At 67.3% G+C, this 41,273-nt stretch carries 36 protein-coding genes, 1 tRNA gene and 3 pseudogenes (1 of these 40 only partly in view); 19 read left to right on the top strand and 21 right to left on the bottom strand.

Features of this window, described 5'->3' with window-relative positions; translation table 11 throughout:
- The 4 genes and pseudogenes from QLH51_RS06750 to QLH51_RS06735 all read left to right on the top strand — a co-directional run.
- Positions 1-118: pseudogene (locus QLH51_RS06750) on the top strand (IS5/IS1182 family transposase); the annotation flags it as partial.
- Between the two features lie 9 nt (positions 119-127).
- Positions 128-400, top strand: coding sequence for a hypothetical protein (locus tag QLH51_RS06745; protein WP_283514457.1), 273 nt, complete (start codon positions 128-130; stop codon positions 398-400).
- Complete coding sequence (locus QLH51_RS06740) at positions 387-710, top strand: hypothetical protein (RefSeq protein ID WP_125656845.1); 324 nt, start codon at positions 387-389, stop codon at positions 708-710. The genes QLH51_RS06745 and QLH51_RS06740 overlap by 14 nt, the downstream gene beginning before the upstream one ends.
- A gap of 429 nt (positions 711-1,139) precedes the next feature.
- A complete protein-coding gene (locus tag QLH51_RS06735) occupies positions 1,140-1,481 on the top strand; it encodes a hypothetical protein (protein ID WP_125656847.1) in 342 nt (113 codons plus the stop codon).
- A gap of 61 nt (positions 1,482-1,542) precedes the next feature.
- Here the strand turns inward: QLH51_RS06735 and QLH51_RS06730 are convergent, their stop codons facing one another.
- Complete coding sequence (locus QLH51_RS06730; protein ID WP_125656850.1) at positions 1,543-1,743, bottom strand: hypothetical protein; 201 nt, start codon at positions 1,741-1,743, stop codon at positions 1,543-1,545.
- A 97-nt stretch (positions 1,744-1,840) separates the two neighbouring features.
- Between QLH51_RS06730 and QLH51_RS06725 the strand changes: the two genes are divergently transcribed.
- Together QLH51_RS06725 and QLH51_RS06720 are read left to right on the top strand one after the other, a co-directional pair.
- Complete coding sequence (locus QLH51_RS06725; RefSeq protein ID WP_125656853.1) at positions 1,841-2,176, top strand: hypothetical protein; 336 nt, start codon at positions 1,841-1,843, stop codon at positions 2,174-2,176.
- Positions 2,177-2,228: 52 nt separating this feature from the next.
- Positions 2,229-2,819, top strand: a complete 591-nt coding sequence (locus QLH51_RS06720; protein ID WP_125656856.1) for a recombinase family protein — start codon at positions 2,229-2,231, stop codon at positions 2,817-2,819.
- On the opposite strand, the gene QLH51_RS06715 is transcribed toward QLH51_RS06720, so the two are convergent.
- The 6 genes and pseudogenes from QLH51_RS06715 to QLH51_RS06690 all read right to left on the bottom strand — a co-directional run bounded on the left by QLH51_RS06715 (position 2,820) and on the right by QLH51_RS06690 (position 9,736).
- A complete protein-coding gene (locus tag QLH51_RS06715; RefSeq protein ID WP_164516120.1) occupies positions 2,820-2,990 on the bottom strand; it encodes a hypothetical protein in 171 nt (56 codons plus the stop codon).
- A gap of 214 nt (positions 2,991-3,204) precedes the next feature.
- A pseudogene (locus tag QLH51_RS06710) lies at positions 3,205-3,352 on the bottom strand (IS3 family transposase); the annotation flags it as partial.
- A 270-nt stretch (positions 3,353-3,622) separates the two neighbouring features.
- A complete protein-coding gene (locus tag QLH51_RS06705) occupies positions 3,623-4,297 on the bottom strand; it encodes a superoxide dismutase (RefSeq protein WP_125656859.1) in 675 nt (224 codons plus the stop codon).
- A gap of 14 nt (positions 4,298-4,311) precedes the next feature.
- Complete coding sequence (locus tag QLH51_RS06700; RefSeq protein WP_125656862.1) at positions 4,312-6,348, bottom strand: TonB-dependent receptor; 2,037 nt, start codon at positions 6,346-6,348, stop codon at positions 4,312-4,314.
- A complete protein-coding gene (locus QLH51_RS06695) occupies positions 6,345-8,432 on the bottom strand; it encodes a M3 family metallopeptidase (protein WP_206428964.1) in 2,088 nt (695 codons plus the stop codon). Before QLH51_RS06695 ends, QLH51_RS06700 begins: the two co-directional genes overlap by 4 nt.
- A gap of 104 nt (positions 8,433-8,536) precedes the next feature.
- Positions 8,537-9,736 carry a GTP-binding protein gene (locus QLH51_RS06690; protein WP_125657070.1) on the bottom strand — a complete coding sequence of 400 codons (1,200 nt, stop codon included), beginning with the start codon at positions 9,734-9,736 and terminating at the stop codon, positions 8,537-8,539.
- 90 nt (positions 9,737-9,826) lie between these two features.
- Between QLH51_RS06690 and QLH51_RS06685 the strand changes: the two genes are divergently transcribed.
- Together QLH51_RS06685 and QLH51_RS06680 are read left to right on the top strand one after the other, a co-directional pair.
- A complete protein-coding gene (locus QLH51_RS06685; RefSeq protein ID WP_125656864.1) occupies positions 9,827-10,063 on the top strand; it encodes a MerC domain-containing protein in 237 nt (78 codons plus the stop codon).
- Complete coding sequence (locus QLH51_RS06680; RefSeq protein WP_125656867.1) at positions 10,060-11,163, top strand: CobW family GTP-binding protein; 1,104 nt, start codon at positions 10,060-10,062, stop codon at positions 11,161-11,163. The genes QLH51_RS06685 and QLH51_RS06680 overlap by 4 nt, the downstream gene beginning before the upstream one ends.
- Before the next feature lie 37 nt (positions 11,164-11,200).
- On the opposite strand, the gene QLH51_RS06675 is transcribed toward QLH51_RS06680, so the two are convergent.
- The 5 genes from QLH51_RS06675 to QLH51_RS06655 form a co-directional block, all read right to left on the bottom strand.
- Positions 11,201-11,821: an energy transducer TonB family protein gene (locus QLH51_RS06675; RefSeq protein ID WP_283514456.1), complete on the bottom strand. Its 621-nt coding sequence runs from the start codon at positions 11,819-11,821 to the stop codon at positions 11,201-11,203.
- An 82-nt stretch (positions 11,822-11,903) separates the two neighbouring features.
- On the bottom strand, positions 11,904-13,079 hold the full coding sequence (locus tag QLH51_RS06670; protein WP_164516121.1) for a PepSY-associated TM helix domain-containing protein: 1,176 nt from the start codon (positions 13,077-13,079) through the stop codon (positions 11,904-11,906).
- Position 13,080: 1 nt separating this feature from the next.
- Complete coding sequence (locus QLH51_RS06665) at positions 13,081-15,564, bottom strand: TonB-dependent siderophore receptor (RefSeq protein ID WP_164516122.1); 2,484 nt, start codon at positions 15,562-15,564, stop codon at positions 13,081-13,083.
- A gap of 95 nt (positions 15,565-15,659) precedes the next feature.
- Entirely contained in the window at positions 15,660-16,592 is a 933-nt protein-coding gene (locus tag QLH51_RS06660) for a FecR family protein (protein WP_125656880.1), read from the bottom strand.
- 115 nt (positions 16,593-16,707) lie between these two features.
- Positions 16,708-17,220, bottom strand: a complete 513-nt coding sequence (locus QLH51_RS06655) for a sigma-70 family RNA polymerase sigma factor (protein WP_283514455.1) — start codon at positions 17,218-17,220, stop codon at positions 16,708-16,710.
- 508 nt (positions 17,221-17,728) lie between these two features.
- Here QLH51_RS06655 and QLH51_RS06650 point away from each other — a divergent pair.
- The 5 genes from QLH51_RS06650 to QLH51_RS06630 all read left to right on the top strand — a co-directional run bounded on the left by QLH51_RS06650 (position 17,729) and on the right by QLH51_RS06630 (position 22,552).
- Positions 17,729-19,009, top strand: a complete 1,281-nt coding sequence (locus tag QLH51_RS06650) for a methyl-accepting chemotaxis protein (RefSeq protein WP_336620697.1) — start codon at positions 17,729-17,731, stop codon at positions 19,007-19,009.
- 543 nt (positions 19,010-19,552) lie between these two features.
- Positions 19,553-20,026, top strand: coding sequence for a hypothetical protein (locus QLH51_RS06645; protein ID WP_125656888.1), 474 nt, complete (start codon positions 19,553-19,555; stop codon positions 20,024-20,026).
- A complete protein-coding gene (locus QLH51_RS06640) occupies positions 20,023-20,442 on the top strand; it encodes a hypothetical protein (RefSeq protein WP_125656891.1) in 420 nt (139 codons plus the stop codon). Before QLH51_RS06645 ends, QLH51_RS06640 begins: the two co-directional genes overlap by 4 nt.
- 124 nt (positions 20,443-20,566) lie before the next feature.
- A complete protein-coding gene (locus QLH51_RS06635) occupies positions 20,567-20,995 on the top strand; it encodes a hypothetical protein (RefSeq protein WP_164516123.1) in 429 nt (142 codons plus the stop codon).
- A 231-nt stretch (positions 20,996-21,226) separates the two neighbouring features.
- Positions 21,227-22,552, top strand: a complete 1,326-nt coding sequence (locus QLH51_RS06630) for a Gfo/Idh/MocA family protein (protein WP_125656897.1) — start codon at positions 21,227-21,229, stop codon at positions 22,550-22,552.
- A gap of 285 nt (positions 22,553-22,837) precedes the next feature.
- Here the strand turns inward: QLH51_RS06630 and QLH51_RS06625 are convergent, their stop codons facing one another.
- Entirely contained in the window at positions 22,838-23,776 is a 939-nt protein-coding gene (locus tag QLH51_RS06625) for a 3-keto-disaccharide hydrolase (RefSeq protein ID WP_206428966.1), read from the bottom strand.
- 118 nt (positions 23,777-23,894) lie between these two features.
- Here QLH51_RS06625 and QLH51_RS06620 point away from each other — a divergent pair, with 118 nt between their 5' ends.
- The 4 genes from QLH51_RS06620 (at position 23,895) to QLH51_RS06605 (ending at position 26,446) form a co-directional block, all read left to right on the top strand.
- The gene (locus QLH51_RS06620) at positions 23,895-25,118 is read left to right on the top strand and encodes a threonine synthase (RefSeq protein ID WP_125657073.1); all 1,224 of its coding nucleotides are present in this window, start codon (positions 23,895-23,897) and stop codon (positions 25,116-25,118) included.
- 86 nt (positions 25,119-25,204) lie between these two features.
- Complete coding sequence (locus QLH51_RS06615) at positions 25,205-25,471, top strand: hypothetical protein (RefSeq protein ID WP_125656903.1); 267 nt, start codon at positions 25,205-25,207, stop codon at positions 25,469-25,471.
- 24 nt (positions 25,472-25,495) lie between these two features.
- Complete coding sequence (locus tag QLH51_RS06610) at positions 25,496-25,900, top strand: hypothetical protein (protein ID WP_125656906.1); 405 nt, start codon at positions 25,496-25,498, stop codon at positions 25,898-25,900.
- A gap of 108 nt (positions 25,901-26,008) precedes the next feature.
- Positions 26,009-26,446, top strand: a complete 438-nt coding sequence (locus tag QLH51_RS06605; protein ID WP_164516124.1) for a GNAT family N-acetyltransferase — start codon at positions 26,009-26,011, stop codon at positions 26,444-26,446.
- A 123-nt stretch (positions 26,447-26,569) separates the two neighbouring features.
- Here QLH51_RS06605 and QLH51_RS06600 read toward each other — a convergent pair whose 3' ends face one another.
- Entirely contained in the window at positions 26,570-27,928 is a 1,359-nt protein-coding gene (locus QLH51_RS06600; RefSeq protein WP_206428967.1) for a GntT/GntP/DsdX family permease, read from the bottom strand.
- Between the two features lie 365 nt (positions 27,929-28,293).
- Positions 28,294-29,043: a CAF17-like 4Fe-4S cluster assembly/insertion protein YgfZ gene (ygfZ, locus tag QLH51_RS06595; RefSeq protein WP_125656912.1), complete on the bottom strand. Its 750-nt coding sequence runs from the start codon at positions 29,041-29,043 to the stop codon at positions 28,294-28,296.
- 45 nt (positions 29,044-29,088) lie between these two features.
- On the opposite strand from ygfZ, the gene QLH51_RS06590 reads away from it, so the two are divergent.
- Positions 29,089-30,420 (top strand): dihydroorotase, encoded by a 1,332-nt coding sequence (locus QLH51_RS06590; protein ID WP_125656915.1) that lies wholly within the window; start codon positions 29,089-29,091, stop codon positions 30,418-30,420.
- Between the two features lie 135 nt (positions 30,421-30,555).
- On the opposite strand, the gene QLH51_RS06585 is transcribed toward QLH51_RS06590, so the two are convergent.
- Positions 30,556-31,293: an EipA family protein gene (locus QLH51_RS06585; protein ID WP_125656918.1), complete on the bottom strand. Its 738-nt coding sequence runs from the start codon at positions 31,291-31,293 to the stop codon at positions 30,556-30,558.
- A gap of 167 nt (positions 31,294-31,460) precedes the next feature.
- Between QLH51_RS06585 and QLH51_RS06580 the strand changes: the two genes are divergently transcribed.
- A tRNA-Ser gene (locus QLH51_RS06580) sits at positions 31,461-31,553 on the top strand.
- A gap of 232 nt (positions 31,554-31,785) precedes the next feature.
- On the opposite strand, the gene QLH51_RS06575 is transcribed toward QLH51_RS06580, so the two are convergent.
- The 5 genes and pseudogenes from QLH51_RS06575 to QLH51_RS06555 all read right to left on the bottom strand — a co-directional run.
- Positions 31,786-33,129, bottom strand: coding sequence for a family 43 glycosylhydrolase (locus QLH51_RS06575; RefSeq protein ID WP_125656921.1), 1,344 nt, complete (start codon positions 33,127-33,129; stop codon positions 31,786-31,788).
- Positions 33,129-36,335: a glycoside hydrolase family 2 TIM barrel-domain containing protein gene (locus QLH51_RS06570; protein WP_125657079.1), complete on the bottom strand. Its 3,207-nt coding sequence runs from the start codon at positions 36,333-36,335 to the stop codon at positions 33,129-33,131. Before QLH51_RS06570 ends, QLH51_RS06575 begins: the two co-directional genes overlap by 1 nt.
- A 41-nt stretch (positions 36,336-36,376) precedes the next feature.
- On the bottom strand, positions 36,377-36,550 hold the full coding sequence (locus QLH51_RS06565; protein ID WP_164516125.1) for a hypothetical protein: 174 nt from the start codon (positions 36,548-36,550) through the stop codon (positions 36,377-36,379).
- Positions 36,547-38,503: pseudogene (locus QLH51_RS06560) on the bottom strand (tryptophan 7-halogenase). The gene QLH51_RS06565 and the pseudogene QLH51_RS06560 overlap by 4 nt, the downstream one beginning before the upstream one ends.
- Before the next feature lie 620 nt (positions 38,504-39,123).
- Positions 39,124-41,273: the 3' portion of a glycoside hydrolase family 127 protein gene (locus tag QLH51_RS06555; RefSeq protein WP_125656928.1), read on the bottom strand. 205 nt of this gene lie beyond the right edge of the window; only the last 2,150 of its 2,355 coding nucleotides appear in the window; its start codon lies beyond the right edge, outside the window — the gene reads right to left on this strand; the stop codon is at positions 39,124-39,126.

Raw genomic sequence — 41,273 nt, 5'->3', positions numbered from 1 at the left:
CTTCCGACGCCTCGTCAAAGACTACGAACGTTACGCCGAAACACTCGCAGGACTTCACATCGTCGCCTTCGCCTGCCTCATGATGAAACAGGCCGCTGCACTCGCTGATGGTTCATAACAGCCTCTAGTGAACCAAGCACGCATGGTCTTGGGCCATCCAGTGTTTGATCCTGTCATCAACAAGAATGTGCTGGTCGATCATGTCTACATCATCGCTGGTGGCGAGATCACCAAACAGGCCCGCCATTACATCGTCACCACGCTCGACCAAGAAGCTCGTCGCCACATCATCTTCATGGATCGCGACGACCTGTTGGAGCTATTCCCGACCAGCGGCACGCCCCTGCCTGCCGAGGCCAACCCCGGCCCGCCAGAGTGGGACGACGATGTGCCCTTCTGACCCGCCGGCTGATGATTGGCGACCGGCAGAGCGTGGCCCGAGCTTCGTCCTCAACGGCGTAGCATGCATCATCAGCCGGATCGATGATCGGCATGCGCTGCTGGAAGCGGCCACCCCGGATTTCGGCTTCGCGGCGTTCTTCCCCGGATGGTATGGCGACTATTCGAGCACCCCGGTCCACATCGTGACGGTGGGAGAGCATCACGAGTGCATGGCATGGCTCCCTATTTGGCAGGCCGACAAGCGTCGCATCATTCCCCACCTGCACATCAGCACGACCGATAAGATGCTGTGCCGACTGTCGGCCTGACCGTCGTCGCATCCGCTCAGTGAGCGTCGCGCCGGGGATAACCTTGACCATACCACGCCTCGGTAGGGCAACCACGGGCAAGACGGTAAGTGAGGCAGATATCCGTCTTGAGCGGGCAAGGTTTGGGGTTGCGGGACGCCCAACCGTCACGGTCTTAATGCCATGCGATACAATGGGAGGGCCTGACGAACCTTCCGCCCAGATGCATTCCAAAAGCCTCCGTGATCCTGACCTTCGAAGAGCCCTGATTTCCCGTCGATCCGCGATGTCGATTTTGCCCGTTCGAGAACCAGTTGGATTTGGAACAGGGCTGGAGCGGCATCATGCCGTGCTGTCGTAACCATGTGTGTTGGTCACGCAGAATATGAATATTGCGAAGGCGAGGGCTCTCTTGGTAATTATGGTTTATCAAATCTAAGGATAAACCATATGAATTCTTCTTACATTGGCGAGGCCGTTTCGATGCTGAACGGAGCGGACATTGGCCATTTTTATATTCACAATGAAGTTGACTACGAATACGTCGAAGGGAGATACTATATTCGACTTGTTGTTTTTGAAACCGATAAGGGCGAGCGCCAGCACACATTTGAAAAGTTTCGTCATTATCGCCGAGAGAATGGCGATGAGAGATTTGGATCAACAGCGATTATAGTTGCCAAGCATTTGCCTGAATGGGAGATAGATGAGGGTTGCGAGGCCGCCGAAACCTTCATGGAGAGAGATTATCCGCTTCTTCTGTCGGGTGAACTAAAATTCACGCCGGTATAACGTGTTGCGGCCTGTTCCGGCTCGTTCTTACCTTGCAAATGATGCGCCTCGCTGACCACTACTACTTTTGCTCGGAAGCCTCGGCTTCACGACGCGCCAGCGCCTCTTCGAGCAAAACGCGGATAAAATCGCCCTGTCGCATCGGGCCACGCAACCTATCGATGCGCGCCTTTGTGCCCGCATGGGCACGTAAGTGGATCGCTTCATCAAAAAGGCGGGGTTTGGTCACGTAGCGACGAATAGCGGTATCGCTTTCTTCCATCTACCCCTCGCGATACCGCTCGTCATTGACCTTTAACCGATACCGCTTAAGATAAACGGTATCGGTTAAGGATCAAGTTCAAAGGCGGCGGACAGCGATGGATGAAAAGACACGCCGGTTTATCCGGGAGGCAGAACTTGAGCGGATACATGCTCGGGAGGGACGGACTCAACTCCGCGCGCAGCGGCAGATCGAAGCGGACGAAAAGCACGCAAAGCGCATTGCCTATGTAGCAAAATATGGTCGTGATGTAGCCGTCTCTCGGACACTTATGAAGTGGACGGGTCCATTCATTCTGCTCGCCATTTTGTCGTTTCCTGACCGTTGGAAGAATGAAGGCTTTGGTCAGGCTTTGCTGGGACTTGTCGTCCTGCCGCTGATGGGGTTTCTGATCGGTGCATACCGCGCATCTCGTCTGCCATACGTCGAATAAGTGAACTAAAAGAACTACTTGACGCATTCCAAAACTGTGAGACGCTCGTGGAATGAACAAGCGCGTTGCCCTCTACACCCGCGTCTCGCAGGATACGCAGACCACCGAGAATCAGCGTCGAGAACTCGTAGCCGTCGCTGAACGGCTTGGCTGGGAAATCGTCGCCGAGTTCACCGACCACGGTATCAGCGGTTCGAAGGGACGCGACAAGCGCCCCGGCTATGATTCATTGATGAAGGCCGTGGCGCGGCGTGAAATCGACATGGTGGCAAGCTGGGCCGTGGACCGGCTCGGACGCTCCCTCCAGAACCTCGTCACCTTCCTCACCGAGATCAACGCCAAGGGCGTGGACCTCTATCTCCACCAGCAGGCACTCGACACCAGCACGCCCAGCGGACGCGCCATGTTCGGCATGCTGTCGGTGTTCGCCGACTTCGAGCGTGAGATGATCATCTCACGGATCAAGTCCGGGTTGGCGCGATCCACGAAACGGTCGGGCCGACCGTCCCTCGACGCGGAGAAGGTCGAGCGCATCAAGCGCTCCCTCACCAAGGGCGTCAGCATCAACGCCACGGCGAAGAAGCTCAAGGTCGGTGTAGGCACCGTCCATCGAGTGAAGCAGCAGATGGCGCTCGCGGCCTGACTACAGGGTTCGCAGCCACTCGATCGCCTCGTCAAAGTTCATCGTGCGCCCCGGCTGCGCGCCTGCCTGCTCGATCCGTGCAACGAAATCCGGGTCGAGCTCTTCACCCCGGCAGATCGGGCACGGCTCATCCGTCCCATCATCGTCGCACTGTTCCTCATGCTCAATCACGATCCCGGAGCCTCCGCACATGACCACGCCTGACCATATCATAGCAGGCTCACCGGCATCGTCCTCGAATGCAGCCGCTGACGCGACACTCGACGTTCCACGGGATTCAGAACAACCCCACGCATCAGTCGATCTCAAACCCGGCACGCATCCTGTAAGCGGCACCACCCTGTTATGGCATATGAGCGAGCCGACCCGGACATGTTGGTCCTGCGAAGGCATCGACCATGATCAGTGCCCGTAACCGCCGACCGCCGAACAGGGCGTCCGAGAGGAAATCCATCGACCACAGCTCGTTCGTCGCCAAGTACCGCAGGTTGCCGTTCGCCGTTGGCAGCACGGACGTTGCGTGAAGGCGGTTTCCACGAAGTGGCGCTATGTGATGCCGCCACGCGGCTGGAGCGGTTTCCGATCAGGTTGGATCACCGGCACGGCGGTGATTTCGGTTCGGGGCAAGGCGCGAGGAGGGAGCGATGCTGCAGCATCGTGACCGACGAACAACGCTGCCCCGGATCGAAAGCGCCCCGCTGCGAAGCAGGCGCCCGAAGGGCGATGACGGCGGTTCAACCTGGTCGGAAGCCGCTCTAGGTTGGGTGGCGCGCGCCTGAACAGGCGCACGTCGGACCGTCGTTCTATCGCGCGGCGTAGCGGTCGGAAACCGCCTTCCAGTCGACCACCTGCCACCATGCGTCCAGATACTCGGCGCGGCGGTTGCGGTGCTTCAAATAATAGGCATGTTCCCACAGGTCGTTGCCGAGCAGCGGCGTGCCGCGCATTTCCGCGACATCCATCAGCGGGTTGTCCTGGTTCGGCGTCGAGGTGATCGCCAGCCTGCCGTCCGGCCCGACGATCAGCCACACCCAGCCCGAGCCGAACCGGCCCGTGCCGGCCGCCTTGAACGCGGCCTGCATCTTATCCATCGATCCGAACGCCGCGTCGATCGCGCGGGCGGGCGCGGGCGATGGTTCACCGCCGGTGCCGGGACGGGCCATCGTTTTCCAGAAGAAGCCGTGGTTCCAATGCCCGCCCGCATTGTTGCGTACCGCTGCGGGAGCCGACCCGGCTTGCCCCAGCAACTGTTCCAGCGAGCGGCCGGCAAGCGCCGGATCGGCCGCCAGCGCCTTGTTCAGCGCATCGACATAGGCCTGATGGTGCTTGTCATGATGCAGGGTCAGCGTTTCGGCATCGATCACCGGTTCGAGCGCTTCCGCCGGATAGGGGAGCGGTGCCAGCGTGAACGGCGCGGCGCGGTTCTGCGCGATCGCCGGCGCGGCGAGGAGGGCGAGGCAGGCAAGCCAATGCTTCATCGATCGTCTCCGGTTCAGATGCGGATGCTCAACCCCAGCCGCACATCGCGACCGGCGAGCGGGGCATAGTCCTTGAGGAAGCTGGCATGGCGGCGTGCGACCATGTCGAACAGATTGTTGGCGCTGAGCGTCAGGCGCAGGTCGCGGTCCGGCAGCGGCGTCCAGTCGGCGCTGAGGTTGACGAACGAGAAGGCAGGCGTCGTCGTCTCGAACCCGGTCACGCGCGTCTGCCGGGTGCTGTGTTCGACCTCGGCGCGCAGACCCGATCTGCGCCCCCGCCCCTCGATGCCGCCCAGCAGGCGCAGCGAAGGGATGCGCGGGGCGGGGCCGAAGCCATCGATCGTCGCCTGCACCGCATCGACCAGCCCGTCCGCCTTCACCGTCAGGCCGGGACGATCGACGAAGCGCGCCTCTCCCTCCACCTCGAACCCGCGATAGGTGGCATCGCCTTGCGCGAAGCGGAACACCGGCAGATCGGCAATCACCTGCCCGGTTTCGAATTCATAGATATAGCCCGAAAAGCGCGTGCGATAGGCCGACGCATCGAGCCGCCAGCGAGCGCCGGACAGGCGCGCGACGAGTTCGATCCCGCGCGCGCGTTCGATGCCGAAGGTCGGGTCGCCGATCTCATAGGACTGGGTGCCGATATGCGCGCCATCGGCCAGCAGTTCCTCGGCGGCGGGCGCGCGCGCGGTACTCGACAGGTTCAGACCCAGCTTCAGCCCCGGCGTCACCGTGGCGAACGCCCCGCCCGCGATCGACGTCGCCGTGAAACGGCGATCGAACCCGGCGGGTTGCGAGCGTATGCCAGTCCATTCGACGCGCCCGCCGCCTTCGAAGCGGACGGGGCCGATGGCGACCTCCTGCAGCGTGAACACGCCGTTCTGCTCGGTATCGTTCGGAGGCACGAACGCCTCGGCCCCCACCGCGCGGAAATCGCGGAAGAAGGTCTGCACGCCGCTGACCCCCTGCCATGACCCGTGCTGCCGCTGGCGCAGTTCGGCTCGCGCCTCGATCCCCTTGTTGGCGAACGTGGTGCCGGTGACGGGATCGCCTTCGAAATGCACATAATCGGCATAGCCCGCGCGTAGCGACAGGCGTTCGAAGAAGCCGGGCAGCGCAACCGACGCGCGCAGGTCGGCGCGCCATTGTTCCGCATTGATCCGTACCGCTTCCTGCTCCGCCCCCGGCGTCAGATCATAGCGGATCGGCAGGCCATAGTCGGTTTCGTACCGGGTGAGCGCCACGCCGATGTCGCCGCCGGTATCGAGGAAGGCAGCGCCGAAATTGGCGGTCCGGGTGCGGGCAGCGGTATTGGCGAGCCGCCCGGACAGGCTGGCGAGCCTGCGGATCGCGGGATCGCTGCTTGCGCGGGCTTCGGCGCGGAGGCGATCGGAGAGAACCGGGCCGCCGACCGCCAGGTCGCCGGTGTCGGTCAGACTACCGCCGCCCGCCACTACGATCCGGTCGGAAAGGCGGACGCCGATATTGGCACCAGCGGCGCGTTCCTTGGCGGCCGACCCCAGTGATCCGCGTCCCTGGACCGCGACCGGCGCGTCGGGGACAGCGGTCGGGATGCGGCGGTCGAGCACGTTGACGACACCGCCGATCGCCGACGATCCGAAGCGCAGGGACGAAGGGCCACGCAGCACCTCGATCCGTTCGGACAGCAGAGGATCGATCGCTACGGCATGGTCGGCGGACGTGTTCGATACGTCGAATGCGCCGATTCCGTCCGTCAGCACCCGCACCCGCTCTCCTGCCAGTCCACGCAGGATCGGGCGCGAGGCATTGGGCCCGAAGCTGGTCGTCGACACGCCCGGCAGCCGCGCCAGCGCCTCGCCGATCTGCGGTCGCAGCGATCGATCGAGCGCCGCGCCGGCCAATACCGACACCGGGGACGCGGAATCGCGGGGATCGCGCTGAAACACGCCCGTGACGACGATCTCGTCCGGATCGCTGCCCTCGGCAAGCGGCGGATCTTCGGTGGCGAGCGCCGGAGCGGGCATGGCCGCCAGCGCCGCCCCGACCAGGAGCCGACGAAGCGTCATGCGAGCCCTCGATTACGCAGCAACGCGGTGGCATCGGGCATCCGCCCCCGGAAAGCGACATAGCTCGCCGCCGGGTCGCGCGAATTGCCACGCGACAGCACCTCGTCGCGCAGCTTCTTCGCGAGGACCGGATCGAAGACGTCACCCGTTTCTTCGAACGCGGCAAAGCCGTCGGCATCGAGCACTTCAGCCCAGGTATAGGCGTAATAGCCCGCCGAATAACCGCCATCGAAGATATGGCTGAAGTGCGGCAGGCGGTGCCGCATCCCGACCGCGTGCGGCACGCCCAGATCGGCCAGCTGCGCCTTTTCCCAGCGCACCGCATCGAAATCCGCGGGCAAGGTGCCAAGCGAGTGCAGCCGCATGTCGAGGATCGCCGACGACAGTTGCTGCACGGTCAGACAGCCCTGGTTGAAGGTGCGTGCCTCCAGCAGCGATCGGAGCATCGGTTCGGGCATCGGCTGACCGGCGGCATTGCGGGCATGGGCGCGCAGGATCGTCGGATCGGAAACCCAATGCTCATGGACCTGCGACGGGAACTCGACGAAATCGCGGGTGACCGACGTGCCCGACAGGCTGGGATAGCGGACCTTGCTGAACAGGCCGTGCAGCCCATGGCCGAATTCGTGGAACAGCGTCTCGGCATCGTCCAGGCTGATGAGCGCGCGTTCGCCGGGTGCGGGCGGCGTGTAGTTGCAGTTGTTGACGACGATCGCCTGCTGGCCGAGCAGCGTGCTCTGGTCGCGCAGCGAGTTCATCCAGGCACCCGGACGCTTGGTCGGGCGGGCGAACCAGTCGGCATAGAACAGGCCGATCGGCGCGCCATTGCCTTCGCGCACCTCCCACACCTTCACGCCATCAGCATAGACCGGCACGTCGCTGCGGGGCACGAATTCGATGCCGTACAACCGCCTGGTCGTGTCCATCAGCGCGGCGACCATGCCGTCCAAGGGGAAATATTGCTTCACCGCCGCCTCGTCGAGGCTGTAGCGCCGCTGGCGTTCCTTCTCGGCGTAAAAGCGCCAGTCCCACGGCTCGATCCGCGTCACGCCGTCTGCGCGGGCGAGCGCGAGCAGCGCCGCTTCCTCTTCCCGTGCGCGGGTCAGCGCCGGGCGATAGACACGCATCAGCAGGTCGGTCGCCGCCTCCGGCGTCTTTGCCATCGCGTCCTGCAGGACGAAGGCGGCGTGGCTCCGTACGCCCATCAGTTTCGCGCGTTCGATGCGGAGTTCCACCAGTCGGCGAATGATCGCGGCGGTATTGTTGTCGTTTGCATTGGCGCCGCGATCGTCGAACGCCGAGAACACCTTCTGCCGGGCGCCACGATCGGTGGCGACCGTCAGGAACGGTTCGACCGCCGAACGGGTGGCGGGAACCAGATAGCCGGTCTTGCCCGCTGCCTTTGCCGCGGTCGCCGCCGCCGACTTCTGATCGGCGGGGAGGCCGGCGACCTCGGCCTCGGTCAGCACCACGCCGCTCGCCTTCTGGTCGGCCAGCAGCTTCTGCCCGAACTGGACGCCGAGCGTCGCCAGTTCCTCGTTGATCGCGGCGATGCGGGCGCGGGCAGCCGGCGGCAGCGCGGCACCCGCGCGGACGTATCGCTTGTGCGTTTCCTCCAGCAGCCGCTGCTGTTCGGCGTCGAGCCCCAGCGAGGCACGGTCTTCGTAGAGCCGGTCGACCCGCGCGAACATGACCGGATCGAGCGAGGTTTCGTTCGAGAACCGGGTCAGGTCGGGCACCACCGCTTCCTCGATCGCCTGGATTTCCGGCGTCGCATCGGCGGACGAAACGTTGAAGAACGCCGACGACACCCGCGCCAGCCGCTGGCCCGAACGCTCCATCGCCTCGATCGTATTGGCGAAGGTCGGGGCGGAGCGCATGACGGCGATCGCGCGGAAATCGGCGCGCGCCGCCTTCAGGGCGGCATCGAAAGCCGGGCGGTAATGCGCGGGTCGGATCGACCGATAGGGCGGAATGCCGTTCGTCCAGTCGCCGAGCAGCGGATTGGCCGGTTCCGCCGCGCGCAGCGGCGTGTTGAGCAGGGGCAGCATGGCGGCGGACACTAGCAGGGTGCGACGGTGCATGAACGTCCTTTTGCAGCGAAGGGAATGTATCGACGGCAACGCGGCGTTCGCGCGTCAGCCCGTTGCGAAACCGGGCAATGGATCGATCGTCAGCACCGCGAGGCTCATTCGGCGGCCTCCAGCTGACGCTCGCCCCAAGCCGGGAACGGATCGCGCGCGTCCGTCCACAGTGCCGGAGTGAAGGCGGCGGCGCGAACGAGGCATGCGTCGAGCCGCCGCCGGATGCGGGGCTCGTCCATGCCGATGCCGATGAACACCAGCTCCTGCCGCCGGTCGCCCCAGATCGGATCCCAGTGGCGCGCGACGAACTGTTCAAAGCGCCCATCGTCGGGCCAGTGATGCTTCGGCAGCGCCGCCCACCATTTGCCCATGCGCGCGGTCGTCGTCTGGCTGCCCGCCACCGCCAGCTCGCCGACATGGTCGGGCCGCGTCGACAGCCAGAAATGCCCCTTGGCGCGCACGACATGGTCGAGGCCGCCATCGGTCAGAAAGGCATGGAACTTCGCTGGATCGAAGGGCTGGCGCGCGCGATAGACGAAGCTTTCGATGCCATATTCCTCCGTTTCGGGCTGGTGATGGGCATAGCCATATAGCTCCTTGGCCCAGAGCGGGTGGCGCGCCGCCTTTTCCTCGTCGAACAGCCCGGTGGCGAGCACCCGGTCGAGATCGACGCGGGAATGATCGGTCGCCACGATCACGGCATCGGCGTTGAGGCTGGCCACCAGCTTCTTCACCACCGCCAGTTGCTCGGCCGACACCGACGACGCCTTGTTGACGATCACGACATCGGCGAACTCGATCTGCTCGACCAGCAGGCCGACCAGACTTCGCGTATCGTCCTCACCCAGCGTTTCGCCGCGATCGGCGAGAAAGTCCTGGCTGGAATAATCGGCGAGCAGGTTCAGCGCGTCGACCACCGTCACCATCGTGTCGAGCCGCGCGACGTCGCCGAGCGAGACGCCGTCTTCGTCCCGGAACGAGAAGGTGGTGGCAACAGGCAACGGCTCGGAGATGCCGGTCGATTCGATCACGAGATAGTCGAACCGCCCCGCCTCGGCGAGCGCGCGCACTTCGGCCAGCAGATCGTCGCGCAGCGTGCAGCAGATGCAGCCATTGGTCATCTCGACCAAGGCTTCTTCCGACCGCGAAAGCGCCGCCTCGCCGCCGCGGACGAGGTCGGCGTCGATGTTCACCTCAGACATGTCGTTGACGATCACCGCCACGCGACGCCCTTCGCGATTGGCGAGGATGTAATTCAGAAGCGTCGTCTTGCCCGCGCCGAGGAAGCCGGAAAGCACCGTCACCGGTAGGCGACGATCGGGTTCGGAAGAGATTGCCATGACGATCCTCAAGCGCGATACGTTACAACATAACATAATAGGATATGCAGGCTGATGTCCAGTAGCTTTCAAGGAACGGCGTATCGCAAGCAGCGATGGCCGATGGTTGTCGCCGCGACGGGACTGGTGCTGCTCGGCACCGGCGCCTTCGCCGTGGATGCGGAAGCGGTCGAGCGGATGGTGAGCACCATCGGCGCGATCCTGTTGGCGGTCGCCCATGTCGGCAACTGGCGCGCGGTATCGCAACGGGTCGGCCGGCGTATCGCCGGTGCGGCGGGGTGCGGGGCATGAACGACATGCTCGCCGGTGCGGCCGGGCGCATCCCGGTATCGGTGCTGACCGGGTTCCTGGGCAGTGGAAAGACGACCCTGCTCAACCATCTGGTGCGATCGTCCGACATGGCGCGTGCGCTGGTCGTCATCAACGAATTCGGCGCGGTCGGGCTGGATCACGATCTGGTCACGCGCGCGAACGAGGACCTGGTGGTCGAAATGATCGGCGGTTGCCTGTGCTGCACGATCCGGGGCGACCTGTCGCGCACGCTGCGGGAGGCCCCGTGGCGGTTCGCGCGGGAGGGCCGGTGCTGGTTCGATCGGGTGGTGATCGAAACGACCGGGCTGGCCGATCCGGCGCCGATCCTTCACACGCTGATGACCGATCCCCAGCTTGCCGCCCTCTACCGGCTCGATACGGTGTTGACCACGGTCGATGCCGCGACGGGGATGGCGACGCTCGACGCCCAGCCCGAAGCGGTCAAGCAGATCGCGGTCGCCGACCGGCTCCTGCTGACCAAGACCGATCTGGTTGCAGCAGGCGACGCCGCGGTGCTGCGGGGTCGGCTCTCGTCGATCAACCCGGCGGCACCGATGGTCGCCGTGACCGGCGGGATCGTCGATCCGGCGACGCTGTTCGATGCCGGGATGTGGGATCCGGCGAGCAAAAGCAGCGACGTGCGCCGGTGGCTGTCGGAAGAGGCCTATCATGCCGATCACCATCATCACCATCATCACGACGTGAACCGCCATGGCGACGGCATCCATGCGACCTGCCTCACCTTCGACACGCCGCTGGAGCCGCAGGCGTTCGAACGCTGGCTGGGGCTGCTCACGATGTTTCGCGGCCAGGACCTGCTGCGGGTGAAGGGGATCGTGCATCTGGCCGGCCACCCATGCCCGGTGGTCGTCCACGGCGTGCAGCATGTCTTCCACCCGCCGATCGAACTGGAAAATTGGCCATCGGAGGACCGGCGAACGCGGATGGTGTTCATCACGCGCGGCATCCCCGTCGAGGAACTGCGCGGGACGCTGGCACTCATGACCCTGGGCCTGAACGACGTACAGTTGCAGGGATTGGTGGAAAGCGTGGCTGCGGAAATGTCGGCAACGGCCTGAACGTACCGCTGCCGGCTGCAGGCGGCAACGATACCGATCATCGCAGGACGAACTCTACCGGCACGACGAGGGTAATCGTCTTGCCTTGGCGATCCTCGGGCGGAGCAGGCATAGGTTGCGCACGTTGCGGCAGCGACATGGCTTCCCGGTCGAGCAAGGCATTGCCGGAAGTACGTTCCAACCGGCTGTCCAGTACGCGGCCACGCCGGTCCATCGTGAAACGGACCAGCGGCACGCCCTCGATCCGCGCCCGGTGTGCCGCAGGCGGATAGCGCCGGAAGCGGATGAGACGGGCCAGGACGCGCCCCTCCCAACTCTCCGGCGCAAGATTTGCCGGTGGTAGGGACGCCGGTTGCGGCGGTGGAACGGGCGCGGGCGGCGGCGATGCCGTCGGGTTCCGATCCGGCACGGGAGGCGGGGCGATCACGGTCGGCACCGCCGGGGCCGATATGATCTGGATCGGCGATGGCGGCGCGACCGGCGGCACGGGGGCATCGCGAGGCTCGGGCTGCGGCACCGGCTCTTCCGGTGGCAGCGGGGGCAAGGGCACCTCTGGCTCCGTTTCGGGTTGAAGCGGAATCATCTTCATGACCACGGGCACAGCCACCGGAGGTGGCGGCGTATAGCTTCGCCAGCCCAGCAGTAGCGCGGCGAGCACCAGCGCGTGGACGATGAAACTCGCGATCAGCCCGATGGGTCGCCGGTTCGATCGCGCCCCGTAACGCCCGGTCGGTCGGTTATCAGACGCGGGCAAGGCGTACCTCCCCCTTTCCACTACGGCCAAGCCGTCCAGTCCGCTTGCGCAGCCAGATCCAGATGCCGGTGATCGAGAGTCCCGCGACGGTCAGGCCGGTCAGGCAGACGAGGATGCGCCCTGCCAGTCCGCCGGCATCGCCCGAATGGAGCGGGAACATGAGATCAATTACCTTGTCCCCGCTGGCGCCGGTGCCCGCCCCCGCGACCGCGATCGAGCGGCAGCCATCGCCCGCGACATGGACGATCAGCGGCCCGGCCCCCGCCGTGTCGGCGTGGCGCAGTTTGACCCGGTACATGCCTTTCGCATCGAGGCGCACGACCTGTCGAACGGGCGCATCGCGGCCGATCCGGCGCGCCTCCGCGTGTGCACAGGCGACTGCCACGTCAAATCCCGTCCATGCACCGGCAAGACGCTGCTTGCCCGGCATCGGCCATTCGACCGGCAGCACGCGCGTGAGAAGAGGCGAGAAGACCTCCTTGTACAGATTGAGTGACACGCTGGTCACCGCCACCACCAGCAGCGCCGGCCATAGCCACAAGCCGGACGCACGGTGCCAGTCGAACATGGTACGCCAGCTGCCCGCCTTGTGCTTGATCCGCCATGACGGTGCCCATTTGCGCAGGAACGGTCGCCCGAGAGGAAGGGTCAGCGCAAAGCCGACGAAGCAGTCGAACGCCCATGCCAGCGCCACGCCGCCCAGCAGCCACCGGCCCCACTCACCGGGCAGATGCAGATCCTGGTGAATGGCATAAAGCAGCGGGACGATATGCTGCCGGTCCAGCCGGATATCGCCCCATAGCCGGGTGCCGAGGACCGTGCCCGTGGCGGGGTCGGCGAACAGTTCGTTGACAGCGGCGGGCGTGCCGTCGGGAGCCGTCACGAACGTTCGCACCGATCGGCCCGTGGCCTCGGGCAGCTCGATCGTCGCCACGCTCAGGTCTGGCCGCGCGCGTTCGATGCGTGCGACCAGTTCGTTCAGGGACAGCGCCGGTCGATCCGGCGCCACCCGCATCATCGCCGGGTTGAGCCATCCGTCCACCTCCTTCTCAAAGGCGATGACCGCGCCGGTCAGCCCCGTGACGACGAGGAAGCCGGCAATGGTCAGCCCGACATAGCGGTGGAGCCGGACCAGCAGGGCGCGGATCGATGAACGGGACACTTTACCAGCGATAACCCACCGACAGACGCGCATCGCGCGCATAGCCGAGCGCGCAGAACTCCGCACCACCACGGGCAAAGGCGCATTGCGTGGCGAAGCGCTTGTCGAACAGGTTGTTGACGTTGAGCGCGATGCGGAAACGGCGCACGTCCCATGATACCAGCGCATCGGCGAGGAGATACTCCTCGTTCTGCGGCACCACTACCAGCGCTGGCGTCGTCGCGGTCGCGGCGCGCAGCAGGGTCGGCAACGATCCCGGATGTTGCGCGGTGTAACGCAGGCCGGCGCCGAGGCTGAGCGTACCGAGCGTCACGTCCTCGACCCGATACTTGCCCCACAGCGAGGCGGTATGGGGCGGCGCGCTGAACGGCCGGGCACCGGTGGCGAACGGCGTGTTGGAGCGCAGGATTTCAGCGTCGAGATAGGCGTAATTGGCGATTACCGACAGGTTGCGCGTGATCTCGCCCCGGGCTTCCAGTTCGACGCCGCGCGAGCGCTGCTTGCCGGTCTGGATGATGAGCGCCGGGTTGTTGGGTGAGGGCGTGCGCAGATTGTACTGCACCAGATCGAACACCGCGGCGGTGAAGGACACCTCGCTGCCGACCGGCGTGTAGCGTACGCCCGCCTCCCACTGGCGTCCCTTTTCGGGTTCGAACGGCTGACCCTGCGCATCCAGTCCGGTCACGGTGCCGATCGGCGGCTGGAACGAGCTGGACCAGCTGACGTAAGGCGCGAGCCCGTTCGCCGCCTCGTAGATCAGGCCGGCACGCCCCGTGAAGGCGTTGTCCCGGCGCTTGCGGGTCAGCGTTGTGTACCGCGCCGTCGCAGTCGACCGTCCTTCGTTATAGGTATCCACGACGGCGCGATCATATCGTCCGCCGAGATTGAGCTTCAGGCCGCTGCCGAAATCGATCAGATCCTGCGCGTAGAAGCCGGTCTGCTGGATGCCGGCCAGCGTGTAGTCCGAACGGAAATTATTGGTCCAGTCGGGGTTGCCGTAATTGGGCGCGATCAGGTCGAGCGGCCCGAAGTTGTTGACCGTGAAGAAGGGCTGTTCGTAGTCCGACCCGAAATGGTCGACGCCGATCGCGACGCGGTGACCGATACCGCCGGTCGAGAAGCCACCCTCCACCCGTACGTCGGCGGTCCACGTCTTTTCCGAATCCGGGCGCACCCAGGCGATGCGGTTGATGCTGCGCTGGTCGGCGCGCAGGCCAAAATTGCGCGTTTCACGCCGGTCGTTCTCGGCGTCGCTCCACCGACCCATCGCATGGAAGGTCCATTGGTCATTCAGCGCGTGGTCGAGGATGACCGAGGCCGTGATCGACTCCTTCATGTGGTACGACCCCGGACCGTTGATGTTCAGGTCCTCCGCGGCAGGCCCGAAGGGCGTGACGCGGTAATAGGGCGTGACGAAGCCGCGCCGATCTTTCTGATACTGGCCCAGCACCTGCAACCGCGTGCGTCCGTCGTCCCAGCCGATCGCGGGTGCGATGTAGATGCGGTCGTCCGACAGGAAGCGCCACTGCGTGTCCGCATCGCGCACCACCGCGGTCAGGCGCGCGGTGAGCTGGCCCGAGGCGTCCAGCGCACCGCCCACGTCCAGATTGCCCTGGATGCGATCGAAGCTGCCGACTGTCACCTCGACCGTGTTGGCCATGTCGGCGCGCGGTCGCTTGGTCACGGCGTTGACGAGGCCGCCAGGCGCCGCCTGGCCGAAGGTGATCGAGGCCGGGCCCCGCACGATCTCCAGCCGTTCCAGTCCGAACGGTTCGAGGTTGGTCATGAAGCCGTTCTGGATCAGGCGCGTGCCGTCGCGGTAGAGGCCGGTGCCCGTCAGGCCGAAACCGCGCAACGTGATCTCGTCCTGCGTGGTGAAGTAATCGAGCTGATTGGCACCGACGACGTAGCGCACGGCCTCCTGTACGCTTTGCACCGACTGGTCTCGGATCTGGTCGGCGGTGACGACGCTGACGCTCTGCGGCGTTTCCGCCAGCGTCATGTCCATCTTGCCGCCTGCGGTGCTGCGCTCGGCACGATAGGCACGGTCGGGATCGGTCGCGGCACGCTCGACCAACCCGCCTTGTGCGCCCTCGACCCGCACCGGGCCGAGCCGGGTCGCGCCCTGCGACGCGGGAGCATCGGCGGCGGGTGCGGGTTCGACCTGTACGGTGCGCGCCGCCGAGTAGCGCCAGCGGTGGCCGCTGCCCTGCAGCAAGCGGGTCAGCGCCGTTTCGACCGGCATCGTGCCCGCGAGCGGCGATGCCTGCCGCCCGGTCAGGTCGCCCGACACCAGAATGCGGATACCGGCCTGATCCGCCAGCGCGGTCAGCGCGGTGTCGAGCGGCTGCGGCGCGATCGACATCGCGATCGCCGGCGACGCGTCGGCCTGCTGCGCCCACGACGACACGGGTATCGCGACCAGCGTAGCGCTGATCGCCAGCACGGCCACGTCGGTACGGCGCACCGCCTGTCTGATGTTCATATCCATAGCCCCCGATCGTTCCGAATGACGTCGTGATAACGACTCTCATTACCAATGACGCTGGATGGAGGCAGTCTTGCAGCGGCCGGCGAAATTTATTTCGATCGGTACAGCAGCGTCAGGCCGGGCACGCGATCGATCCGCGCGCCGGTCGCATCGGCGATCGCGCGGAACAGGCCATCGGGATCGCCGATCTCGAACACGCCGCTGAGCCGCGCCGAGCGTAGTCCTTCACCGAGCACAACGATCCGGGCGGGCGTATAGCGCTGCATGTCCGCGACGATCGCGGCCACCGTCATGCGCTGGAAGATCAGCTTGCCGCGCAACCATGCCGTGGCGGCGGTCGGCGACACCATGGTCATGGGGCTCAGCACGGTGCCGGCAAAGGCGATCGCCTGACCCGCGTACAGGCGTGTCGTCCGGCCGCCGACCGCGACATCGAGCATGCCGCGCACCGCCGTCACATCGCAGCGCCCGTCCAGCGTGCGAAGAAGGACATCGCCACCGTGGCAGCGGACGACGCCCTCGCCGGCGATGGCGTAGAACGGGCGCGTGCCCCGCCCTGCATTGGCGAACAGCACCTCCCCGGTATGAACCGTCGCCTCGGGTCCATCACGCCCATCGCCGATCGAGAAGGCGCTGGCTGTGTTCATCCAGGCGACCGTGCCGTCGGCAAGTGCGACACGCCGCTGTTCGCCAACGCGCGTGGCATGATCCGCCAGCCACCCCGAGACAGGCATGATGGTCCGATCGACGGTAAAGGCGGTCACCGCCGCGGCTGCAATACCCCCGGCCAGCATCCTGCGTCTGGTCGGATGCGCCGCGTGCGTATTGCGGGCTGTCCGGTGCCAGAGGGCTGCTTCGCTGCGATCAATGTCGGCGAGTAGTCCTTCCGCCGCAGCCATCGCTTCCTCATGCGCGGACGATCGCGCCCGCCAGGCCGCGATCTGCTTGCCGCCGTCAGGCGACACCAGCAGCGCGATCGCTTCATCGCTCAGCCTTGCGCTGCGGGCGATGCGCCGGATCATGCGCCGCTCGCCATTCTGATCGCGCGCTGTTTGATTTTGCCCGCTCCCCCCGTTCGCTTGGGTTTCCGAATACCAGACGTTCTCCGGGTGCCGGACTTACAGGGTATAATGGTGATTATTCCGCGTCGAGCAGCCCGAGATGGTCGCGGCAGTGGCGTAGCGCCTGTGCCAGATACTTGGCGACCATGCTGGGCGAGACGTCAAGGCGCCGGGCGATGTCGGCATGTGACAGCCCGTCGACGCGAAACAGCAGCAAGGCCATGCGCGCGCGGGGCGGCAGCGTGGCGAGCGCCGCATCGAGTTGGCGAAGCCGGTCGCGATCAATGGCGATCGTCTCGGGTCCCGGGCATGGATCGGGCACCTGCTCGCTGTCCGCTTCGTCCTCACGGACCGTCAATTGCCGCGCGGCGCGGCGAACCCGGTCGATGGCGAGGTTCCCGGCCACACGATAGACATAGGCGTCAGCTTCGATGACGTGCGCTTCACTCTGCGCCTCGGCAATGCGGAGGTAGGTGTCGTGCACGATGTCGGCGGCTTCGTCCGTATCGCCATAGCGGCGCGCGACATGGCGAAGCAGTGCCTCGCGATGGCGCAGGAACGTCTCGATCAGCTTGCTTCGGTCCCTCACCGTGCCCCTCATGGTTGGCCGTCCGCGCAGTACGGGAACCACCATCTTGCCGCAAGCTTGTTGCGATCAATTCGCATTTCGTGCTGCGCGCGATCTACCGGGGTTTCCAGACCATCGCCGAATTCCGGTGCGACATGAAGGCCGCGTTCAAGGCCGTGTTCTACGCGTTCGTGATGTACCTCTGGCTCGATCTAGCCTAGGCGAACAGAAATTCTCCAATGATCTGAGTGCCAACCTTTGGTCTCCGTGGGGCACCATGACCGATACCCGCAAGCGTTCGCCCAATCCGTTGAGGGACAGGCGAAACGGGGCCGGACAAGGTTGGCGTGGATGAGCAGGTGGGCAGGTTATCCTGCTCGCACTTCGTTAATCACAAGCAGCTATCGTGTTTCCGGAAGGAGACGCCGTGGAACTCGATCGCACGATCGCCGAGGCCGCACGCAGGTCGGGCGAGCTGGGGATCAGGACGCTGGACCTGCAAGCCGACATATCGGAGCTGGCCACGCGGGTGACCGCGCAGGCGGGTACCATCGACAGTCTTGGAACGCAGACCAGCGGCCTTGTCAGCGATGCCGAGAACGTGTCGATCGCCGCGCGTGAATCGCTGGGCGCCACCACCGGGGCCCACGGCCTGCTGGCCAATTCCCAGGTGCAGATCGAGACGGCCATGGGCGACGTGGTCGATCTGATCGGTCAGGTCAGCCTGATCCACGACAGCCTCGGCGCCTTCACGGTGGCGCTCGAGGATGTCGGCCGGGTGACCGCGTCGATCAACGCCATCGCCAGCCAGACGAACCTCCTCGCGCTGAACGCGACGATCGAGGCTGCGCGCGCCGGCGATGCGGGCCGCGGGTTCGCGGTGGTCGCAAGCGAGGTCAAGAAGCTGGCGTCCGAAACGGCAACGGCCACATCCCGGATCAACATGTCGATCAGTGCGCTGACCGCACAGGCGGAAGCCATGCTGGCGCGCGTCGACCTGGGCGTCTCGAAGGCGCGCTCGACCCATGCCGGGACGCAGGACGTCAAGGCGCGCGTCGCCGAGATTCGCCTGCTCGTGAAGGGACTGGAGCACAATAGCGGGACCGTAAGCGAGCTGGCGGCCTCGATGGTGTCGGCGGTGGGTGAGGTGCGGACGGGGCTCGGCCGGCTGGCCGAAACCTCGACGGACAACGCCTGCGGGCTGCAGCGTCTGTCAGAACGCATCAGTTCGGTAAGCGACGATACCAACGATCTGCTGCAGATGCTCGCCGAAAGCGGTGCGGACATGCCGGATCGGCCCTATATCCGCTTTGCCGTCGAAGCGGCATCGCATGTGTCCAGCGGGCTGGCCGCGGCGGTGGCGCGCGGAGAACTCGCCGAGGCCGTGATCCTCGGCGATGATTACCGCTGCGTCGACGGCTCGGATCCCGCGCTCTTCACCCATCCGGCGATGCAGCTGCTCACCGGGCTGGCCCGCCCCCGGCAGGAAGCGGCGAGAAAGCTTCCCGGCTTCTTCGGCATGAGCCTTACCGATCGACGCACCTTCGGCGCGGTGGCGATGCCGGAACGCTCCCTGCCACAACGCCCGGGCGAAAAGGCGTGGAATGAGGAACATTCCCGCGCCGGCATGTTCTTCCACTCTCCCGGTACGGCGCAACATGTCAGGATCACCAAGCCGTTTTGCCTGAAAGCCTATCGTCGCCCCCTGGCCGACGGTGGGGTCGTCCTGCTCAAACAGGTGATCGCGTCGATCCACGTCAACGGAGCGCACTGGGGCGTGCTCCAGCTGGCCTATCAGGACCGAGGGTAACCGCGCCGGTTCAGACGATTCGCCGCTCCGGTTCCCGTAGCGGCGACACGCGCAGCATCGGACGAATGCAGGCGCCGCCCATCGCCCCCGCGCCACGGCATCCGACTGCACGGCATCGGCGTACCGGCGCATCCCGTCGCACGAGGTCGGCGATGACCAGCAGCGGGGAAAGCGCGCGGTCGGGCGCGATACCCGCGCTCGCCGCCCCGCGCCGATACCGGCATCCACGCTTCCCCTCCCGCTTGCGATATGTTAATGCGAGTCAGTCGCGATAATGCTGCGAACGGGAAGAACGGCATGGGGCATTCGACCGGAATATGCGAGCTAGAGTTTGATCCATCCGCATGGAAACGTCACCCCAGCGAAGGTTGGGGGTCTCCATCGGCTCCTGCTGCACGCTACCACAGGGAGATCCCAGCCTTCGCTGGGATGACGTCCGTTTCAACAGGCATGGATCAAACTCTACGCGCGGCGCTGCCTATCGCCGACCGTGCCGCCTTCGCGCACGGCGCCGACAGCGGGCGGACGGGATAAGGAACCGACATGACCTATTGGGAACAGATCGATCGGCCGGACACCCATGGCGAGCGGGTCGTGGTCCGGCTGTTGCGGCGCTATCGCGACATCCGCGATCGCGATCGGGACGGCGGGGCACTGGCTCGCCTCGTCGCGCTGGGGCACAGGCTGCGCCTGCCCCCCGCCGGCAGCGTCGCGCTGGCGAGCGTCTTCGAACTGACCGAGGCCGTGCTCGGCCGGCACCTCGTCACCGGATGCCATCGCACCCGCGACTATCGCGACTATAGCGCCGACGAGCGCGCGATGCTCCGGCTCCTCAGTGCCCGCCTGCCGGGCGTCGCGGGTACCGGCACGGTCGAAATCCCCCATGGCTTGCCGGGCGCACTGGCATGGGCCGTGCTGAGCGTCAGGTCGCTGTGCGGCGGGATGCTATCGCTACCGGCGCGCCCGGCAGCGAGCGACGATGCCACCTGCCCGTTCCACGGCTTCGCGGCGGCTTGACGGCCGTGCCGACGCTGTACGCCTATCTCGACCGGTGCGTCGGCGACATGGCCGGCGATGACGTTTTCCTGCTGTCCGCGGTCAGACGCTGGGTATTCGCGGTCCGGCACACCCGGTGCCCCCAGGCGATGTTGCGCAGCGGCTTTGCCCATCGCCGGGTCGACGATGCGCTGCTGCCATTCCTGTGCGCGATGACCCTGCTCGACCGCCATGGCTATGGCACGATGCGCTTCGCCGACGTCCGACATCCCCATGTCGGCGACGACGAGGCGCGCATCCTGACCCTGTTCGGGGCGGCGCGGGTGAACGATCCGGCGCTGATCCGTATCGCCGCCAGCCTCGTCAGCGACGGCATGGCGATGCAACTGGCCGGTGCCGCCGGACGGATCGGCGCAGCGATGGCCCCGGCGACCTAGTCGCGCGATGGTCATCGAGCGGCACGGCACGGGAACCGCATGCCGGGCCGGAGCGGTTGCACCGCGATGGCATGACGGAGAATGACATGGTCCCGCGCCTTCCTGTACCGGCGACCACGCCGCGATGACGCGCCGGCGGCGGGCGGGGCTGGCCATGGCCGGTATCGGAGGGGTGCTGACCCTGCTGTGCGGCTGGCTGCTGATCGATTCGGTCGCAACGTCGCTCGCCGCGTGGCGTGGCGGCGCGGCGGAGGTGCGGGTCGGCGGCGGCGATGCCGCGATGGCGGTCGCGCTGCCGATCCTGCTGGCCCTGGCGATATGGGGCATGCTGGCCGCGTTCCACGACGGCCCGTTCGTTACCCGGATCGGCAATGCGATCGCCGTGGTGGCGATCGTCGCCGTGCCGGTCGGAATCGCGGGATCGTGGGCGGTCCGCAACTGGGCCGAGCACGCGCTGGCAACCAGCGGCTATGCGCGGTGCGATACGGAGCGCACCGGTCGCTTCCTGACCATCGTCTTGTGCCGGCACCCGGCGGCCCCGGCACGGTCCTAGGTGTTTGATCCATCGGCATGGAAACGTCACCCCGGCGAAGGCTGGGGTCTCCCTCGGCGCCTGCTGCGCGCTACCACCGGGATATCCCGGCCTTCGCCGGGATGACGCCCGGTTCAACAGGGATGGATCAAACTCTGGCGTCGCACCATCGGCCGGCGCCACCTTTCCCGCCTTGCGACATTCGCATTTGCCGTTACGTTTCCGTCAATTACCTGCCGGGGAGAGATGGAAATGACCGCGCGCTTCGATCGTCGTACGCTGATCGCCGGGGGCGTTGCGGCGTCGGTTGCCGGTCTCGCCCCGCTCGACGCCGCAGGCGGCCAGCGCCGCCGCATGGCGGCCAGCGACAAGTTGCAGGTCGGCGTGATCGGCTGCAAGGGCATGGGCTGGGCCAATCTGACCGCGATGATGAAGGGGGCCGACGTCGTGCCGGTCGCGCTGTGCGACGTCGATGCGCGCGTCCTGGCCGAACGCGGTGCCGAACTGCGCAAGACGACGGGGCGCGCGCCGCGGCTGTACGACGACTATCGCCGGATGCTGGACGACAAGGCGGTCGACGCGGTCATCATCGCCACCCCCGACCATTGGCACGCATTGCAACTGATCGACGCGATGTCGGCGGGCAAGGACGTCTATTGCGAAAAGCCGCTGGGCAATTCGATCGCCGAATGCCGCGCGATGGTCGCCGCGCAGCAGCGCCATGGCCGCGTGGTGCAGGTCGGCCAGTGGCAGCGCAGCAACCGCCACTGGGCGGACGCCGTCGCGCTGGTCCATGCCGGCGGGATCGGCCGCGTGCGCAAGGTGAAGGCATGGGCCTATATGGGCTGGATGAAGCGGGTCGAACCGAAGCCCGACCAGGCGGCGCCGGCCGGCGTGGATTATGATCGCTGGCTGGGACCGGCCCCGGCGCGAGCGTTCAATCCCAACCGCTTTCATTTCAGCTGGCGCTGGTATTGGGACTATGCCGGCGGGCTGATGACCGACTGGGGCGTGCATCTGATGGATATCGCGCTGCTGGGGATGAAGGCCAGCGTGCCGCAGTCGGTCGGTTCGCTGGGCGGTGCATATGGCTATCCCGGATCGGCGATGGAGACGCCCGATACCCAGACCGCGATCTACGATTTCGGCGACTATTCGGTCGAATGGGAACATGCCGTCGGTATCAGCCAGGGGCCCTATGGCGGACGCGATCACGGCGTGGCGTTCATCGGCGAGACCGGCACGCTGATCGTCGATCGCGGCAAATGGGAAGTGATCCCCGAGGAGAGCGACGGCAAGCCGCTGACCCGCGCCGTGCCGGTGACACGCTCGTCGGACCAGGGGCTCGACCGGCATACCGCCGACTTCGTCGCCTGTATCAAGGATCGCGCGCGCACCCCCGCCTGCCCGATCGAATCGGCGGCGAACACCGCGATCGTGTGCCAGATGGGCAATGTCGCGTGGCGCACCGGCCGCAAGGTGCATTGGGACGCCGCCGCCGGGCAGTTCCGCGACGATGCGCAGGCGAACGCGCTGATTACCCCGCGCTACCGTGCGCCCTATCGTTTGCCGGTGTAGGGCCGGGCCGACATTCGCACGCCGGTCGTCACCCCGGACTTGTTCGAGACCTCTGCGAACGTCTCGAACAGAGCCAATTCCTCGCCGTACCCCGGCGAAGGCCGGGGTCCAGTTGGAAAGGCTTTTCCGTATCTTGCCAATGCCCCCCAACTGGGCCCCGGCCTCCGCCGGGGTACGGATTGAGGGCGTTCGCAGAGGTCTCGAGCAGGTCCGGGGTGATACGAGCGGCAGGTCGGTCGGCAATGACCGCAGCCAGTTGTGCAAGTGCAGCGGCCGACCGACCCCCTACCGCACGACGACGACCTTCGGCAGCGTGGCGATCGGTTCGACGGTGATGCCCCGGAACCACGTCTCGGCACCTTCCGACTGGAGCTGGATCCGGCCATGGGTCAGCGTGCGGCGCGTGCCGTCGGGGGCGATCGTCGCGAGGTCGCGGATTTCGGCCACCGGCACGCCGTTGACGACATGCACCGCGCGGTCGCCGACGACATACAGGTCGAGCGTGTTCCACTGACCCACCGGCCGTTCGGCATCGCGGCCCGCCTCGACATTCCAGGTCGGGGTGCCGTTGACCAGATCGACCTGCCTGCCCCCTGCGCGGTAGCGCAGGTGCGGCGCGATCAGCGACGGGTCGAACGCCACCTCGGTCCGGCCGCGCAGCTTCGGCCCGACCGCGACGATCATGCCGGTCGATCCGGTCATGATCTCGAACTCGGCGGAGGGTTGCCACGTCCCGAACACTTCGCCGGGCACGCCGTGGGTGTGATAGAGCAGGCCGTTGTTGCGCGGCTCCTTCGCGCGCGGCGCCCACGTCTTCGCGCCCCATTTGAACTGCAGCCGCAGGTGATAGTTGCTCAGATCGGCGCGGTGGACGAGGCTGCCCCACGTCTGGCCCTTCACCCACAGCGCCGGCGCGCCGTCGACCATCTTCACCGCGAAGTCGCCGCCGGTATCGCGGCTGGTCCCGACCGGCCTGTCCGCCGGGCCCGCACGATAGGTGATCGCCGGATCGGCATAGCCCAGCCACGGCGTCCAGCCCGCCAGGCTGCGCCCGTCGAACAGCGCGGTCGCCTTCCCCGTCGCGACCGGCACGTCGGTGAGCTTGAGCCGCTGCGGCGTCGCCGCCGGCGCTCCGGCGATCGTGCGCGCCTGTTCCTTCGAATCCTGCGCCCATGCCGGGGCGGCGACCATTGCCACCGCCACCAATGCCCGATCGATCCGCATCGCCATCTCCCCTGTTGCCGCCCGCAGGCGATTATCGAGCGTTCGTAGCGCGTTATCGCTACCATAGGAATGGCGTTCCATGGGTGGACCTGCCCGCACGCCACGATACAGTGCGCGGATGCAGGATAATCTGACCGCCGACCGGCCGACCTTCGTCACCCATCTCGAATGCTCGATGACGGGGGAGCGGTATCCCGCCGACACGCTGCACAACCTGTCGCGGGCGGGCCGGCCGCTGCTGGTCCGCTACGATCTGGCGGCGGCGGGCGCAGCCCTGTCGCGCGACACGCTGGCGGCGCGCGACACCGACCTGTGGCGCTGGCGCGAACTGCTGCCGGTGCGCGACACGGCGAACATCGTCAGCCTGGGCGAGGTCGAGACGCCGCTGATCGCCATTCCGCGGTCCGGCGGCGGCAACGTACGGGTCAAGGACGAAGGCCGCCTGCCGACCGGCAGCTTCAAGGCGCGCGGACTGGTGATGGCGGTCGCCATGGCCAGAGAACTGGGCGTCCGCCGCATCGCGATGCCGACCAACGGCAATGCCGGTGCCGCGCTTGCCGCCTATGCCGCGCGCCTGGGGATCGAGACGATCGTGTTCTGTCCCGAGGACACGCCCGAGGTGAACGTGCGCGAGATCGCCGCGCAGGGCAGCCGCGTCTGGCGGGTCAACGGGCTGATCGACGATTGCGGCGCGATCGTCGCGAAGGGCGCGGCGGAAGGCCGCTGGTTCGACTTCTCGACGCTGAAGGAACCGTACCGGATCGAGGGCAAGAAGACGATGGGGCTGGAACTGGCCGCGCAGCTCGGCTGGCGGCTGCCGCAGGCGATCTTCTACCCCACCGGCGGCGGCACCGGGCTGATCGGCATGTGGAAGGCGTTCGACGAGCTGGAGGCGATGGGCTGGATCGGGCCCGAGCGCCCGCGCATGTATGCGGTACAGGCGTCGGGCTGCGCCCCGATCGTCCGCGCGTTCGAGGCGGGCGAGGAACATGCCGAACGCTGGGAGGACGCGCATACCGTCGCCGCTGGCATCCGCGTGCCGCGCGCGGTCGGCGACTTCCTGATCCTGCGCGCGGTGCGCCAGTCAGGCGGCAAGGCGCTGGCGGTCGGCGACCCCGCGATCCTGAAGGCGGTCGACGACTGCGCCCGGCGCGACGGGCTGCTGCTCTGTCCCGAAGGCGGCGCGACGCTGGCCGCCTATCGACAGGCGCTGCGCGATGGCGAGGTCGATGCGGAGGAGGAGGTCGTGCTGTTCAACTGCGCCACCGGCCTGAAATACCCGCTGCCCCCCGCCGCGGCGACGCTGGACCGCCATGCACCGATCGATTTCGACGCGCTGTAACGCAGTGGTATCGAACGCTTAACCAGCTTCGTTCAGCCGGCGGTGACGCGGATTGCGACAGGATCGGCGGTGAAAGGGACAGCGCGATGTGGCTTCTGGTAACGGTCCTGTACCGCGTCGTCAGCTTTCCGCTGTGGCTGGTCGCGCAGGCCGCCATGGCGCTCGGCGCGGTGACGGTCCTGTTCGCGGCGATCAGCCTGTTCTTCTTTCCGCTGGCCAGGGCGGCGACGATCGGCGGGATCGGTGCGGCGACGATGCTGGCGGGTATCGCGCTGTACGTCCTGGTCGAAACGATCGCGCGGAGGATCGACGACAGGCGCGACGAACGCCTGCCTGGCATCACCGGCTATTGAACGATTCCGTCGGGAGAAATCGGCATGAAACCATCCTTCCTGTCGGCACTGGTTGCGGCATCGTTCGCCGGATCGGCGGCGCTGGCGGCGGGTCCGTCGGTCGCGTCGCTGGACGAGGCATCCGCCGCCACCAACCTGTCGATGCAGGTCGGCCTGTTCCGCCTGTGCGGGATGCAGGCGGCGCTGGGCGAGATCCCGGCGCAGAGCAGCGCGTTCAACGATTCGCACACCAGCAACGGCCGCCCGCTCAGCCGCGACATGCAACTGGCGGTCGTGTTCAACACGCAGGCACTGGTGGAGCGCGCCGGCGGGCGGCAACGCTTCTGCGCCGCGCTGGCGGCGCAGCGGGCGAAGTCGGTCGCAGGTACGGAGGCGAGCTGGGCCAAGCTCAAGGAAGCCCATGCGAAGGCGACGACCGCCGGGCATTGACGCTGCCCCGGATCGCGAAACCGGCCCGCCGCGAAGCGGTCGTCCGCAGGGTGATGACGCTGGTTCAACCCGGACGAGAACCGCGCTACGCTGCCGGATATGACGGTCATGCTTCGCCCCGCCCGACCCGACGACCTGCCCGTGTTCTTCGCGCACCAATGCGACGCCGAGGCCGCGGCGATGGCCGGGTTCGTGCCGCGGGCGCGCGCGGCGTTCGACGCGCATTGGGGCAGGATCATCGCCGGGCCGGCGTTCGTCGTGCGGACGGTCGTGGTCGATGGCGCGGTCGCCGGCTATGTCTCCGCCTTTCCGAACGATGGCCGCTCGGAAATCGCCTATTGGCTCGGCCGCGACTTTTGGCATCGCGGCATCGGGCAGGCGGCGGTCGCGGCGTTCCTGGCCGACCATGCGGCGCGCCCGCTGTTCGCATCGGTGATCGACACCAACGCCGCGTCGCAGGCGATCCTCGAACGCTGCGGCTTTACCGTCGTGGGCGAGGAATCGGGCGACGACGGCGTGTGCGAACGAACGCTGCGGCTGGAATAGGGCCGCCAGCCCATTTCGTCCTTCCCGCGAAGGCGGGAGTCCATACACGCCGACGGTTCGGATCGATCGCGACGATAGCCGCCATGGATTCCCGCCTCCCGCGCGAATGACGACGTCCAGGGATCAGACGAACGCCCACATCCCCGCCGCCATGGCAAAGATCGCCACCCCGGCGATCGTCGACGCGATCGTCCAGCTGCGGAACGTCTGTGCCTCGGTCAGCCCCAGATACTGTTTCACCAGCCAGAATCCGGTGTCGTTGACATGGCTGGCGATCGACGCGCCGCCACCGATCGCGATCGTCACCAGCGCGATCCGCCCCGGCGACAGCGCGGCGGCGGTGACGATCGGTGCGCACAGTCCCGCCGCCGTGACCATCGCCACCGTCGCCGACCCCTGCGCCACCCGGACGAACGCCGCGATCAGGAACGCGAACAGCAGCACCGGCAGCTGCGCGGCGGCGACGACGTCCGACACCTGCTGCCCCGCGCCGGACTCGATCAGCACCTCCTTGTACGCCGCACCCGCCCCGACCACGAGCACCATCAGCCCCGCCGGCGCCAGCGCGCGCGTCATGACGTCGGCGGCCAGCGCCATCGGCGTGCCGCCGCGTACCAGCACCGCCGTCACCAGCAGACAGGCGAGCACCAGCGCGACGAACGGATGCCCGGCAAAGGCGATGGCCTCGCGCAAAGGTCCCGGCGACAGCACGACCCCGGCGACCGCCGCGCTCAGGATCAGCACCAGCGGGACGAGCATCCCGACCATCGCCCAGCCGAAGCCGAGCGGCGACAGCCGTGGGGCGCCTTCGTCATGGGTCGGCGGCACGACATAGTCGCCGAACCCCGGCGCGCCATGCGCCAGCCGCGCGAAGACCGGCCCGGCAAGGATAGCCGCGGGAATGCCGCAGACGAGGCCATACAGCGCCAGCAACCCGTAATCGGCACCCAGCAGTTCGGCGACCGCGACCGGCCCGGGATGCGGCGGCAACAGCGCGTGCATCGTCATCAACCCGGCCAGCACCGGCAGCGCGAAATAGATCACCCGCCGCCCCGCCCGCAGCGACAGCGTCGCCAGCAACGGCACCAGGATGATGAACGCGACGTCGAAGAACAGCGGGATGCCGACGAGGATGCCGATCAGCGTCAGCGCCCATGGCGCACGCTTCTCGCCGAACCGGTCGAGCAGCCGGTGCGCGATCGTCGCGACCCCGCCCGACGCCTCCAGCAACCCGCCCAGCATCGCGCCCAGCCCGATGACGACCGCGACGAAGCCCAGCGCCTCGCCCGATCCCTTCCGCACCGCCGCCAGCACCTTGGCCGGCTCGGCCCCGAACGCCAGCCCGGTGGCGAGCGCCACGATCAGCAGCGCGAGGAACGCCGGCAACCGCACGCGCAGTACCAGCACGACCACCGCCGCGATCGACAGCCCGACGATCAGCAGCGTCCGCCACGGCTCGATCAACGCCGCGCCGCCCCGCACACAGGAATATCCTGTCGATTCCGCACCATGCCCCCTCCCGCACCGGCCTGCGCCGCTATTGACAACGCTAGACCAGGGTCGGTCGAGGTTCAACGATCATCCTCGCCGGATTGTTACCCCGGCCCCGATCGAGACCTCTGCAAAAGTCCTTAATCCGTACCGCGGCGAAGGCCGGGGCCCAGTTGGGGGGCATTGGCAAGATACGGAACAGCCTTTCCAACTGGGCCCCGGCCTTCGCCGGGGTACGGTGAGGCGTTGGCTCTGTTCGAGACTTTCGCAGAGGTCTCGAAACGGCAGGGATTCCGGTGCCCGCCGCTGCGATCCGGCGCGGAACGCCTGAACCTCGACGAGGCACAAGCGAATGCTCAGCTCTCGACCGGTTCAGCCAACGCCGCCGCCAGCCACGCCGGCAGCAACGCCTCGCCCAGATCGTCGACGCGACGATGCTCCACCGCCAGCCCCGGTTCCGGATACACGATCCGCGTCCGCGGCCCCGCCACCTGCGTCGGCACCACCACCAGCCGGCGGTTGACCGTCGAGCGATAGTTCATCCGCGCGGTATTCTCCTGCCCGACGTAACAGCCCTTGGTGAAGCTCACCCCGTGCAGTTCGCGCGCATTGCATTCCAGCCACAGCGTCTGGCCGTCGCCCAGTTCCGCCCGCCCCTCGGTCACGCCGTGGCGCAGGCGATGCTCGGTCCAGCCGCTCGCCGCAATGCCGGGTGGCGCCAGCCAGCGCCGCCCGAGCGCCGCGAGCCGCGGGTCGGCCACGCCCTGCTCACCCGTCGGCGACCAATGGACGCCCAGCCCGGTCCGCTCGATCGTGATCGCACGCCGCAGGCGGTACAGCGTCAGCCGTTTGGCCAGCGCATCGGCCACCTCCCCCTCGCAATCGATCAGGATATCTTCGCCCTCGGCCCACAGCAGGAAGTCGAACAGCACCTTGCCCTGCGCACTCAGCAGCGCCGCCCATGCCGGCATATCGGGCGTCACCGCCGCCAGATCCTGCGTCACCAGTCCCTGCAGGAACGCGCGCGTTTCGTCGCCGGCGATGCGCAGCACGGCACGATCGGTCAGCCAGGTTGCGGGGCCGGCGGCGGGGGTGGCATTGGTCATGGCGAACAGGTAGGACCGCGCATCCCCCGGTTACAAGAGGCGGCAGTGGCGACCTTCGATACCAAGCTCACCGGTGGCACCGTCCACCTTCCCTCCGGCCCGGCACAGGTCGATATCGGCATCGTCGACGGCCGCATCGCCGGCATCGGCGTGACCGGCGACGCCGGGCGGACGATCGACTGCACCGGCCTCGACATCCTGCCCGGCGTCATCGACACGCAGGTCCATTTCCGCGAGCCGGGGCTGGAGCACAAGGAAGACCTCGCCACCGGATCGATCGCCGCGGTGATGGGCGGCGTCACCGCCGTGTTCGAAATGCCGAACACCAAGCCCGCGACCGATACCGAGGATGCGATCGCCGACAAGCTCGCCCGTGCCCGGGGGCGGATGTATTGCGACCACGCCTTCTATGTCGGCGCGACCGCGCGCAACGCGAACCACCTTGCCGAGCTGGAACGGCTGCCGGGGACGGCGGGCGTGAAGATCTTCATGGGATCGTCGACCGGCGACCTGCTGGTGTCGGAGGATGACGATCTGCTGCGCGTCCTGCGCTCGGGCCAGCGCCGGGTGGCGATCCATGCCGAGGACGAAATGCGGATGATCTCGCGCGAGGGCGAGCGGATCGGCGGCGATCCCGCCTCGCACCCCGTCTGGCGCGACGACGAAAGCGCGCTGCTCGCCACCCGCCGCATCCTGCGGCTGGCGCGCGAAGCCGGACGGCGGGTCCACGTCCTGCACGTCACCACGCCGGCCGAACTCGAAGTGCTTGGGCGCAACAAGGACATCGCCTCGTGCGAGGTCACGCCCCAGCACCTGACGCTGGCCGGCGAGGACGCCTATCCGCGTCTGGGCACCCATGCGCAGATGAACCCGCCGATCCGGTCGGGCGCGCATCGCGACGGGCTGTGGCACTGGCTGAACCAGGGCGTGCCCGACGTCATCGGTTCGGACCACGCTCCCCACACGATCGAGGAAAAGGCGAAGCGCTATCCCGCCTCGCCCAGCGGCATGCCCGGCGTACAGACGCTGCTGCCGCTGCTGCTCAATCATGTCGCCGAAGGGCGGCTGACGCTCGCCCGGCTGATCGACCTGACCAGTGCCGGGGCGCAGCGCATCTTCGGCCTCGCGGGCAAGGGCCGGATCGCATTCGGCTACGACGCCGACCTGACCGTCGTCGATCTGAAGCGCCGCTGGACGGTCGAGGAAAGCTGGCTCGCGTCGCGCGCCGGCTGGTCGCCCTTTACCGGCGACACGCTGACCGGCCGCCCGGTCGGCACGATCGTCCGCGGCCAAACCGCGATGTGGGAGGCGGAACTGATCGGCGAAGCGCAGGGCGCACCGATCCGGTTCGAATCCACCGCGTTCCGGCGGGACTGAGCGGCTAGGGCGTCACCCCGGCGAAAGCTGGGGTCTCGTTCGGCCGGAGCGTCGCGAGCAAAGCCCGCGGCGTCGGACGGCTTTCAGCCGCCGGCCGGGCTGGCGGGAGTCCGGCAGCTGCCGGCCCCGCTGCGCCTAGAACGGCAGCCACCGCTGCTTCTCGCTGAACCGCATATAACCGACATTGGCACCCAACCGCCAACCAACGCCCAACCGCACCGGGATCAACACCACATCCCCCCGCCGCAGATAGCTCGCCGAAAAGCCGCCGACGAAATAGGCGCGCCCCTCGGCCGCAGGGAACCGCCGGAACAATTCCTGGGAGTCATACAGGTTGTAGACCAGCACGAAGACCTTGGTCGCATCGCCGCCGACATCGAAGCCGACCGACGGCCCGGTCCAATAGACCTCGCGCTGCCCCTCGACCTTGTGGTTCATCACCCCCGAGCCATAGCGCAGCCCGACCACGAACGCACCCGCCGCCTCGCGCCCGGCGATGTAGGCGTTGGGCTTGCCCTGATCCTTCAGGATGTTCTCGATGATCCCCGCCAGCCCCGCCGCCCCGCGGCCGAACACGCCCTCGGCCGCACCGATCAGGTCGTCACGCTCGAACGTGTCGCTGGCCGCGGTCGTCGCCGTCGTGCTGGGCGCGCCCTCCTGCGCCGGCGGCGTCTGGGTCGGCGCGGGCTGATAGGCCGGCGGCACGTTCGAGCGCGGTGCCGGCACCGGATCGGGCGTCCGGGCGGGGGGCGGTGCCTGTTGCGGGGCCAGGTCGCCGTCGATCGCGTCGTTGGGGTCGACGGTGCGCACCTGTGCCTGCGCCGGCACCGCCAGCACCAGCAGCGGCGCCATCCACCCGATCAACCATTTCATGCCTCGGCTCCCCGCAATCTTGCCCGTTCCCGGCACGATAGGCGCCAAGCGCATGTCCCTGCAATGAACGCGCGTCCGTCCGGCATCGAATTACGGTCAATGTAGGGTGTTGATCGCCGCCCGATCCCCCGCTATAGGCCCGCTCTCCAAGCCGTAACGCGCGCTTGGGAGACGTGGGTGAGTGGCTGAAACCAGCGGTTTGCTAAACCGCCGTAGGGGGATTACTCCTACCGAGGGTTCGAATCCCTCCGTCTCCGCCAGCGGCAAGTTACAGCCTGTTCCACCGCGTCCCGCCGCCCTTGTCTTACGAGGGCCGGCGTTTCAGTTCGCGTGTCATGTCCTCCCATCCCGCTTTATCCAGTCGCAACAGGTGCGGGGGCACCGAGGGCCGCGAAACGTCCGGCGCTGGATGATCGCTGGTTCGGCATGGACAGGCCTGTCGCACCGCCGCAGCGGCGGGGGTGGACAGGCACGTGGACGCCGGGACGACGATCAGGGCAGAATGGTCCATTCCCACAGGCCCGCGCCGCGGTCGTCGGTTCGCAGGCGGAGGTAGCGCGCGGCGACCTGATGGCGGAGCGCGATCGGCGATCCGCTGGGCGATGCCATCGCCACGACGGGGCGCCACGTCCGCCCGTCGTCGGAGGCGTCGACCGCGAAGCGATAGGGCCGGGTTGCGAATTCCGGGCGGACGAGGGATCGCGCGATCCGGCGGCGGCGACCCAGGTCGGCGACGAGGGTGCCGGGGCCGTCCTTCGGCACGCGCCACAGCGTCGCGTAATTGTCGTCGGCGGCCCGCCCGCCCTCGCCGCTCGCGCGCCAGGCCAGTCCCTTCGTCCGGTGCGGCGCGAAGCCGGCGACCGGGCTGCCGTGCGTCGGCACCACCTTTGCGATCGTGCCGTCGGGGCGGATATCGAGCCGGTCGATCGCGATCTGGCGCAGCACGGCGTCGCCCACCTGCGGCCATGGCAGCGCCTGGCGGTGGTAGAGGATATAGTCCTGCCCGCGCGAGCGGAACACGGCGTGGTGGCCGGGACTGACGACGTCGCGGTCGCGGTGCGTTTCCAGGATCGGGCTGGTCGCGGCTTCCTCGAACGGGCCGAAGGGCGTCGCGCCGACCGCATAGCGGACCTTGTACGTGTCCTTCGTCGTGTTGCCGTCGCTGTAGGTCAGCAGATAGCGCCCGCCGGCCTTCACCATGAACGGCGCCTCGAAATAGCCACGCGGGGTGACGTCGCGCGGGACGCCGTCGAAGGTGACCATGTCGGGCTTCAGCCGGACGACGAAGCAATGCCCGTTCACCCAGTTCAGCCCCGATCCCCAGTAGAGATAGGCGCGACCGTCGTCGTCGACGAACGCCTCGGCATCGATCATGTGATAGGCGCGGTCGAAGTCGCGACCGATCAGCGGCTTGCCGCCGTTGGCGTCGCGCCATGGCCCCGCCGGGGAGGGCGCGGTGCCGACCCACACTTCGCTGCCGACCGACACGTACATGTACCAGCGGCCATCGCGCGCCTTGACCACCGACGGCGCCCAGACCTTCGCATCGCCCGACGTGGGGCTGGTCGCGGCCGCCTTCGTCGGCCAGTCGGGGGTCGAGAAGCGCCAGTCGCGGCCATCGTCCGACGTCCACAGCCCCAGCCGGTCGTCGCCCCATGGATCGATCGTCGCGAAGATGTACCAGCGACCGCCATCGCGGACGATCGACGGGTCGGCGAAATAGCCCGGCAGCACCGGGTTGCCCGCCCCGGGCGCATCCCAGCGCACGGGCGCATCCGCCGCCACTGCGGTCCCGCCGAGCAGGACGGCGGCCAGCAGGATCGTGCGCCGGCGCATCACTCCGCCCCCGTCGCGCGTGCCGCACGGGCCTTGCCGGGCGTCGTGCCGTCGCCGGAGAACGGCGTCAGGCGGAAGGCGACGCGGGTAGGAGCCAGCGTGGTCCGGTATTGCGGCAGCGGCTTGCCGAACTCGCTCCACTGGGTATCGCCGCCGACGCCCCATTGCGCGGAATCGACCAGCATCGTGACCTGGCCATGGGGTACGACATCGGTCGACTTCCACGTCCCCGGCGTGTGCCGGTCGAGGTCTGCATAGGGGAAGGCGAGCGCATTCATCATCAGCGGCTGGTCGCCCTGGACGCGCAAGCCCCGCCCGGCACCCGACAGTTCCATCCAGCGCACATCGACCTTGTTTCCGGTTTCCTGCGGGCGGATGAAGTCGTGGTTCTGCTCGGCGATCGCCCCGCGCCACAACCCGATCGGGGCGGAAGTTCTGCGGTCGACATAGCTTTCGTGCGGCCCGCGGCCATACCATTCGACGCTCGTCACATCGGTCGGCATCGCGAAGGCGAAACCGACGCGGAACGGCGGTGGCAGGTCGGCCTTCACGGGGGTCAACACGCCGTCGACCGCGACCGATCCGTCGCCCGCCATGGCATAGCGCGTCTCGAACCTGGCCGCGCCATCGCCCAGATCATAGCCGATGGTGACGGCGCCGCGATCCGCCTTGACCGACGTGACGGTGCGCGCGTCGCTCATCGCCTTCCACATGGCGAGCTGCTTGTCAGTGCCGATGCCGATGTCGTTGTCGGTCACCGCGCGCCAGAAATGCGGCGCGCCCCCGGTCACGAGATCGCGACCGTCCTTGGCATAGCGGCGGACGAGCCCGGTCCTGCGATCGACCTCCAGCACCGCGCCGCCGGCGCTGAGCGTGATCGCGCCGCGCGCCTCGCCGATCGTGGCGACGCCGCTCGAGGCGGGTGGGGCGGGCGGAGCGCCGGCCAGCGCGAACTGTTCGAACCCGACGATCGTCCCGCCGGGCACGAGCGGCACCGCGCCCGCCTTCGACGTGACCGTCACCGTCACGAAATACTCGGCGCCGTCGCGGCGCCGAACGCTCGCGAGCGGCAGCGTGATCGCCTCGGCGCCGCGCGCCGGGGTGGTGAGATCGGGCAGCCTGCCCGACGCGACCGGCACGCCGTCCTCGATCACCTCCCATGCAAGGGCGAAGCCCGACAGGTCGCGGAAATCGTGGCGGTTGCGCACCGTCACGCGCCCCGTGGCGGGGTCGAAGCCGTCGAACTGAACGGGGCTGTAGACCTTGCGCAGTTCGTACAGCTGCGGATTGGGCGTGCGGTCGGACTGGAGCAGGCCGTCGCCGAACTCGATATCCCCGCCCGGATTGGGACCATATTCGCCGCCGTCACCCCAGTACCGCCGCCCGTCCCTGGTGTAGCGGTACATCGACTGGTCGACCCAGTCCCAGGCGAACCCGCCCTGCAGCTTGTCGGGATACGCGTAGATCGTGTCCCAATATTCCTTCAGGTTGCCGCCCGACTGGCCCATCATATGGCCGTATTCGCACTGGATCATCGGCTGCCGGAAGGTCCAGTTGACGGCATAGTCGGCCATCTTCACCGCCGGGTCGTACATCGGCGCATAGATGTCGGCGAACCAGTTGGGCCGATGATCGTGGACGCCGTCCCAGGTGCCCCAGCCGAGGTAGCTGACCAGGCGTCCCGGATCGCGCCGTTTCGCCGCGGCGGCCGCGGCTTCGAAATTGGGCCCGATCCCCGCCTCGTTGCCCAGCGACCAGAAGATCACCGATGGATGGTTCTTGTCGCGTTCGAGCATGTTGACGACGCGGCTGACGTGCGCGTCGCGCCATGCGGGATCGAAGCCGATCTGGAGCTTCGCGCGCTCGTCGGGATGCTTGTTCGCATAGTCCATATATGCGTGGCTCTCGATGTTCGCCTCGTCCATGACATACAGGCCGTATCGGTCGGCGAGCTCGTAGAGATATGGGTCGTTGGGATAATGCGAGGTGCGGATCGCGTTGATGTTGTTGCGCTTCATCAACTGGACGTCGCGCTCCATCGAGGCGCGGCTGACGACGTGGAACGTCTCGGGATCATGCTCGTGGCGGTTGACGCCGCGGATGGTGATCGGCTTGCCGTTGACGCTGACCAGGCCGTTGCGGATCGCGACGGTGCGAAAGCCGATCGACCGCGCGGTCGACTGGAGCACGCGCCCCTTCGCGTCGACCAGTTCGGTCACGAGGGTGTAGAGGTCGGGCGTCTCAGCGGTCCAGGCGCGCACGCCGGGTACGGTGCCCGCCAGCGTCACGGTCCGATCACCCTTGCCGGCCGCGACGGGGGCACTGCGCTCGACGATCGCACGATCGCCGTCGAGCAGGACCAGCCGCGCGGTCGTCGCCGCACCCGGCGTCACGACGAGGTCGACCGACAGGCGCCCGTCGCGAAAATCGTCGTCCAGCCCGGCATGGACGAAGGTGTCCCGCACCCGCGTCGCGGGCGCCGCCACCAGATACACCGATCGCTCGATGCCCGATACGCGCCAGAAGTCCTGATCCTCCAGATAGCTGCCGTCGGACCAGCGGATCACCTGAATCGCGACCGTGTTGCGGCCCGGCTTCACGAACCGGGTGACGTCGAATTCGCTCGGCAGCTTCGAATCCTCGGAATAGCCGACCCGCCCGCCATTGACCCAGACATAATAGGCGGAACCCGCGGCGCCGATGTGCAGGATCACGTCCTGGCCCGACCAGCCCGCCGGTAGGTCGACGTCGCGGCGATACGACCCCACCGGGTTGGTCGCATGCGGGATCAGCGGACGGCTGGCGGGAAAGGGATAGGTGATGTTGTTGTAGCGCGCCTGATCATAGCCCTCGGCTTGCCAGTCGGCGGGCACCTTGATGCTCTTCCAGCCGGAAACGTCATAGTCCGGACGCTCGAACCCGGTCGGCACCTGCTCGGCGCCGGGAGAGAAGGCGAACTTCCACTGGCCGTCGAGCGAAAGATAGCGCGCGGACGCGGCGGGATCGTTCGCGATCGCGATCGCGCGCGTCTCGAACGGAAAGCCGGTGGCGGCGGCGGGCATCTTGCCGCGCGCGAAGATGGCGGGGTTCTCCCAGTCCGGACGGGTCGCATCGATCTGCACGGGATCGACGCGCGGCGCAGTATCCTGCGCTGCCGCCATGCTCGTCATCGCCAGCGCCATCGCCGCCGTCCCCATTTTCAGCATCGTGCGCATCGCGGCATTCCCTCTCGATCGTATCGGTGTTGTCATGCGCGTGCGGCGCAGTGTCGCGCGATGAACGCATCATGATCGGGCATCTGCGCGGCGGCGGCGGCGACGACCGCACCGATGCGCTGCAACCGCGCCGCCGCCTCGTCCAGCGGCATCGTCTCGGCCAGCGGATCGTGGCCCGCGGCGGTCAGCCCCTGTCCGTGCATCACCGCGAGCCAGCTCGTCTTGGTGAACGTTCGTCGCCCTCGCGGTAAACCCGCCCCGTGCGTGCATAGATCGCCAGCCGCTCGGCCAGCGTGTCCGGGATCGGTCGCTCGGCCTGTTCGCGCCAATAGGCCGTGTCGCGGCGGTCGCTGGCGTGGAAATGGAGGATGACGAAGTCGCGCACCTGGTCAAATTCCGCGGCCATGAGCCGGTTGTACCGCGCGGTGTCGGCGGGATCGCAGGCGCGCGTCGGCAGCATCTCCAGAAGCCGCGCGATGCCCGCCTGGATCAGATGGATCGAGGTGGATTCGAGCGGCTCGAGAAAGCCGCCAGACAGTCCGAGCGCCACGCAATTGCCGATCCAGAAACGGTCGCGTCGTCCCGTGCGGAAGCGAAGCGACCGGGGATCCGCCAACGGCGCGCCGTCCAGCGACGCGAGCAGCGCCGCCGTCGCCTCGTCCTCCGACAGGTGACTGCTGGCGTAGACGTAGCCGTCGCCGGTGCTGGAGCGGGATGCGCCACTGCCATCCCGCCGCCCGCGCGGTCGATCGGGTGTAGGGCGTGGGTGGCCCGACATTGGCGGTCGGCACCGCGACCGCACGGTCGTTGGGCAGCCAGTGGCTCCAGTCCTCGAACGCCGCGCCCAGCGCGAGCTGGTCGGCGTCGTTGCGCTGGATCGCATCGGCGATGAACGGCGTCGTGTAATTGGCCGGATTGGTCAGCAGCGCCTTGTCGCGCACGTCCCACGTGGGCTTGCGGCCGCGCAGGTCGAAATCGATGATCGACGGGCGCGGCGAGCTGGCGTTGTTCTGGCCCGATGCGCTGAACAGCGACAGGACGTGGCCGTTGCGGTCGGCGTTGTAATAGCTTTTCAGATACTGCGCGTCGAAATGCACCTTGGTCCGCTCGGTCGGCTCCCAGTCGGCGCCCAGCGTGATGTTCTGGCTCTGGCTCCACAGTTCCTGGTCGAACCGGCCGGTCTCGAAATTCTGGCGGCGCAGTGCGCCCGACGTCGCATAGCCCTCGTCGTTGAACGTGAACGCCGCGCCCGGCAGCGGATCGGAATTGCTGCCGCCGTTGACGGTGTAGTAATAGGCACCCGTCCGGTTGAACCAGAATTTGGCGAGCTGATACTGGCCGGTGACCAGCAGGTTGTCGGCCGCCTGCCACTGGGCCGCGGCGGCGATGCCCAGCCGCTTGCGATCGCCGGTGTCGTCATACACCTGGAACCCCATCGGCGCCTTGGCATTGGCGGGCGCGCCGGTGACCGACCCGGCGGGGATCGGCTGCGACGCGTTCACGATCAGGCAGTCCTGGCGATAGTTGCTCTTGGAATAGACCGCGTTCACCAGCACGCCGATCTCACCGATGCCGGTTTCGAACCGGTTGCTGTACAGGCCCGACGCCGCATAGCCGAACTTGCCGACCCGGTCGTAATAGTTGCCGCGCGCGGTCAGGCTAAAGACCTGGCCGGGCGAATCGAACGGTCGCCGCGTACGCAGGTTGACCGCGGCACCGACGCCGCCCTCGATGATGTTGGCCGGCGCGTTCTTGTATACGTCGATGCCCGCAAGCAGTTCGGGCGGGATCCCTTCGAGATCGAAGGCGCGGCCACCCGAGGCGGAATAGACGGCGCGTCCGTCGAGAAAATTCTGCACCTGGGTCAGGCCGCGGACCGTGATCGCAGGCGATGTGCGGTGATCGAAGTCGGTGGCGCCTTCACCGTAGCGTCGCTGGATCTGGACGCCCGTGATGCGCTGGAGCGCCTCGGTGGTGTTGGCGTCCGGGAGTTTGCCGATATCCTGCACACTGACCGAGTCGACGATCTGGTCCGCATTGCACTTGATCGCCTGTGCGGTGCGCAAAGATTCTCGGACGCCCGTCACGACGATATCGTCGCCGGCATCCGGGACGGGAGCCGCGACGGGAGCCGCCGGCTCCGCAGCGGTCTGCGCCATCGCGTCGTTCGGCGTGCCCGCGATCGCGATGATCGACGCGCCGGCCAGCAATACACCCTTCACCATTCCTCATCCGCTCAGTTGAAGCTTATTACGAACTTTGTCCGACTATTATGGCCAGCTTATCTGCCAAACAATATAAATCATATAATTGGTCCAGTTCGCGACAGATTGCGTCAGCACAGTCTGCAAGCTGTTGTAGAAGGTGGATATTTCACAACCTCCCCCGTAGAAGTAGGAACCTGCACACGGCGTTTTCGGCGCATGTCGTACCGTTGGTGCCGGGATCGGGGCGGAACGGATCATGCATTTCCCTGACCTTTCTGCGCACGGTCCGATCCGGAGAATCTCGTCGCCGGGTCCGATTCGCCGCGTGTCCGCGCGCGGCGACGCATGGGCCGACCGTGCGGGAATCCGGTGCCGACGGCGGACTCTCGACCGGCGCGGGGGCTTGGCAGAACGGTTGGAAAGCGCCTACCCCCTTGGCGGACGTACCGCGAGCGCGGCCAAAAGGTCCGACAAATACGGGGCCGAAATCGGCTGCCGACAGCATCGGTCTTTGCCTGACTATGGCCCGTCCCGGCGGGCGCGATGGCAATCCGCCGATCCGCGCGGCGACGTCAGGCGACAGGCGCCGCCTCGCGGTCGGCCAGCATCCGCACCTCATAGACCACCGTCGGGTGTCGATCGGCCGTGATCGATACCGACGCGCGCGGGCGACCCTGCCCGCCCGCGGACGGGATCGCATAGTCCAGCAGGGCATATCGCTCGCCCTCGCGAACGTGGCGCGCCACCTGCGCCACCGGTTGGCCATCGACGGTGATCGCCATCGGCCGATCGGCGTCTTCGGCGACCACGGTCACCCGCAGCACCGCCGGGCCGTCGCGGCGCGTCATTTCGAATTCGATGCGATCCCCGAGCCGCAGCCGCCGCCCGGGGCGACCGGCCCAGTTCACCACCTCGCTCCTCGTCGCGGTGAAGCCGTGGTCGCGCTCGGGCTGCATTTCGCCCAGGTGGAAGACGTCGATGGTCCGCCGCGCCAGCACCCTGGCCTCTTCCGCGCGGGCGAGATAGCCGTCGCGGGCCGTGGCCCAGCCGGTCGGGGAGAAGGTCGGAAAATAGACCGCAGTGCGCCGGTCGTGCTGGGCGAAGAAGGGCCGGAGCGACAGCCCCTCGCCGAGCGCCCCCTTCGCCCGAAAGAGAGCCGGTCCGACCGGGGTGATCGCGGCGGTCGTGGCGCCGGTGGCGACCAGCGCGGGACCGATGCCGTCGAAGGGGGCGTCCGCGGCACCCAGGTCCGCCGCCAGCACCAGCGGCCCGTGCAGGAACGCCACCGTAGCGGGATCGTCGGGCAGCGGTTCGGCGGTCACGCGCATCGGCAGGCTGATCGCGATCCGGTCCCCCGACGTCCAGCGACGGTCGAGCATCGCATAGCCGCGCTCCGCGACGACCGCGACGGGGCGGTCGTTGATCGCCACACTCGCACCCTTCGCCCAGCCGGGCAGCCGCAGCGCGATGCGCTGTACGCGACGCGGCGCGCGGCGGACGGTGAGCGTCGCGCGCCCTTCCAGCGGCATGGCGGTATCGAGATCCAGCGAGAGTTCCCGATCCGGCCAGTCGAGCCGGCTGGGGATGTACAGGTTGACGTAGAGCGTCCCGCCGGCGACCGCCGCATCGTGCCAGAAGATCGAGTCGGCATGCTTGGCATGGCTTTCCATCCCCGACCCGACGCAACACCAGAAACTGTCCTCGGGTGAGGAGTGGCTTCGCCGCGCGCCGCTGGCCAGGGGCATGAAATAGACGAACTGGCCGGTATCGGGCCGCTGGTGCGCGAGAATGTGGTTGAGCTGGACGCGCTCGTAATAATCGAACCACCGGGCATCGGGCCGCCACCCGTACAGATGCCGGGTCAGCTTCATCATGTTGTAGCTGTTGCACGCCTCGCACGTCGCCTCGGTCACGCGCGCGGCCAGCTTGTCGGGGGCGCCGAAATGCTCGCGTTCCGAATTGCCGCCGATGACGTAGCTGTGGTGGCCAGTCACCCGGGCGTGGAAGAACCGCGCCGCCGCGGCGTGGTCCGCGCGGCCGGTCAGCTCGTGCAGGCGGGCGAGCCCGATGACCTTCGGAATCTGGGTATTGGCGTGGAGCCCCTCGAGCCGGTCGACACCGGCGGTGAGGGGATCGAGCACCGCCTTGTGACGGATCTTCTCGGCAAGCCGCAGCCAGCGCGGATTGCCCGTGATCGCGTGAAGTTCCGCGAAACTCTCGTTGAGGCCGCCATGCTCGGCGCGCAGCACCTGCTGCATCTGCGCGTCGGTCAGCGGTTCCAGCACCCCTGCGAGATAGGTGGCCATGGCAAGCAGCACGGGCATCGCGCGCGGGTTGCGCGCCAGCAGGTGCGCGTCGGTCAGCCCGGCCTGGACCTTGTGCCAGGTGTACAGCGGCACCCAGCCGCCGTTGAGGTCGAAACCCATGGTGCGGATGTCGCCGCGGCGCACTTCCTCGAACACGATCTTGCCGTCGACCGTCTTGCCGTCGCGCTCGACGGTCGTGCCGCCGATATACCCGTCGCCGTGCGCGGCCTGAATGCGCGACAGCTGCGCCAACGCATGATCCAGGCGCGCCGCGATCGCGCGATCGCCGGTATTGGCGACGACGAGCGAGCAGGCGGACAACCAGTGACCCAGGCTGTGCCCGGCGATCCCCTGAGCCTCCCAGCCGCCATAGACGGGTTCGGGGGCGGGCATCCCGGCGGAGACGTAGAAGTTGT

The organism is Sphingomonas sp. 2R-10 (genome assembly GCF_030062225.1).
In the GTDB taxonomy this organism is placed as follows: Bacteria; Pseudomonadota; Alphaproteobacteria; order Sphingomonadales; family Sphingomonadaceae; genus Sphingomonas.
The sequence above is the reverse complement of the archived record's forward strand: the minus strand, read 5'-3'. Positions and strand labels throughout refer to the sequence as shown.

What these genes read in the sequence shown, in the direction of transcription:
- QLH51_RS06740 (WP_125656845.1), top strand. Translation starts at nt 387, where the DNA reads ATGTGCCCTTCTGACCCGCCGGCTGATGATTGGCGACCGGCAGAGCGT.
- QLH51_RS06735 (WP_125656847.1), top strand. Translation starts at nt 1,140, where the DNA reads ATGAATTCTTCTTACATTGGCGAGGCCGTTTCGATGCTGAACGGAGCG.
- QLH51_RS06730 (WP_125656850.1), bottom strand. Translation starts at nt 1,743, where the DNA reads ATGGAAGAAAGCGATACCGCTATTCGTCGCTACGTGACCAAACCCCGC.
- QLH51_RS06725 (WP_125656853.1), top strand. Translation starts at nt 1,841, where the DNA reads ATGGATGAAAAGACACGCCGGTTTATCCGGGAGGCAGAACTTGAGCGG.
- QLH51_RS06720 (WP_125656856.1), top strand. Translation starts at nt 2,229, where the DNA reads ATGAACAAGCGCGTTGCCCTCTACACCCGCGTCTCGCAGGATACGCAG.
- QLH51_RS06705 (WP_125656859.1), bottom strand. Translation starts at nt 4,297, where the DNA reads ATGAAGCATTGGCTTGCCTGCCTCGCCCTCCTCGCCGCGCCGGCGATC.
- QLH51_RS06700 (WP_125656862.1), bottom strand. Translation starts at nt 6,348, where the DNA reads ATGACGCTTCGTCGGCTCCTGGTCGGGGCGGCGCTGGCGGCCATGCCC.
- QLH51_RS06695 (WP_206428964.1), bottom strand. Translation starts at nt 8,432, where the DNA reads ATGCACCGTCGCACCCTGCTAGTGTCCGCCGCCATGCTGCCCCTGCTC.
- QLH51_RS06685 (WP_125656864.1), top strand. Translation starts at nt 9,827, where the DNA reads ATGTCCAGTAGCTTTCAAGGAACGGCGTATCGCAAGCAGCGATGGCCG.
- QLH51_RS06680 (WP_125656867.1), top strand. Translation starts at nt 10,060, where the DNA reads ATGAACGACATGCTCGCCGGTGCGGCCGGGCGCATCCCGGTATCGGTG.
- QLH51_RS06665 (WP_164516122.1), bottom strand. Translation starts at nt 15,564, where the DNA reads ATGAACATCAGACAGGCGGTGCGCCGTACCGACGTGGCCGTGCTGGCG.
- QLH51_RS06660 (WP_125656880.1), bottom strand. Translation starts at nt 16,592, where the DNA reads ATGATCCGGCGCATCGCCCGCAGCGCAAGGCTGAGCGATGAAGCGATC.
- QLH51_RS06645 (WP_125656888.1), top strand. Translation starts at nt 19,553, where the DNA reads ATGACCTATTGGGAACAGATCGATCGGCCGGACACCCATGGCGAGCGG.
- QLH51_RS06635 (WP_164516123.1), top strand. Translation starts at nt 20,567, where the DNA reads ATGACGCGCCGGCGGCGGGCGGGGCTGGCCATGGCCGGTATCGGAGGG.
- QLH51_RS06630 (WP_125656897.1), top strand. Translation starts at nt 21,227, where the DNA reads ATGACCGCGCGCTTCGATCGTCGTACGCTGATCGCCGGGGGCGTTGCG.
- QLH51_RS06625 (WP_206428966.1), bottom strand. Translation starts at nt 23,776, where the DNA reads ATGCGGATCGATCGGGCATTGGTGGCGGTGGCAATGGTCGCCGCCCCG.
- QLH51_RS06620 (WP_125657073.1), top strand. Translation starts at nt 23,895, where the DNA reads ATGCAGGATAATCTGACCGCCGACCGGCCGACCTTCGTCACCCATCTC.
- QLH51_RS06615 (WP_125656903.1), top strand. Translation starts at nt 25,205, where the DNA reads ATGTGGCTTCTGGTAACGGTCCTGTACCGCGTCGTCAGCTTTCCGCTG.
- QLH51_RS06610 (WP_125656906.1), top strand. Translation starts at nt 25,496, where the DNA reads ATGAAACCATCCTTCCTGTCGGCACTGGTTGCGGCATCGTTCGCCGGA.
- QLH51_RS06605 (WP_164516124.1), top strand. Translation starts at nt 26,009, where the DNA reads ATGCTTCGCCCCGCCCGACCCGACGACCTGCCCGTGTTCTTCGCGCAC.
- ygfZ (WP_125656912.1), bottom strand. Translation starts at nt 29,043, where the DNA reads ATGACCAATGCCACCCCCGCCGCCGGCCCCGCAACCTGGCTGACCGAT.
- QLH51_RS06585 (WP_125656918.1), bottom strand. Translation starts at nt 31,293, where the DNA reads ATGAAATGGTTGATCGGGTGGATGGCGCCGCTGCTGGTGCTGGCGGTG.
- QLH51_RS06575 (WP_125656921.1), bottom strand. Translation starts at nt 33,129, where the DNA reads ATGCGCCGGCGCACGATCCTGCTGGCCGCCGTCCTGCTCGGCGGGACC.
- QLH51_RS06570 (WP_125657079.1), bottom strand. Translation starts at nt 36,335, where the DNA reads ATGCTGAAAATGGGGACGGCGGCGATGGCGCTGGCGATGACGAGCATG.